Annotated in this window: 44 protein-coding genes and 3 pseudogenes (2 of these 47 cut by a window edge); 20 read left to right on the forward strand and 27 right to left on the reverse strand. The window is 73.5% G+C overall.

What is annotated here, in order from left to right:
• A protein-coding gene (locus NLX94_RS05360) for a cation diffusion facilitator family transporter (RefSeq protein ID WP_254381420.1) crosses the window boundary here: on the reverse strand, window positions 1-1,025 show its 5' portion. It extends 13 nt beyond the left edge of the window; 1,025 of the gene's 1,038 nt are visible here — the first part of the coding sequence; it begins with the start codon at window positions 1,023-1,025; its stop codon lies off the left edge, out of view.
• A gap of 169 nt (window positions 1,026-1,194) precedes the next feature.
• Here NLX94_RS05360 and NLX94_RS05365 point away from each other — a divergent pair, with 169 nt between their 5' ends.
• The 3 genes from NLX94_RS05365 to NLX94_RS05375 are packed head-to-tail and all read left to right on the forward strand — an operon-like array spanning window position 1,195 to window position 5,164.
• Window positions 1,195-3,543 (forward strand): FHA domain-containing protein, encoded by a 2,349-nt coding sequence (locus NLX94_RS05365; RefSeq protein WP_254381421.1) that lies wholly within the window; start codon window positions 1,195-1,197, stop codon window positions 3,541-3,543.
• Between the two features lie 5 nt (window positions 3,544-3,548).
• On the forward strand, window positions 3,549-4,166 hold the full coding sequence (locus tag NLX94_RS05370; protein WP_254381422.1) for a hypothetical protein: 618 nt from the start codon (window positions 3,549-3,551) through the stop codon (window positions 4,164-4,166).
• Window positions 4,166-5,164 (forward strand): serine/threonine-protein kinase, encoded by a 999-nt coding sequence (locus NLX94_RS05375; protein ID WP_254381423.1) that lies wholly within the window; start codon window positions 4,166-4,168, stop codon window positions 5,162-5,164. The genes NLX94_RS05370 and NLX94_RS05375 overlap by 1 nt, the downstream gene beginning before the upstream one ends.
• 19 nt (window positions 5,165-5,183) lie before the next feature.
• On the opposite strand, the gene NLX94_RS05380 is transcribed toward NLX94_RS05375, so the two are convergent.
• Both NLX94_RS05380 and NLX94_RS05385 read right to left on the reverse strand, forming a co-directional pair.
• On the reverse strand, window positions 5,184-5,570 hold the full coding sequence (locus NLX94_RS05380) for a hypothetical protein (RefSeq protein WP_254381424.1): 387 nt from the start codon (window positions 5,568-5,570) through the stop codon (window positions 5,184-5,186).
• A gap of 67 nt (window positions 5,571-5,637) precedes the next feature.
• On the reverse strand, window positions 5,638-6,939 hold the full coding sequence (locus NLX94_RS05385; protein WP_254381425.1) for a streptophobe family protein: 1,302 nt from the start codon (window positions 6,937-6,939) through the stop codon (window positions 5,638-5,640).
• A 177-nt stretch (window positions 6,940-7,116) separates the two neighbouring features.
• Here NLX94_RS05385 and NLX94_RS05390 point away from each other — a divergent pair.
• Window positions 7,117-8,430, forward strand: a pseudogene (locus NLX94_RS05390) (DUF6777 domain-containing protein); the annotation flags it as partial.
• Between the two features lie 552 nt (window positions 8,431-8,982).
• On the opposite strand, the gene NLX94_RS05395 reads toward NLX94_RS05390, so the two are convergent.
• Together NLX94_RS05395 and NLX94_RS39280 are read right to left on the reverse strand one after the other, a co-directional pair.
• Window positions 8,983-9,933 (reverse strand): C40 family peptidase, encoded by a 951-nt coding sequence (locus tag NLX94_RS05395; RefSeq protein ID WP_254381426.1) that lies wholly within the window; start codon window positions 9,931-9,933, stop codon window positions 8,983-8,985.
• Between the two features lie 29 nt (window positions 9,934-9,962).
• Window positions 9,963-11,426 carry an SPFH domain-containing protein gene (locus NLX94_RS39280; protein WP_254381427.1) on the reverse strand — a complete coding sequence of 488 codons (1,464 nt, stop codon included), beginning with the start codon at window positions 11,424-11,426 and terminating at the stop codon, window positions 9,963-9,965.
• Between the two features lie 412 nt (window positions 11,427-11,838).
• Between NLX94_RS39280 and NLX94_RS05405 the strand changes: the two genes are divergently transcribed.
• Window positions 11,839-13,899 (forward strand): SpoIIE family protein phosphatase, encoded by a 2,061-nt coding sequence (locus NLX94_RS05405; protein WP_254381865.1) that lies wholly within the window; start codon window positions 11,839-11,841, stop codon window positions 13,897-13,899.
• Window positions 13,900-13,951: 52 nt separating this feature from the next.
• On the opposite strand, the pseudogene NLX94_RS05410 reads toward NLX94_RS05405, so the two are convergent.
• Window positions 13,952-14,944 (reverse strand): annotated as a pseudogene (locus NLX94_RS05410) (DUF4328 domain-containing protein).
• 27 nt (window positions 14,945-14,971) lie between these two features.
• On the opposite strand from NLX94_RS05410, the gene NLX94_RS05415 reads away from it, so the two are divergent.
• From NLX94_RS05415 to NLX94_RS05425, 3 genes are all read left to right on the forward strand, one after another.
• On the forward strand, window positions 14,972-18,532 hold the full coding sequence (locus NLX94_RS05415) for a phosphodiester glycosidase family protein (RefSeq protein WP_254381428.1): 3,561 nt from the start codon (window positions 14,972-14,974) through the stop codon (window positions 18,530-18,532).
• Between the two features lie 61 nt (window positions 18,533-18,593).
• Window positions 18,594-19,010 (forward strand): VOC family protein, encoded by a 417-nt coding sequence (locus NLX94_RS05420; protein WP_254381866.1) that lies wholly within the window; start codon window positions 18,594-18,596, stop codon window positions 19,008-19,010.
• A 174-nt stretch (window positions 19,011-19,184) separates the two neighbouring features.
• On the forward strand, window positions 19,185-21,575 hold the full coding sequence (locus NLX94_RS05425) for an excinuclease ABC subunit UvrA (protein WP_254381429.1): 2,391 nt from the start codon (window positions 19,185-19,187) through the stop codon (window positions 21,573-21,575).
• Between the two features lie 7 nt (window positions 21,576-21,582).
• On the opposite strand, the gene NLX94_RS05430 is transcribed toward NLX94_RS05425, so the two are convergent.
• From NLX94_RS05430 to NLX94_RS05440, 3 genes are all read right to left on the reverse strand, one after another.
• Window positions 21,583-23,568, reverse strand: coding sequence for an ABC transporter permease (locus NLX94_RS05430; protein WP_254381430.1), 1,986 nt, complete (start codon window positions 23,566-23,568; stop codon window positions 21,583-21,585).
• A 153-nt stretch (window positions 23,569-23,721) separates the two neighbouring features.
• Window positions 23,722-24,537, reverse strand: coding sequence for a molybdate ABC transporter substrate-binding protein (gene modA, locus NLX94_RS05435; RefSeq protein WP_254381431.1), 816 nt, complete (start codon window positions 24,535-24,537; stop codon window positions 23,722-23,724).
• 166 nt (window positions 24,538-24,703) lie between these two features.
• A complete protein-coding gene (locus tag NLX94_RS05440; RefSeq protein WP_254381432.1) occupies window positions 24,704-25,099 on the reverse strand; it encodes a molybdopterin-binding protein in 396 nt (131 codons plus the stop codon).
• A 159-nt stretch (window positions 25,100-25,258) separates the two neighbouring features.
• Between NLX94_RS05440 and NLX94_RS05445 the strand changes: the two genes are divergently transcribed.
• Window positions 25,259-25,654, forward strand: coding sequence for an RNA-binding S4 domain-containing protein (locus tag NLX94_RS05445; RefSeq protein ID WP_254381433.1), 396 nt, complete (start codon window positions 25,259-25,261; stop codon window positions 25,652-25,654).
• Window positions 25,655-25,995: 341 nt separating this feature from the next.
• A complete protein-coding gene (locus NLX94_RS05450; RefSeq protein WP_254381434.1) occupies window positions 25,996-29,067 on the forward strand; it encodes a carbohydrate binding domain-containing protein in 3,072 nt (1,023 codons plus the stop codon).
• A 22-nt stretch (window positions 29,068-29,089) separates the two neighbouring features.
• Here the strand turns inward: NLX94_RS05450 and NLX94_RS39285 are convergent, their stop codons facing one another.
• From NLX94_RS39285 to NLX94_RS05470, 4 genes are all read right to left on the reverse strand, one after another.
• Window positions 29,090-29,761 (reverse strand): response regulator transcription factor, encoded by a 672-nt coding sequence (locus NLX94_RS39285; protein ID WP_254381435.1) that lies wholly within the window; start codon window positions 29,759-29,761, stop codon window positions 29,090-29,092.
• Entirely contained in the window at window positions 29,758-30,954 is a 1,197-nt protein-coding gene (locus tag NLX94_RS05460; protein WP_254381436.1) for a sensor histidine kinase, read from the reverse strand. Before NLX94_RS05460 ends, NLX94_RS39285 begins: the two co-directional genes overlap by 4 nt.
• 156 nt (window positions 30,955-31,110) lie before the next feature.
• Window positions 31,111-33,642 carry a plasma-membrane proton-efflux P-type ATPase gene (locus tag NLX94_RS05465; RefSeq protein ID WP_254381437.1) on the reverse strand — a complete coding sequence of 844 codons (2,532 nt, stop codon included), beginning with the start codon at window positions 33,640-33,642 and terminating at the stop codon, window positions 31,111-31,113.
• Between the two features lie 5 nt (window positions 33,643-33,647).
• Window positions 33,648-33,980, reverse strand: a complete 333-nt coding sequence (locus tag NLX94_RS05470; RefSeq protein ID WP_254381438.1) for a hypothetical protein — start codon at window positions 33,978-33,980, stop codon at window positions 33,648-33,650.
• A 251-nt stretch (window positions 33,981-34,231) separates the two neighbouring features.
• Here NLX94_RS05470 and NLX94_RS05475 point away from each other — a divergent pair, with 251 nt between their 5' ends.
• The gene (locus tag NLX94_RS05475; RefSeq protein ID WP_254381439.1) at window positions 34,232-34,858 is read left to right on the forward strand and encodes an alpha-ketoglutarate-dependent dioxygenase AlkB; all 627 of its coding nucleotides are present in this window, start codon (window positions 34,232-34,234) and stop codon (window positions 34,856-34,858) included.
• A gap of 18 nt (window positions 34,859-34,876) precedes the next feature.
• On the opposite strand, the gene NLX94_RS05480 is transcribed toward NLX94_RS05475, so the two are convergent.
• Both NLX94_RS05480 and NLX94_RS05485 read right to left on the reverse strand, forming a co-directional pair.
• Complete coding sequence (locus tag NLX94_RS05480) at window positions 34,877-35,176, reverse strand: YkvA family protein (RefSeq protein WP_254381440.1); 300 nt, start codon at window positions 35,174-35,176, stop codon at window positions 34,877-34,879.
• A complete protein-coding gene (locus NLX94_RS05485) occupies window positions 35,176-35,640 on the reverse strand; it encodes a MarR family winged helix-turn-helix transcriptional regulator (protein ID WP_254381441.1) in 465 nt (154 codons plus the stop codon). Before NLX94_RS05485 ends, NLX94_RS05480 begins: the two co-directional genes overlap by 1 nt.
• A gap of 134 nt (window positions 35,641-35,774) precedes the next feature.
• Between NLX94_RS05485 and NLX94_RS05490 the strand changes: the two genes are divergently transcribed.
• Together NLX94_RS05490 and NLX94_RS05495 are read left to right on the forward strand one after the other, a co-directional pair.
• Window positions 35,775-36,347 (forward strand): DoxX family protein, encoded by a 573-nt coding sequence (locus NLX94_RS05490; RefSeq protein WP_254381442.1) that lies wholly within the window; start codon window positions 35,775-35,777, stop codon window positions 36,345-36,347.
• 91 nt (window positions 36,348-36,438) lie between these two features.
• Entirely contained in the window at window positions 36,439-38,253 is a 1,815-nt protein-coding gene (locus tag NLX94_RS05495; RefSeq protein ID WP_254381443.1) for a glycoside hydrolase family 15 protein, read from the forward strand.
• 37 nt (window positions 38,254-38,290) lie between these two features.
• Here NLX94_RS05495 and NLX94_RS05500 read toward each other — a convergent pair whose 3' ends face one another.
• The 10 genes and pseudogenes from NLX94_RS05500 to dhaK all read right to left on the reverse strand — a co-directional run bounded on the left by NLX94_RS05500 (window position 38,291) and on the right by dhaK (window position 47,052).
• A complete protein-coding gene (locus tag NLX94_RS05500; protein WP_254381444.1) occupies window positions 38,291-38,830 on the reverse strand; it encodes a rhodanese-like domain-containing protein in 540 nt (179 codons plus the stop codon).
• Between the two features lie 312 nt (window positions 38,831-39,142).
• Window positions 39,143-40,024: an STM4011 family radical SAM protein gene (locus tag NLX94_RS05505; protein ID WP_254381445.1), complete on the reverse strand. Its 882-nt coding sequence runs from the start codon at window positions 40,022-40,024 to the stop codon at window positions 39,143-39,145.
• A gap of 32 nt (window positions 40,025-40,056) precedes the next feature.
• Window positions 40,057-41,385, reverse strand: coding sequence for an STM4012 family radical SAM protein (locus tag NLX94_RS05510; protein WP_254381446.1), 1,329 nt, complete (start codon window positions 41,383-41,385; stop codon window positions 40,057-40,059).
• Window positions 41,382-42,200 (reverse strand): STM4013/SEN3800 family hydrolase, encoded by an 819-nt coding sequence (locus NLX94_RS05515; RefSeq protein ID WP_254381447.1) that lies wholly within the window; start codon window positions 42,198-42,200, stop codon window positions 41,382-41,384. The genes NLX94_RS05510 and NLX94_RS05515 overlap by 4 nt, the downstream gene beginning before the upstream one ends.
• 31 nt (window positions 42,201-42,231) lie before the next feature.
• Window positions 42,232-43,395 (reverse strand): STM4014 family protein, encoded by a 1,164-nt coding sequence (locus tag NLX94_RS05520; RefSeq protein ID WP_254381448.1) that lies wholly within the window; start codon window positions 43,393-43,395, stop codon window positions 42,232-42,234.
• Window positions 43,392-44,342: an STM4015 family protein gene (locus NLX94_RS05525; RefSeq protein WP_254381449.1), complete on the reverse strand. Its 951-nt coding sequence runs from the start codon at window positions 44,340-44,342 to the stop codon at window positions 43,392-43,394. The genes NLX94_RS05520 and NLX94_RS05525 overlap by 4 nt, the downstream gene beginning before the upstream one ends.
• 94 nt (window positions 44,343-44,436) lie before the next feature.
• Window positions 44,437-44,712 carry a hypothetical protein gene (locus NLX94_RS05530; RefSeq protein ID WP_254381450.1) on the reverse strand — a complete coding sequence of 92 codons (276 nt, stop codon included), beginning with the start codon at window positions 44,710-44,712 and terminating at the stop codon, window positions 44,437-44,439.
• An 88-nt stretch (window positions 44,713-44,800) separates the two neighbouring features.
• The gene (locus NLX94_RS05535) at window positions 44,801-45,313 is read right to left on the reverse strand and encodes a PTS-dependent dihydroxyacetone kinase phosphotransferase subunit DhaM (protein WP_374683918.1); all 513 of its coding nucleotides are present in this window, start codon (window positions 45,311-45,313) and stop codon (window positions 44,801-44,803) included.
• A pseudogene (gene dhaL, locus NLX94_RS05540) lies at window positions 45,305-46,009 on the reverse strand (dihydroxyacetone kinase subunit DhaL); the annotation flags it as partial. The gene NLX94_RS05535 and the pseudogene dhaL, both read right to left, overlap by 9 nt.
• 44 nt (window positions 46,010-46,053) lie before the next feature.
• Window positions 46,054-47,052, reverse strand: a complete 999-nt coding sequence (gene dhaK / locus NLX94_RS05545; RefSeq protein WP_254381451.1) for a dihydroxyacetone kinase subunit DhaK — start codon at window positions 47,050-47,052, stop codon at window positions 46,054-46,056.
• Between the two features lie 305 nt (window positions 47,053-47,357).
• Here dhaK and NLX94_RS05550 point away from each other — a divergent pair, with 305 nt between their 5' ends.
• Window positions 47,358-48,470: a glycerol dehydrogenase gene (locus tag NLX94_RS05550; RefSeq protein WP_254381452.1), complete on the forward strand. Its 1,113-nt coding sequence runs from the start codon at window positions 47,358-47,360 to the stop codon at window positions 48,468-48,470.
• 67 nt (window positions 48,471-48,537) lie between these two features.
• On the opposite strand, the gene NLX94_RS05555 is transcribed toward NLX94_RS05550, so the two are convergent.
• A complete protein-coding gene (locus NLX94_RS05555) occupies window positions 48,538-50,844 on the reverse strand; it encodes a SpoIIE family protein phosphatase (protein WP_254381453.1) in 2,307 nt (768 codons plus the stop codon).
• Between the two features lie 149 nt (window positions 50,845-50,993).
• Between NLX94_RS05555 and NLX94_RS05560 the strand changes: the two genes are divergently transcribed.
• From NLX94_RS05560 to NLX94_RS05580, 5 genes are all read left to right on the forward strand, one after another.
• Window positions 50,994-51,434: a methylglyoxal synthase gene (locus NLX94_RS05560; RefSeq protein WP_254381454.1), complete on the forward strand. Its 441-nt coding sequence runs from the start codon at window positions 50,994-50,996 to the stop codon at window positions 51,432-51,434.
• 137 nt (window positions 51,435-51,571) lie between these two features.
• A complete protein-coding gene (locus NLX94_RS05565) occupies window positions 51,572-51,919 on the forward strand; it encodes a hypothetical protein (protein WP_254381455.1) in 348 nt (115 codons plus the stop codon).
• Between the two features lie 196 nt (window positions 51,920-52,115).
• Complete coding sequence (locus NLX94_RS05570) at window positions 52,116-52,343, forward strand: FeoA family protein (RefSeq protein ID WP_254381456.1); 228 nt, start codon at window positions 52,116-52,118, stop codon at window positions 52,341-52,343.
• Window positions 52,340-54,496 (forward strand): ferrous iron transport protein B, encoded by a 2,157-nt coding sequence (feoB, locus tag NLX94_RS05575; RefSeq protein WP_254381457.1) that lies wholly within the window; start codon window positions 52,340-52,342, stop codon window positions 54,494-54,496. Before NLX94_RS05570 ends, feoB begins: the two co-directional genes overlap by 4 nt.
• A gap of 41 nt (window positions 54,497-54,537) precedes the next feature.
• Window positions 54,538-54,825, forward strand: a complete 288-nt coding sequence (locus tag NLX94_RS05580) for a helix-turn-helix domain-containing protein (RefSeq protein WP_254381458.1) — start codon at window positions 54,538-54,540, stop codon at window positions 54,823-54,825.
• Between the two features lie 120 nt (window positions 54,826-54,945).
• Here NLX94_RS05580 and NLX94_RS05585 read toward each other — a convergent pair whose 3' ends face one another.
• Window positions 54,946-55,599 (reverse strand): HAD family phosphatase, encoded by a 654-nt coding sequence (locus tag NLX94_RS05585; RefSeq protein ID WP_254381459.1) that lies wholly within the window; start codon window positions 55,597-55,599, stop codon window positions 54,946-54,948.
• Between the two features lie 437 nt (window positions 55,600-56,036).
• On the opposite strand from NLX94_RS05585, the gene NLX94_RS05590 reads away from it, so the two are divergent.
• Window positions 56,037-57,671, forward strand: the 5' portion of a protein-coding gene (locus NLX94_RS05590) for an ATP-binding cassette domain-containing protein (RefSeq protein ID WP_374683905.1). Its footprint extends 402 nt past the window's final position; the window shows 1,635 of its 2,037 coding nt (coding positions 1-1,635); it begins with the start codon at window positions 56,037-56,039; its stop codon lies off the right edge, out of view.

Consider the following 57,671-nt stretch of genomic DNA (forward strand, 5'->3'; position numbering starts at 1 on the left):
GGGCCCTCGCGGTGGACCGGGCCGTGGGCGTCCGCGCAGTGCGCGTCGGTCCGGTCCTCCTCGCCGGGGCGGCCGACCGACAGGAGGGCGTCCTGCGCGTGGTCCACCTGGAGGGTGGTGTGGGTGATCCCGTACTCCTTCGCCAGCAGCGCTTCCAGGTCCCGGCGCACGGCGTGGCAGTCGCCCTCCGGGGCCACCAGCACGTGCGCGGACAGCGCCGCCTGCCCCGAGGTGATGGTCCAGATGTGCAGGTCGTGCACCTCGGTGACCGGCGGGTGCCCGACCAGCCGGTCACCGACCGTGTCCGGGTCCACGTGGGCCGGGGCGGCCTCCAGCAGGATCCGGCCGGACTCGCGGACCAGTCCGTAGCCCGCCTTGACCATCAGGACGACCACGACGAGCGAGGCGATCGAGTCGGCCTGCCGGAAACCGGTGGTGAGCACGATCAGACCGGCGACGGCGGTGCCGATGAAGGCGAACAGGTCGTTCAGGATGTGCTGGTAGGCGCCCTCCACGGCCAGGGAGGTGCGGTTCGCCTTCGAGATGCACCAGGCCGCCGCGATGTTGACGACGATGCCCGCCAGCGCCGTCACCAGCACCAGCCCGCCCTCCACCGGCGGCGGATCGAGCAGCCGCCGTACGGCCTCGTACGCCAGCCAGACCGCCAGCAGCAGCAGGGTCAGGCCGTTGGCCTGGGCGGAGAGTATCTCCGCGCGCTTGAGCCCGTACGTGAAACCACCGCGCGCCGGCCGGGCGGCCAGCCGCATCGCGATCAGCGCGAGGACGATCGAGACGGCGTCCGTCAGCATGTGCGCGGCGTCGGAGATCAGGGCCAGGGAGTGCGCCAGGATGCCGATGACCACCTCGATGGCCATGAAGCCCGTGATCAGGCCGAGGGCGATGCCGAGCCAGCGGCGGTCCGCGTCGGCGGCGACCCCGTGGCTGTGCCCCGCGTGGCCGTGGCCTTCGTGAGCGACGGTGCCGACGGTGTCGTGGTCGTGGGGCGCGTGATCGTGCGCGCTCATGGTGTCCCCCGTGGGTCGTGGCGAATCGCTCGCGCGTTCCGCTTCGCCTGAAGTGAAGCGCACCTCGGGAGGATGGGCAAAGGCTGCAACGGGGACCGTTGTCATTACCCATAACGCCACCCTGACCTGCGGTTATGCCGAGCGCTGCGGATCGTGGGAAAATCGCCCCATGGTCCAGCGCCCCGGTGTGCCGACCGCGCCAGAGCTCCTCCTGGAAACGGACAGGGGTTCCACCGCGTTGAGCCCGCGCCGGACGTACCACGTCGGCCGGGACCCCCTCTGCGAGATCTGCCTCGACGACGCCCGCGTCTCCTGGCACCACGCGGTGCTGCGCCCCGAAGGCGACCACTGGACGCTGGAGGACGAGGACAGCACCAACGGCACGTTCGTCGACGGCCACCGCGTCCGCGAGTGGGCGGTCGGCGTCGGGAGCGAGCTGCGCTTCGGCAGCGCCGCCGACGGACCGCGCGTCCGCTTCGCCGAACCCGCCGTCCTTTCCCGCCCCTCCTCGGTCTCCCGCCCGGACATGACCACCACCTTCCGGCGGCCGACCTCGGTGCGCCCGCTCGCCGACCGGGCCGCCGTCCGCATCGGCCGCGCCCCCGACAACGACCTCGTCATCGACGACCTCGTCGTCTCCCGCCACCACGCCGAACTCCGGTCCCGCCCCGGCGGCGGATACGAGATCGCCGACCTCGGCAGCCACAACGGCACCTACCTCAACGGCGCCCGCCTCACGGGGGCCGCCGCCATCGCCGACGGGGACATCGTCGGCATCGGCCACTCCGCCTTCTGCCTGGTCGGCGACCAGCTGCAGGAGTACGTGGACACCGGCGAGGTCTCCCTCGACGTGCAGGACCTCGGCGTGGCCGTCGACCACGGCCGCAAGACCCTCCTCGACCAGGTCTCCTTCCCCGTCGGAGCCACCACCCTGCTCGCCGTCGTGGGCCCCAGCGGCGCCGGCAAGTCCACCCTGCTCGGCGCGCTGACCGGCCTGCGCCCCGCCGACCGCGGCACCGTCCTCTACGACGGCCGCGACCTCTACCGGGACTACGCCGAACTGCGCAGCCGCATCGGCCTCGTCCCGCAGGACGACATCCTGCACTCCCAGCTGACCGTGCGCCGCGCCCTCGTCTACGCCGCCGAGCTGCGCTTCCCGCAGGACACCGCCAAGTCCGAACGCGAGGCCCGGGTCGACGAGGTGATCGGCGAACTCGGCCTCCAGCAGCGGGCCGACCAGCCCATCCACAGCCTCTCCGGCGGCCAGCGCAAACGGGTCTCCGTCGCCCTGGAACTGCTGACCAAGCCCTCCCTCCTCTTCCTGGACGAGCCCACCTCCGGGCTCGACCCGGGCATGGACCGCTCGGTGATGAACATGCTGCGCGGCCTCGCCGACGACGGCCGCACGGTCATCGTCGTCACCCACAGCGTCCTCAACCTGAGCGTCTGCGACCGCCTCCTGGTCCTCGCGCCCGGCGGCCGCATCGCCTACTACGGACCCCCGGACGAGGCGCTCGGCTTCTTCGGCTTCGACCAGTGGCCCGAGGCCTTCGAAGCCTTCGAGAACGAGCGCGAGCGCGACTGGGCCGGGCAGCACCGGGCCTCGCCGCTGTACCGCCGCTACGTCGACGTGGCCGGCCGGGTCCCGCTCGCGGGCCAGGGCGACCGGGCCGCGGGCGTCCCGCCCAAGCCGCCGCCCAAGGCGCAGAGCTGGGGTTCGCAGCTCTCCACCCTGATCCGCCGGTACGCCGCCGTGCTCAGCGCCGACCGCACCTTCCTGATCATCATGGTCGCCCTGCCGTTCGTCATGGGTGCCATGGCCCGCGCGCTGGCCGGCAGCGAGCTCACCGCGGAGACGGCCCTCAACGCCCTGTTCATCCTGTGCGTGGGCGGGGTCCTGACCGGAGCCGCCAACGCCGTCCGCGAACTGGTCAAGGAACGCGTCATCTACCAGCGCGAACGCGCCGTGGGGCTCTCCCGGTCGGCCTACCTGATGTCCAAGGTGGTGGTCCTCGGCGCCGTCACCATCGCCCAGGCCGTGGTCCTCACCCTGGTCGGCCTCGCCGGGGTCAAGACCAACGCCCCCGGCGGCAAGGGCCTCTTCCTGCCCCCGCTGATCGAGATCACCCTCGTCGTCGCCCTGCTGTCCGTCACCGCCATGGTGCTCGGACTGCTGATCTCCGCCCTGGTGACCAAGGAAGAGGTCACGATGCCGCTGCTGGTCCTGCTCACCATCGTGCAGGTCGTCTTCTGCGGCTCCCTGCTCAAGCTCACCGGCGTCCCCGTCATCGAACAGTTCGCCTGGTTCGTGCCGGCCCGCTGGGCCATGGGCGCCATGTCGGCCACCATCGACCTCGGAGCCATCGTCCCCGGCAAGATCACCCAGGACCCGCTCTTCGACCACGAGCCCCGTCTGTGGCTGCTGGAGGTGGGGCTGCTGGCCGCCCTGTCCGTGCTGTTCGGCGTGCTGGTGGGCCGGGTGCTGCGCCGCCACGAGCCCACCATCATGCGGAAGTAGCCGCGATGACCAGCCCCGGCCCGGCCGCGGACTTCCGGCCCACCCACATCGTCCCGCAGGACGGGCTCCCCGCCTGGGAGACCCCGGACCTGTCCCGCCCGACCGTTCCGCTCGACGCCTTCCTCCCCGTACGCCTGCTGTCCCGGCGCGGGGAATGGGGGGAGATCCTGTGCGCCAACGGCTGGTCCGCCTGGGTGGACGGACGCCTGCTGCTCGCGGTGCCGCAGCCCCCGCCGACCGGCGGGCGCCCGCTGACCCGCGTCGAGGACCCGCAGCCGCTGCTCGCCCGGTGCACGGAGGAGCTGGAACGCTACCGGCGGGCCGTCACCGACCTCGCGGCCGGGCGGACCGATCCCGAGTCCTTCCGGCGGTCCCTGCGGGGCGTGCGGGTCGGCGTCGTCGTCGACGGGGAGTCCGTGTGGCTCTACGACGAGACGGCGGGACGGTGGATGTACGGGGACGGGAGCCGCCTGGCCACCTACGCGGTCGTCGCGGGACCCGGTGCCCAGCCCGCGGCGCAGGCACCGCCGGAGGAGGCGGACACCGAGGGCGGGGGCGACGTACGAGAAGTTCCGCACGAACCCACGAAGATCGTGGAGCTGCCCGGGCCCGAGGCGGGCTGATGGGCTCCGATCCGGCCGTGGAGCCCTTCCGCGGGCGGGAGTCCGACCTGCGGGGGCGGCGGATCGCCGGGTACGTGGTGGAGGCCGAGATCGGGCGCGGCGGGATGGCGGTGGTCTACCGCGCGCACGACGTACGGCTGGACCGCACGGTCGCGCTGAAGCTGCTCGCGCCCGAACTGGCGCGCAACGACGTCTTCCGGAAGCGGTTCGCGCACGAGTCGAAGGTGGCGGCGGCCATCGACCACCCGCACATCGTGCCCGTCTTCGAGGCGGGGGAGACCGACGGGATGCTGTACATCGCCATGCGGTACGTGCCCGGTCAGGACCTGCGGGCCATGCTGGACCGGACGGGCCCGCTGCCGGTGGAGGCGGCGGCCCGGATCGCCGGCCAGGTGGCCTCGGCGCTGGACGCGGCGCACGCCCACGACCTGGTGCACCGCGACGTGAAGCCCGGCAACATCCTGGTCGCGGGCGGCACCGACAGCGAACACCCCGAGCACGTCTACCTCACGGACTTCGGGCTGACGAAGAAGTCGCTGTCGCTGACCGGGTTCACCAGCGTCGGGCAGTTCGTCGGGACCCTGGACTACGTGGCGCCCGAGCAGATCGCCGGGAAGCCGGTCGACGGCCGGTGCGACGTCTACAGCCTGGGGTGCGTGGTCTACGAAACCCTGGCAGGCAGCCCGCCGTTCGAGCGCGACGACGACATGGCACTGCTCTGGGCCCATCAGTACGATCCGCCGCCGGCGGTGTCCTCGCGGCGGGAAGGGCTCTCGCCGGGGGTGGACGAGGTGCTGGCACGGGCCCTGGCGAAGGCGCCCGAGGACCGGTGGGGGAGCTGCCTGGAGTTCACGGGGGCGCTGCGGCGGGCGGGCGAGGGTGCGGGCGGGGGTGCGGGAGCTCCCTCCGGCGTGGCCGCCTTCGTCCGGGCGCCCGCCCGGGCGGCCTCGGACGGGCCGCCGCCACCGCCGCCGCGGTGGGCGCTGCCGGTGTTCTAGCCCGGATCCCTACGGTGTTCTAGCCCTGGTCGGGAGAAGGGGCGCACACGACGTGGGCCGTGACCTCGGCGTGTGCGGCCGCGGCGTACCAGCCCCGGCGGCCGTCCGCGCCGACGACGGGGTGGGAGGCCAGGACGGTGTGCCGGAGCGTGCCGTCGCGGCCGCGGTCCCAGCGGGTGGTGGAGTACCCGCCGGACTGCACGGCCGTGCCGCGCGGACAGAAGACCCTGCTGACGGACACCGCCTGGGCGGAGGCGTCCTTGCGGCCGGTGTCGCCGGAGAGGTGGCGGGTGCCCGGGCCGGTCGCCTGGGTGGGGAGGGCGGTGGAGAGGGTCAGGGCGAGCGCGGAGAGGGCGATCAGGCCGGCGGCGTGAAGGGGCCGGAACAGGCCTTTGGTCATGTTCACGGAGACGAGCGTGTCATGCGGAAACGATCCCCCGATGAGACGATGTGCGACTGTTCACTCGAACGGCTCAAGGGGTGGGCGGGACGGGAGGGGCGGGCTCGGCGGGGGCCCGCCGGGCCGGTTCGCTGCGGCGGCGGGTCAGCAGGGCTCCGAGGAAGCCCGTCACCGCGCCCGCGAGGAACGCGAGCCCGACCGTGCGCCAGAGCAGCGGGCGCAGCAGCACCTCGCCGCCGAGCTCGCCGGAGTCGCCGATGCCCAGCAGGGACAGGCCGAACTGGGCCTGGATCCGGGCCAGCAGGCACACCACCAGGGTCCCCAGGGCCAGGGCGACGGCCAGGTGGAGGGCGTGCTGCCAGGGGCGGACGTGCGCGGGCGACCGGGCGGCGGCCAGCGCGCCGGCCCCGAGCAGCAGGACGACGGCGAGCACGACGAGCCACCACGCCCGGGCGTCCCGTTCCGCGAGCGAGGCCACGTCGATGGTGGACAGGTCCGGGGCGGAGTCCCGGCCGGTGGCGCGCAGCACCTCGTCCAGGACCTGCGGTACGGGCAGTCCGAACGGCCCCTCGGCCTTGCCCTCCCAGGCCCCGCCGAAGCCGAGGGTGAGGGCGGGCCAGACCAGGTTCGGCAGGCCCAGCAGGATCACCGCGAGGGTGCGGTCCGCGTGCCCCCCGGTCGCGGCCACCACCAGGCCGACGCCGATCCCGATGGCGACGTACGCGAGGAGCAGCGCGACCACGGCGAACGCCGCCGGGCGCACCGCCGCGTGGAAGCGGACCAGCCCCGCCGGGAGCGGTGCGCGCCGGGACACCAGCAGGGCGACCAGCAACAGGCCCAGGATCCACAGCAGTCCGAAGCCGAGGGTGGCCGGGATCGCGGCCTCGAAGCCCACCGTGGGGGAGGCGTCGAGGATCTCGCCGATGTCGCCGAGGATCGAATCGCCCGTGGAGACCGCGAAGTTCTGGCGGGACAGCAGGGCGACGCCGGTCAGCGCCACCAGCCACAGGACCACCAAGGGCGCGGCGCGGGCGAGGAGTTCGCGGGCCCCGGCCACGGCCCGGTTGTGCAGGGGGCGCAGGAAGAGCCAGCCGGTGGTCAGTGCGCCGGCCAGGCTGACGGAGAGGGGGAGCAGGGACAGGCTCGCGTCGGCCCCGGCCAGGAAGCCGGCTCCGCCGGTCACCTCCACCGAGCCGCCCGCGGCCATCAGCACGACGGCTGCCACCACGTGCGGGAACGCACCCCCGGGCAGCTCACCGGCGCCGGCGAGGGCGAGCCCCGCGGCAGCCGTGACGGCCATCACCGCGAAGCCCGCGAGGACCGCGACGAGGGCGTCCCGCCAGGCTCGCGCGGACGGTGCCGTTGCAGGGGTCACCCTGCCACCGTAGGCAGCTCCGCTTGCGGCCACCACCCGGACGGCGCACACAATGGTCGCCAGGAGTGCACCACGTCCGGAGATGTCCGCTGACGACCCGAGCAACGTCCGCATCGCAACGTCCGCAGCGGAACGTCCACAGGGGACCGGAACCCCTCCGCCTGGGAAGAAGAGCCCGTGACCACTCAACCCTCCGGCCAGCAGCCGCCGTGGCCCACACAGCCGTCACAGCCGCCCTCGCAGCCGCCGTCGTCCTCGTCCGGGCGCCCCACGGGCCCCCCGTCCGGGCCCCTCTCCGGGGGCCGTGAGGGGCCCCCGCCACCCCCGCCGCCGGCCCCTCCCGGAGGATCCGGGAGCGGGGTGCCCCCCGGACCCCCCGAGCCCCCGCACAAGCCCTGGTGGCGTTCCGTTCCCCGGCTCGCCACCACGATCGTCGCCCTCGCCGCCGCCGTGACCCTGGCCGTCGTACTGACCAGGCCCAGCGGCGGCGGTGGCACCACCACCGCCGCGGGCAACGAGGTCTTCCTGCAGCCCGTGGCGGCGTCCGGGCCGGACCCCTTCACGGAGTCCACCGCGGCCAAGGACGCCACGGCGGCGCCCGAGAGCCCGCCGCCCCCGACGGCGGAGACGAAGCCCGGGCCGAAGACCCCGCCGGCCACCGGAACCGCGGCCACCACACCCAGCGTCAGCGGCGCCTCGCCCGAGCTGTACGGGGGCACGAGGGACGTGGCCGCCTGTGACGTCGAGAAGCAGATCAGGGTGCTGTCGGCGCAGCCCTCCAAGAACGCCGCGTTCGCCTCGGCGCTCGGCATCCAGCCGACGGCCGTGCCCGCCTACCTCCGCTCCCTCACCCCGGTCCAGCTCCGGGTGGACACCCGGGTCACCAACCACGGCTACCGGAACGGCAGCGCCACCAGCTACCAGGCCGTGCTCCAGGCCGGGACCGCCGTGCTCGTGGACGACCGCGGGGTGCCGCGGGTCCGCTGCGCCTGCGGGAACCCGCTCGGGCCGCCGGTGGCGCTGAAGGCCAACCCGAAGCGGTTCGGACAGCCCTGGACCTCGTACCAGCCCTCGCGGGTGGTGGTCATCGCCCCGTCCGTGACCATCGTGAACAAGTTCGTGATCTACGACTACCGCGACAGCCGGTGGTTCGAGCGCGACCGGGGCGACCACCGCGGCCGCCACGACAGGCCGATCCCGCCGCCGGTCATCCCGACCCCGATCTTCACCACCCCGCCGCCCTCGCCGACGCCGACGCACACGGGGCCGACCCCGACGGTCACTTCCCCGTCCCCGACGGTCACCTCGCCGTCCCCGTCGGTGTCGCCGTCGGAATCCCCGTCGGTGTCGCCTTCCGAGTCGCCGTCGCAGTCCCCGTCCGAGTCGCCGTCCGAGTCGCCTTCCGAGTCCCCTTCGGTCTCGCCTTCGGAGTCGGCCTCGGAGTCGCCGTTGGAGTCCGCGTCCCCGTCGGAGTCGCCTTCGGAGTCCGTGTCGGCCTCGGTGACCGGGTCGGAGTCCCCGTCCGAGTCGGCGTCCCCGTCCGAGTCCGCCTCGGAGGCACGGTCCGTTTCGCCGTCCGTTTCGCCTTCCGCGACTCCCTCGAAGAGCGCGGTCGCGCCGTCGCCCTCCCGGAGCTCGGCGGAACCACGGCCTCCGGCCCCGCCGAAGATCTCCTCGGTGGCGCCGGAGCCCGAGCCCCCGGTGGTCTCGGAGCGGCCTGAGCCGCCGAAGCCGAAGCCGACGCCCCCGCCGCTGGTCTCGCCGCAGCCCGAGCTGCCGCCGGCCCCGCCGCCCCCGCCCCCGCCGCCGCCCGCGCCGGTTCCGGCGAGCTCGCTGATCGCGCCTCCGCCGCCGCCCTCCCCGGTGGGGCCCGGAGCCGGCACCGACCAGAATTCGGACGGAGGACCGGTCGGTAACGGCAACGGCAACGGCAACGACAACGGCAACAACCAGTAGTTTCCCGTCCGACACGAAGACCTCCCCGAGGGCCGGTGGCCCTCGGGGAGGTCTCGTACCGCCGTCGTGCGGAGGCTGCCGCGACTGCTAGCGGACGCGCCCGTACATGTTCGGGTTGTACGCGCTGAAGCTGGAGACGCGGACCTGCTTGCCCGGGCGCGGGGCCTCGATGTACTTGCCGCCGCCGAGGTAGATGGCTACGTGGTGGATGCCCGAGGCGCTGCCGTTCGAGGTCCAGAAGACCAGGTCTCCGCGGCGCAGATCGGAGCGGGAGATCGGAGTGGTGGCCCGGTACTGGTCGGAGGCCACGCGGGGGAGGGTGATCCCGGCGGAGCGGTACGCGGCCTGGACCAGGCCCGAGCAGTCCCAGGCGCGGGGGCCGTTGCCGCCCCAGGCGTACGGGTCGCCCAGGTGGCCGTTGGCGAAGGAGATGGCGCCCTCGGTGCCCTGGCGGATGGGGGTGCCGGAGGAGCCCGAGGAGCCGGATCCGCCGGAGGAGCCCGAGGAAGAGCCGGAGCCCGAACCGGATCCCGAGCCCGAGCCGCCGGCGAAGCGCTCGTACTTGTCCTTGTGCTGGGTCCAGCGCCACCAGCCCGTGCCGTCCTTGTACCAGTACACGCGGTCCGTCGCGTCCCAGCCCGCGCGGCCGCGGAACGTCGGCTCGGAGGTGCGGATGGAGGAGGACGAAGAGGAGGAAGAAGAGGAGGAAGAAGAGGAGGAGGACGGGGCGCCGGCCGAGGAGCCGCGGCTGTTCGCCACGTACTTGCTGTAGTGCTGGGTCCAGCGCCACCAGCCGGTCGCGTCCTTGTACCAGTACTTCGAGCCGTCCCAGCCCGCGTGCGCCGGCGCCGGCTCGGCGGAGGCGGTGCCCACCCCGGTGCCCATCAGCAGCGTGGCGCCGACGGCCGCGACCACGGCGCCGCGCAGGGTGCAACGACGGCGGCGGGCCGCGGCGGCCGTCATGGCCGTCGTGCCGCGCGCGCAGCCGGTGCAGTCACAGCTGTCGGGTATTTCTTCGGTGAACTCGGGCGTGCGCATGCATGATTCCTTATCCATCGGGGGTGTTTTCAGCGGGCGTCGGCGGCAGGGCCGCGCGCCGTGTAGAAGGCCACGGTCAAGTCCTTGACCAGGGCCTTGCGTTCGTAGTCGTCCAGGCTCACGAGCCCGCGGTCCGACATCCGGTGAACGGTGTCGTCGACGGCGTCGAGCACGGAGGTGAGGACGGAGTCCCGGTGCCGGGCGTCGATCGAGGCGACCCGGCGGCGCTGCATCGCGGCGGCGACCTCGGGGGCGTACTCGACCTGCAGCGGCCGGGCGGAGAAGACTTCGATGCCGACGGCCCTGCATTCGGCGGCGAGCAGCCGGGTCAGTTCGTCGCCGACGGCCTCGGTGTCGCGCAGGGTCCCCGGCCCGTCCGGCCCGTCCGGCTCCGGGCCGAAGGAGTCGGCGGGCATCCGGGAGAGCACCCGGGCGGTCGCCGACTCCACCTGTCCGCGCAGGTACGCGGTGTGGTCGTCGACCGCCAGCAGCGCGCGGGCGGTGTCCCTGACCCGCCATACGACGAGGATCACGGACCGCAGCGCGGTGCCCTCGGAGTCGACGACGCAGAGCGGCTCGCTGCGCCAGTGGCGCAGCCGGACGTCGACGCGGGTGTGCCGGGGCACCGGGTTGGACCAGATGAGGCCGGTACGCCGGATCGTGCCGCGGTAGCGGCCGAAGAGGGTCAGCGACCAGGCCTGGCCGGTGCGAACGCGTCGCAGTCCGCAGAGCGCGACGAGCGCGAGGAGCGCGCAGCAGGCGACGGCGGCCAGGGGCCAGGCCTCGGCGGGCGAGACGGCGGGGCGGAGCTCGCCGAACCGTGCGAGGGCGGCGGCGCCGCCTGTGGCCAGCGCGGCCGCGAGCAGGGCCCACCAGCCGGAACAGGCCCGCGCGGGGCGTTCGGTGAGCTCGGGGTCGAGTACGGGAGGAAGGGTCCGGGGCTGGGCCGGGGCGGCCGCCGCCATGACCGGAGCAGTGGGTCGGGGTATCGCCGCGCGGGGGAGGCCCAGCGGAAGCGTGCCCGGGTCCGCAGGCGGGTCCCCGAGCCGGCGGGGCGCGCTCGGGCCGTCAGGGGCCGCGGCGCCGTGGGCGCCGGCGGGGTGTCCGGTGCGGCCCTCGGCCGGTCCCTCGTCACGGAAGAGCGGGCCGAGCACCAGGGGGTCCCGGTACGGCCGCACGACCAGACTGCCACGCCCGGAACGGACGCCGGAGCCCGAGCGGGAGCCGGAGGCCGAGCTCGAGACCGCGCCGGAGCCGGAGGCCGAGCCCGCGCCGGAGCCGGAGCCGGAGACCGAGCCCGACACCGCGCCGGAGCCGGAGACCGAGCCCGAGACAACGCCGGAGCCGGAGCCGGAGCCGGAGCCGGAGCCGGAGACCGAGTCGGAGACCGAGCCGGAGGCCGAGCCGGAGGCGGGCTCGGAGCCGGCGGGCGGGGTGGATATTCGTCCGGGGGTCCCGGACCCGCCTTCGGTTCTCTCCGTCTCTCCTTGCACCCCTCCCTCCGGTGCTCCGGCCGGTTCTCCGGTCCTCTTCGGCGCTTGCGACAAGCCACACCCCACACAGCCGTGGGCGCCAACGACCCCGTGCGGAGGGGTTGCTGACGCCAGCAAAGATGATCATGAACGGATCGATCTTCGCGAAATCGTACAAGTCGTCCATTAGGCGAAAGTCCCGACAGGCCGGTACTTAGGTACTTTTTCATCCCGATCTTCAGGACCCCGGAAGGCCGCTAGCGCACGCGGGCAGCGCAGCTCCCTCGACGCGCCGGTCCGCCCTCCGCGCTCAGCGAACCGCGGACCGGCGTGGACCCGTGAAGAGTGAGACCCTGAAGGTGTGGCCGAAAGGGGCGTGAACCCCCAGGTCGAGTGGCCCGCCCGGACGGACACGAGCCTCGCGCTCAACCACATGGGCACCTTCGACTGGGACCTCGACAGCGGGCAGATGTTTCTGGACACCACCGCCCTCGAGGTCCTCGACCTGCGCCCCGAGGAGTTCACGGGCACGCCCGCCGGGCTGGGCGACCGCCTAGCGCCCGGCGAGCAGGCCCGGCTCGACGCGAGGGTCGCGCAGGCGCTGAAGGCCGGTCGCAGCCACTACGGGGCCTACGTGCGCAGCCGCGACCGGGAGGGAGCGCCGGGCTGGACCCATGTCCAGGGCCGCATCCTGCGGGACCCGCGCGGGCGCCCGTACCGCGTGATCGGGATTCTCCGCGACGCCGTCCACGACCCCGGAGAGCCCGGCGCCGCCGGTGAGCGCGACGAGGGCCGGCGCCGCATGACGGGGGTCGTCGAGCGCACCACGGCGATCCTGGCGCACGCCCGCACCGTCAACGACGTCACCGACGTCCTCAAGGACCCCGAGGCCCTCGCCCACCTCGGCGCGGTCAGCGTCATGCTCGGCGTGGTCGACGGCGGCCGGATCCACCTGGTCGCGGAGGGGCAGCTCGGGGCGTACGTACCGGAGACCGAGTACACCCGGGTCGACGCACCGCTGCCGATGAGCGAGGCGGTACGGACGCTGCGGCCGGTGTACCTGGGATCCCGCGAGGAGTTCCAGCGGCGCTACCCGGACCTGTGGCCGTACATCGAGCCGCTGGCCGTCCGCAGCGGGGTCTACATGCCGCTCATCGCCCAGGGCCGGCCCATCGGCGCGCTCGGACTGCTCTACACGCGCGACGGCGACTTCAACGCCGAGGAGCGCAACGTGCTGATGGCCCTCGGCAGCGGCATCGCGCAGAGCCTCCAGCGGGCCATCCTCTTCGAGCAGGAGCACGACCTCGCCGAAGGCCTCCAGCAGGCCATGCTGCCGCGCCGCATCCCGGAGGTGGCGGGTGCACTGATCGCCGTGCGGTACCGGGCCGCCCGGATGGGGCGGGACATCGGCGGCGACTGGTACGACGTGGTCCCGCTCGGCGAGGGCCGTGTCGGCGTGATGATCGGCGACGTGGAGGGCCACGACACGGACGCCGCCGCCGTCATGGGCCAGCTGCGCATCGCCCTGCGCGCATACGTCGCGGAGGGCCACACCCCCGGCGCGGCCATGGCGCGGGCCTCGGCCTTCCTGCGCGACCTGGAGACCGAACGCTTCGCCACCTGCACCTACGCCGACATCGACCTCACCAGCGGCAAGGCCCGGCTGGTGCGCGCCGGACACATCGACCCCGTGGTGCGGCGCGGCGACGGCAGCTGCCACCGGGTGCAGGTGGCGGGCGGGCTGCCGCTGGGCCTGCCGGCGGGCGGGCCGGGTGCCTCCGGTGGCCCGGGTGCTTTCGGCGCCACCGGTACGGGCGCCTCCGGTACGGGATACCCCGTCACCAGCCTCGAACTGCACCCCGGTGACACCCTGTTGCTGTGCACGGACGGGCTGACCGAACGGCCCGGCGGGGATCCGGAGACGGGTGTGCGCGAGCTCATGGAGGCGGTCCGGGACGGGCCGGCAGACGTGGAGGAACTCGCCGACGTGCTGTGCGACTTGGTCGGGGACTCGGGTGGCGGCGACGACATGGCCCTCCTCCTGCTGCGCCGGCGCGGCACCCCGCTCCCGTCCGGCGGCGGCCCGCTGCGCCACCGCCTCACCCCCGGGGACCCCGACGCCCCGGCGATGGCCCGCCACCTGATCCGGGCGGCCGCCGCGGCGTGGGGGGCGTGGGACCAGGCCGACGAGATCGAGCTGGCGGCGGACGAGCTGATGACCAACGCGCTGGTCCACACGGACGGCGTCTCCGGGGTCAGCATGCGGCTGACCCCGGAGGGCCGGATCCGCATCGAGGTGGAGGACACCAGCAGCGCCCTGCCGAGGCGCCGGGAGGCCGACGACTGGGCGGTGTCGGGGCGCGGCCTGATGCTGGTGGACCGACTCGCGGACGCCTGGGGCGTGGAGCCGCGGGGCAGCGGGAAGTGCGTGTGGTGCGAGTTCGCCGTCCAGGGGAACGACCCGCCGGCCACCGGGCCCGGCGCAGCAGGGTAGGCACGGGTCGGAGAGCCGGGGCAAGGGAGGCTGCCGGCAGGGGTTTCGCGGGCTACCGGGCCGCGTAGGGGCCCTGCGCGGCCTTGGCGAACTGCATCGCCGTCAGCGCGCGGACGAAGCGGATCGCGAGGACGGAGGCCGCGAGCAGCAGCACGCCGTACGCGGATGCGGCGGTGGCGGCGACGGCGAGCCCGTCCGCGTCGTCGGCGCGGTCGCGGAGGGTGCCGAAGACACGGCCGGCGAACAGCGCGGTGATCCACACCAGCCACCACGTGGTGACGGGCGCCGTCGAGACGGGCCGGAGGGCTCAGTCCGGTCCGCGCAGCAGGCTGGCGGCCCAGATCTCCTTCGCCGACCTGTACGGGATGCGGAGGAAGGCGAAGGGGACGAGCCAGCCGCCGATGGCCCAGGCCGTGGACCGGGTGACCGCGTCCCGGCCGAGGAACAGGGCGTTGTGGTGGACGCGGTGGAACCAGGCGATGAACAGGGCCGCCGTGACGACCAGCAGCGGTGTCTCGACGAACCCCACCAGGGCCAGCAGGGTGCCGCCGTCCTCGGTCCCCGCGTCCGGGTGGCTTCCGGTGCGCAGGGCCGAGCCGAGGTACAGGCCGGTTCCGGTCAGGAGCAGGGCGTACAGGCCGGAGAGTGCGAGCAGGACGGTCGTGGCCGTCGCGAGTCCCCCGGGCGGGCGCGGCACGGCGAGGGGTTCCGCGGCGAACTCCGGCAACGGCCCACCGGGAACCGCCGGCGGCGGTGGCTGCGGGTCGGGGTCGGGGTCGACGGGCTGTGGTGAGCCGGTCGCGCTGATGGACATGGAGAGGTACCCCCGGAAACAGGACGTCACGGTCGAAGGCATGGCGCGGGCCAAGATTTCAGACCGCACCTTTGATCGGCTTGGTGGTTTGGTAGCCGGGTCGGCGGGGTCGGCCGGGATGGCGGGGCGGCCGGGCTGGCGGGCCGACCGGGAGGCCCGGGGCCGAAATCCCGGGCCGGTGCGGGCGAATGGCTGATCGTCACCGGACTCGCGCCGCGTTCGTATGCTCATATGCACGGACTGGCCGATCCTGCCTGGATGTCGCCCCTGCGCCCGCCGTGGCCCGTCCTGCTGCCGGCCCTGCTCACCGTGTTGCTCGTGGCCCCGGTGCCCCCGCCGGCCCACGCCTCGGGAAGCGGCGCCGGCGAGGGGATCGAGACGGCCCGCACCTCCCGGCAGATCGCCCCCGGGGTACGGCTGGAGTCGTACGACCGGCTCGAAGCCGACCGCTGGCTCCGCATCGACGAACTCGACGTCCAGCTGGCGGGTGCCGCCTCCGGGCCGGGCTCCGCGGCGGGCCCCGGCTCCGGCCCCGGGGTGCGCGTGGAGTACCTCGGCGGCCGGGGCGTCGCCACCGTCTCCGACTCCGCCGCACGCCACCCCGCCGGTCCCGGCCGCCGCGTGGTCGCCGCCGTGAACGGGGACTTCTTCGACATCCGGGGTACGGGCGCCCCGCTCGGCCCCGGCATCGGCGCCGGACGGCTGCTGCACGCCGCCTCGGCCGGCGCCGGACAGGCCGTCGGCTTCGGTGCCGACGGGGTGGGCCGGGTGCTCCGCCTGGCCCTGGACGGGAGCGTCACCCTGCCCGGCGGTGCGGTCCGCCCGCTCGCCGGTTTCAACACCGCACGGCCGCCCGCCGAGGGCTTCGCCGTCTACACCGCCGACTGGCCGGCGGACGGACTCCCCGCCACCGGACCGGCGGTGGAGCTGCGCGGGGGCCGGGTCACGGCCGTACGCGCGGCCGTACGAGGGCCCGCGCGCCGGGAGCGCCCCGCACCCGGAACCACCCTGCTGGTCGCGGCGGGCGCGGCGGCGCCGGAACTCGCCGCCCTGCGCCCCGGGGACGCGGTCGCCGTCGCGGCCCGGCCGGGGGCGGCCGGGGGCGGGCCGCTCCCGGTGAGCGCGGTCGGCGGCCGGGAGGCGCTCGTGGTGGCCGGGGTCCCGCAGAACCACGACGGCTTGCCGAACAACGCGGCCGCCCCGCGCACCGCCGTCGGCTTCTCCCGCGACGGCCGCCGGGCCCGCCTGGTCACCGTCGACGGCCGCCAGCGCGACAGCGGAGGCATGACCCTGACCGCGCTCGGCCGCCTGATGCACCGGCTCGGCGCCCACGAGGCCCTCAACCTGGACGGCGGCGGCTCCTCGACCCTGCTCGCGGCGCTCACCGGCGAGGCGGCGCCGACCGTGCGGAACTCCCCGTCCGACGGCCGCCAGCGCCCGGTCCCCAACGGCCTGGTGCTGACCGCCCCGGCGGGTGACGGCCGCGCCGCCGGCTACCGAATCGAGCCCGTCGGCGGAGCCGCGCGCGCCTTCCCCGGCCTGACCCGGACCCTCAGGGCCACCCCCTACGACCGGCACCTCGGCCCGGTCCCCGGGGCGGCGGCTCCGGGGTGGTCCCTCACGCGGGGCAGCGGCGGCCGGATCGACCCGAGCGGGGCCCTGCGCGCGTCGGGCCCCGGCCCGGTGGAGGTGCGGGCGGGCCTCGGCGCGGCGAGCGGGGCGCTCCGCCTCGACGTGCTCGGGGCCCCGACCCGGATCCGGGCCGTGCCGGACCGGATCGGGCTCGCGGAGGAGGGCGAGAGCGCGGGCTTCGTCCTGACCGGGTACGACGCGCAGGGCGCCGCCGCCGTGATCGAACCCCGGGACGTGGAGCTCGACTTCGACCGTTCCCGGTGGAAGGTGGCCGAGGACGGGCACGGCGGATTCAAGGTCACCGCCCTGGTACCGAACGCGACGGGCCGCCTGCGCGCCACGCTGCGGCCGCCTGCGCCCGCCTCCGCGGGCCCAACTGCCGCAGCAGCCGCGACGGCCACCCCGACCGCCTCCCCGACTCGAGCCCTGGCCCCGGCTCGAGCCCTGACCCCGACTCCGGCCCCGACCGCGGCTTCGCCTCCGGCCGCGGCTCCGACTCTGGCCCCGACCGCGGCTTCGCCTCCGGCCGCGGCTCCGACTCTGGCCCCGGCCGTCTCCTCGGCGCGGGCCCCGGCCCCGACTCTGGCTCTGGCTCTGGCTCTGGCTCGGGCCCCGGCCGCCTCCCCGGTTCGGGCCCCGGCCTCGGCTCCGGCTCCGGCTCCGGCTCCGGCCCTGGCCCCGGCTCGGGCCCTGGTCCCGGCCGAGGCTCGGGCCCTGGCTCCGGCTCCGGCCTTGGCTCCGGCCCTGGCTCTCGCTCCGGCCCCGGCTCCTGCCCAGGCTGAGGCCCTGGCCCCGGCTCGGGCCCCGGCTCCGGCCCCGGCTCGGGCCCTGGCTCCGGCTCGGGCCCCGGCTCCGGCCCTGGCCCTGGCTCCGGCTCCGGCCTTGGCTCCGGCTCCGGTCCTGGCTCCGGCCCCGGCCCCGGCTCCGGCTCGGGCCTTGGCTCCGGCCCCGGCTCGGGCCCTGGCTCCGGCTTCGGCCCTGGCCCCGGCCCCGGCCGAACTGGCCCTCGGGGTGGGGCTGGCGGACCGGCCGCTCGCGGATCTGGAGGACGCTGCCCGCTGGACCGGATCCGGCGCCGCGCCTGGGCAGGGCCGTCCCGGCCGGGGGCTCGCGCTCGTGCCGCCCGCCGGGGGCGGGACCGCCGCGGCGACCCCGCCGCGCCCCCTACGGGTCCCCGAACTGGCCCGGTCGCTCTCCCTCTGGGTGCACGGAGACGGCTCCGGCGCCCGGCCCGCGGTGGAGCTCGCCGGCGGGGACGGTGCCGCCGCCGTCCTGCGCGGGCCCGCCGCGGACTGGACCGGCTGGCGGCAGATCAGCCTCCCGCTCCCGGCGATGGCGGAGCCCCCCTTCACGGTGACCCGCCTCTCGGCCACCACCCCGACGCCCACCCGGGCCAAGACCCGCACCGGGCCTCTGGCCACGCCCCCGGCCAAGGCCCAAGCCGGGGCCCGGTCCAAGGCCCCGGTCAGAGCCCCGGGCGGTGCCTCGGCGAAGGTGCCGGCCGGGGCGTCGGGCGGTGCCCCGGCGAGGGGTCCGGTCGGGGCGCCGGGCCGTGCCCCGGCCGCAGCCCCCGCCGCCCCGCGGCTCGTGCTCGACACCCTGGTGGCGCGGACGCCGCCGACCGGGGTCGTGCGTAGGGACGACGTTCCCGATCCGATCGTGGCCCCGGCGGCCCGGGTGGACTCCCGGCCCTGGCGGTTCGCGGTCGCTCCCGCCGGGGTCGGGGCGGGAGCGGCCGCCGCCGTCGACTTCGCGCTGACCGGGACCGGCAAGGGCACCGGCCGCCCGGCCTTCGTGCACCGGGGCGTACGGTTCCTGCCGCTCGGCTCCACGCGCCCGACCCTCGCCGGAGGCGGCCTGGAGCGGATCACCGCCCTGCGCGCGGCCCTCGCGACGGCCGCCCGGGAGCCGGGCACGGGCGCGCTGGCCGTCGTAGAGCCGTACGCGCCGCGGGCCGTCGACCGCAAGGAGGCCGCCCTGCGCCTGCGGCTCCTCGCGGAGTTCCGCCGGACCACCGGCAAACGGGCCGCGGTCCTCACCGTCGCCGCACCCCGCTTCGCGGCCGGCCGCACCGAGGGCGTGCTCACGGTCGCGGCCCCGCGCACCGGCCGCACCGTGATCGGCGCCGACGCCTTCGCGAAGGGCGACTGGCTCTCCGTACTGCCGCCGGCGGGCGGGCGCCGGTGAATCCGGTCAGGATCGGAGAAGCGCCGGCCGCCCACCCGCACCTAGCGTGGAAGGCATGAACATGGACATCAGCCTTTCGCAGTGCTTCATCGCCGTCGACGACCACGACAAGGCGATCCCCTTCTACCGCGACGTGCTCGGCCTGGAGGTCCGGAACGACGTAGGCGCCGGGGGAATGCGCTGGGTGACCCTCGGTTCGCCCGCGCAGCCCGACGTGGACATCGTCCTCGAACCGCCCGTCGCGAGCCCGAACGCCTCGCCCGCCGACCGGGAGGCCATGGCCGAGCTGCTGGCCAAGGGCCTGCTGCGCGGGGTCATCTTCCGCACGGACGACTGCGACGCCACCTTCGAACGCATCCGGGCCGCCGGCGGCGAGGTCCTCCAGGAGCCGATCGACCAGCCGTACGGGGTCCGGGACTGCGCCTTCCGCGACCCGGCGGGCAACATGCTCCGCTTCCACCAGCCCCGCACGCGCTGAGATCCGCCGCCCCTCTTACGGAATCCACCGCCCCTCTTACCGATCCGCCGCCCCTCCTACCGGGCGCCGCTCCCGGATGACACCGCCGATCGGGTAGACAGGAGGGCGTTGCCGCGACAGAGAAGGCGGCGCCGCCCCGCCAGAGCGGCGCCGGCCCAACAGTATGGAGACACGATGAGCAAGGTCACGAGGACGGGCACGCAGTCCCCCGAGCCGCACGCCGCCGACGTCCACGACCTGATCCGCGTACACGGCGCGCGGGTGAACAACCTGAAGGACGTCAGCGTCGAGATCCCCAAGCGCCGGCTCACGGTCTTCACCGGCGTGTCCGGCTCGGGCAAGAGCTCCCTGGTGTTCGACACCATCGCCGCCGAGTCGCAGCGGCTGATCAACGAGACCTACAGCGCCTTCGTGCAGGGCTTCATGCCGACCCTGGCCCGGCCCGAGGTGGACGTGCTCGACGGGCTCACCACCGTGATCACCGTCGACCAGCAGCGGATGGGCTCCGATCCCCGCTCGACGGTGGGCACCGCCACCGACGCGAACGCGATGCTGCGCATCCTCTTCAGCCGGCTCGGAAAGCCGCACATCGGCTCGCCGAAGGCCTTCTCCTTCAACGTGGCCTCCATCAGCGGGGCCGGCGCCGTCACCATCGAGCGCGGCGGCGAGACCGTGAAGGAGCGGCGCAGCTTCAGCATCACGGGCGGGATGTGCCCGCGCTGCGAGGGCCGGGGCTCGGTCAACGACATCGACCTGACCGCGCTGTACGACGACACCAAATCCCTCAGCGAGGGCGCCCTCACCATCCCCGGCTACACGATGGACGGCTGGTACGGCCGCATCTTCAGCGGCTCCGGCTTCTTCGACATGGACAAGCCGATCCGCAAGTACACCAAGCGCGAGCTGAGCGACCTGCTCCACCGGGAGCCGACCAAGATCAAGGTCGAGGGGATCAACCTCACCTACGAGGGCATCATCCCGAAGCTCCAGAAGTCGATGCTGTCCAAGGACGTCGAAGCGCTGCAGCCCCACATCCGGGCGTTCGTGAAGCGCGCGGTGACCTTCACCGTCTGTCCCGACTGCGACGGCACCCGGCTCAGCGAGGGGGCCCGCTCCTCGAAGATCAAGAAGATCAGCATCGCCGACGCCTGCTCGATGCAGATCAGCGACCTGGCGAAGTGGGTCCGCGACCTCGACGAGCCCTCGGTCGCCCCGCTCCTGGCCACGCTGCGCCAGACCCTCGACTCCTTCGTGGAGATCGGACTGGGCTACCTCTCCCTGGACCGGCCCTCGGGCACGCTGTCGGGCGGCGAGGCCCAGCGCGTGAAGATGATCCGCCACCTCGGCTCCTCGCTCACCGACGTCACCTACGTCTTCGACGAGCCCACCGTCGGCCTGCACCCCCACGACATCCAGCAGATGAACCGCCTCCTGCTGCGGCTGCGCGACAAGGGCAACACGGTGCTCGTCGTCGAGCACAAGCCGGAGACGATCGCGATCGCCGACCACGTCGTCGACCTCGGTCCCGGCGCGGGCCAGGGCGGCGGCACCATCTGCTTCGAAGGCACCGTCGAGGGGCTGCGGACGGGCGACACCATCACGGGCCGGCACTTCGGAGACCGCGCGAGCCTCAAGGAGAGCGTGCGCGAGCCCAGCGGAAAGCTGGCGATCCGCGGCGCGAAGACGCACAACCTGCGGGGCGTCGACGTCGACGTACCGCTCGGGGTGCTCGTCGTGGTCACCGGCGTCGCCGGCTCCGGCAAGAGCTCCCTCGTCCACGGCTCGATCCCCGCGAGCGAGGGCGTCGTCTCCGTGGACCAGGGCGCGATCCGCGGCTCCCGGCGCAGCAACCCGGCCACCTACACGGGACTGCTCGACCCGATCCGCAAGGCCTTCGCCAAGGCCAACGGCGTCAAGCCGGCCCTGTTCAGCGCGAATTCCGAGGGCGCCTGCCCCGCCTGCAACGGAGCCGGGGTCATCTACACCGACCTGGCGATGATGGCCGGCGTCTCCACCACCTGCGAGGAGTGCGAGGGCAAGCGCTTCCACGCCTCGGTCCTGGAGCACCACCTCGGCGGCCGCGACATCAGCGAGGTCCTCGCGATGCCGGTCACCGAGGCCACCGCGTTCTTCGGCGAGGGCGAGGCGCGCACCCCGGCCGCCCACCGCATCCTGGAGCGGCTGTCGGACGTCGGGCTGGGCTACCTGAGCCTCGGCCAGCCGCTGACCACCCTCTCCGGAGGCGAGCGGCAGCGGCTCAAGCTGGCCACGCACATGGCGGACAAGGGCGGGATCTACGTACTCGACGAGCCGAGCGCCGGCCTCCACCTCGCCGACGTCGAGCAGCTCCTCGGCCTCCTCGACCGGCTGGTCGACTCCGGCAAGTCGGTGATCGTGGTCGAGCACCACCAGGCCGTCATGGCCCACGCCGACTGGATCATCGACCTCGGCCCCGGCGCCGGTCACGACGGCGGCCGGATCGTCTTCGAGGGCACCCCCGCGGCCCTCGTCGAAGCCCGCGCCACCCTCACCGGGGAGCACCTGGCCACCTACGTGGGCGCGTAGACGCTCCCTAGAGCCGTACGAGGGTGACCTCGGTCGCCTTCACGCTGGTCCACACCGGGGCGCCGTCGACGATGCCGAGTTCGGCGGCGGCCTCGGGGGTGATCTCGGCGACGAGGTCGGGCGCCTCGTCCGAGGCGATCAGCACGCGCAGGCGGCTGCCGACCGAGGTGATCTCCCGTACCGTGCCGGGCCATACGTTACGAGGACTGCCGCCCGGGCGGTCCCGGTGCACGGACACCGCCTCCGGGGCGATGATCGCGAGCGCCTGAGTTCCCTCGGGCAGCGCCTCGGCCACCACCAGGCGGCCCCCGGCGGCCAGTGCCAGCCCGTCCGCCGAGGCCGTTCCGGGCCAGGCATTGCGCCCCAGCATCCGGGCCACCCACGGGGAGCGCGGGTGCCGGGTCACCTCGGAGGGCGGGGCGTCCTGCAGGGCCCGCCCGTCGGAGAGTACGAGGACCCGGTCGGCCAGGGACACCGCCTCGACGGGGTCGTGCGTGACGATCAGGCAGACCCCGCCGAAGCCGGCCAGATGGGTGCGCAGGGTGTGCCGGACCCGGGCGCGGGTGGTCTGGTCGAGGGCGGCGAGCGGCTCGTCGAGCAGCAGCAGCCGGGGCCGGGCGGCCAGCGCGCGGGCCAGCGCCACCCGCTGGGCCTGCCCGCCGGAGAGCTGGGCGGGTTTGCGGTGGGCGAGGTGCCCGACCCCGAGCCGGTCCAGCCAGGCCTGCGCCTCGGCCCGGGCCGCGGCCCTGGGCACCCGGCGGGCGCGCAGCCCGTACGCGGTGTTGGCGAGCGCGCTCAGGTGCGGGAACAGCGCGCCGTCCTGGGGGACCCAGGCGACCTGGCGCCGGTGCGGGGGCAGTTCGGTGACGTCGGTGTCGCCGAGGCGCAGCTCGGCGTGGGCGCGGGGGGTCAGGCCGAGCAGGGCGCGCAGCAGGGTGGTCTTGCCGGCGCCGTTCTCGCCGACGACGGCGATGGTGGTGCCGGGTTCGGCGTCGAGGGTGAGCTCGTTGAAACCGGTGACGGTGGCGTGCAGCGGCCAGTGCCCGGCGTCGGTCCGAGCCACGCCCTCAGCCGGAGCCCCACCCTTGTCCGGAGCTCCGCCGTCGGCCTGAGCCCCGGCCGCTACGGGGCCCTCGGGATCCGGGCCGGCCGGCTCCTCGGCGACCACCGGCGCACCGGAGTCCTTGCGGGCGGCGGGCGTTCCCGTCCACCGGCCGCGCAGGGCGACGAGTACGGCCATGGCGATCACGAGCAGCAGCAGGGACACGGAGGTGGCGGCCTCGGGCTGGTCCTGGAGCAGCAGGTAGACCTGGAGCGGCAGGGTCTGGGTGGTGCCCGGAAGGTTGCCCGCGAAGGTGATGGTGGCGCCGAACTCGCCGAGCGCCCGCGCCCAGGTCAGCGCTGCCCCGGCGATCAGACCCGGGGCCACCATCGGCAGCGTCACGGTGAAGAACACGCGCAGCGGCGTGGAACCGAGGGAGGCCGCGGTCTCCTCGTAGCTCTGCTTGAGCCCGCCGAGCGCCCCCTCCAGGCTGATCACGAGGAAGGGCATCGCGACGAAGGTGGCCGCGACCACCGCGCCCGAGGTGTGGAAGGGCAGGGTGATGCCGAAGGTGTCCTCCAGCCAGGGCCCGAGCAGCCCGCGCCGCCCGAAACCGAGCAGCAGGGCCACACCGCCGACCGTGGGCGGCAGCACCATGGGGAGCAGGACCAGCGAGCGCACCAGCGCCTTGCCCTTGAACTCCACCCGGGCCAGCAGCCAGGCGAGCGGCACCCCGAGGAGGAGCGAGAGGCCGAGGGCCCACAGGGACACGACCAGCGAGAGATGGAGCGCCTCGACCACACCGGGGCTGGTGAGGTGCGCGCCGAGATCGCTCCAGTGGGTGCGGGTGAGGATGCCGAGGAGCGGCATCAGCAGGAACGCCACGGCGAGCAGCGCGGGGAGCGCCAGCGCCACGGGGGGCCGGGTGCGGCGGGTACGGAGTCTGCTCATATGGGTTCCTGGCCGGGTACGTAGGGACGCCGCCGGGTACGTGGGGAGGCCCGGGCGGCGTGTGAAGCGTAATGCGGTGGACGGCAGACGAAGAGGGACCGCCCGTCCCCCCGGACCGGGCGGTCCCTCTTCCTCACCGGGCTCGGCAGGCGGTTACGCCTTCTGGAAGCCCGCGTCCTGGAGGATCTTCTGGGCCTCCGGGCCGTTCAGCCAGGCCACGAACGCGGCCGCGGCCTCGGCGTTCTTGGAACCCTTCAGCGTGGCGGCCGGGTACGAGGCCACGGCGTTCTCGGCGTCCGGGATGTCCACGACGACGACCTTGTCACCGGACTTGAGGGTGTCGGTCTTGTAGACGAGACCGGCGTCGGCCTCGCCCAGCTCGACCTTGCTCAGCACGGCGCGGACGTTCGGCTCCTGGGAGACCGGCTTCACCACGATCTGCTGGGCGTCGAGGATCTGCTTGCTGTAGCGGCCCACCGGGACCTCGGGCGCGGCCAGCACCACCTTGAGCTTGGTGTCGGCGAGGTCCTTGAGGGCGGCGACCTTGAACGGGTTGCCCTTGCCGGTGGCGATGACCAGACGGTTCTTGGCGATGATCGCCGGGTCGTTGGTCTCGGCCTTCAGGCCGTCCATCGTCTTGGTGTCGGCGGTGACCAGTGCGTCGGCCGGGGCGCCCTGCTTGACCTGCGCGGCGAGCTCCTGCGAACCGGCGAAGGAGAAGGTGACCTTGGTCCCCGGGTGGGTCTTCTCGTACTCCGCGCCGGCGGCCTTGAAGACGTCGGTGAGGGAGGAGGCGGCGAGGACCGTCAGGTTCGCGGCCTTGGGCGCGGCGGAGGCGGAGGCGCTCGGGGAGGCGGCCGCGTCCTTCTTGTCGTCGCTGCTGCCGCAGGCGGCGAGCGCCGGCACGAGCAGGGCGGCGGAGAGGGCGAGCGCGGCGGTGCGGCGGTTCAGGGGCAGGATCGGGGACATGAGCTGGTGCTCCTCGGTCGGGTCGGCGGCCGGCCTGGTGCCGGATCCGCGCGGTGGTGACCCGCGCCGGTGACGGGCGGAGCGGGTGGGGACGCGTGGTGCTGAGCGGTGCTGGACCTGGTGGTGCGGGGCGGTGCCCGGTGGTGCCGGGCGGCGCGCGGCGCGGTCAGGCGCGGTCGATGTGCACGCTGGTCGACTTCACGCGGGCGGTGGCCCGCATGCCGACCCGCAGTCCGAGCTCGTCGACGGCCTCCCGGGTGAGGAGGGAGACCAGGCGGTGCGGACCGGCCTGGATCTCGACCTGGGCGGCCACGTCGCCGAGCTTGACGGCGGTGACGATGCCCGGGAAGGCGTTGCGCGCCGAGGTGTAGGTCTCCCCGTCCTCGGTGTGGGCCCCCTGCGCCACCTCGATCGAGAAGGCGGCCAGGGCGCGGCCGTCGATCAGACGGCGACCGCCCTCGTCGCGATGGGTCGCGACGCGGCCGGCGTCGGCCCAGCGGCGCGCGGTGTCCGGGCTGACGCCCAGAAGGCGGGCCGCCTGACCGATGGTGTAGGACTGCATGTGCGACAAGGTAGGGGCACGTGTGCAGCATTTGCAATTCCATTGGGATGATATCCATGGCAGATACCCAAGGCCTTGTCGTAACCGCCAAAAGTGGTTCCGGTTCCGCCGGGCTCGGGCGGCCCGCCCCGGTCTCCCGCGCCTCGCTAGAGTCGGGGCATGGCTGAAGAGGGAACCGCGGGTGCGGAGTCGGGGTCGGCGCGGGTCGACGTGTGGATCTGGTCGGTCCGGCTGACGAAGACGCGGGCGGTCGCCGCCGCGGCGTGCCGGGCGGGACACGTGAGGGTCAACGGGGAGCGCGCGAAGCCGGCGCAGGCGGTGCGGGCCGGTGACGAGGTGCGCCTCTTCCATGCGGGGCGCGAGCGCATCGTGGTGGTCCGGCGCCCGGTGTCCAAGCGGGTCGGCGCCCCGGTCGCCGCGGAATGCCTGACCGACAACAGCCCGCCGCCCCCGACCCCGGTGGAGGCGGCGGTGGTCGGCATCCGCGACCGCGGCGCGGGCCGCCCGACGAAGCGCGAACGCCGCGAGATCGACACCCTGCGCGGCGGCCGGTAGCCGCCGACACCGGCGAAGCATCAAGGGCACCGCCCCGGGCTGTGCCCGCCCCGGGCTGTGCCCGATCCTGTGGCTGTCGCGGCTCCCGTCACTCCCGCAGCAGCCGCCCTGTGGGGTGCGTGCAGCATCGGAGTCGACTTGTCGATCTCCCTTGCGCCCATGTCTCGGCCGCGCGCAGCCGTGTTGAGAAAATTTCTGCAAGCCATTGCGGTCGTTCTCCCCGCAAAGGGTCCCTTCGGGCTGCCCCGACGCGCCCAGTGGCGAGATTTCCGGTTCACAAGGGCTTCACGTGCTGGTGACGGCTGGATAACCTCCCCGCAAAACCTTGCGGCAAGTTTTCAATGCCGCGAAGCCGCAGGGCTGTTGGGCCCCGCTTCGAGGAGCAGACCTTGAGATCACGTACGCGATCACATCCCAGAGGGCGGTCCGCAGCCCTGGCCCTGGCCGTCGCCGGATGTCTGGCGGCCGCACTGCCCGCCGCCGGAGCCTCGCTCGCCGAGGCGGCCACGACCGCCCCCGCCGCCGCGACGGCTGCAGGCGACGGCACGGCGACGGTCTTCTACTACACCAAGACCCGCAACTGGGCCGCATACAACCTGCATTGGGCCCCCGACGGCGGCAGCTGGACGACCGTGCCCGGCACCGGGATGGAAGCCGCCTGCACCGACTGGGTGAAGAAGACCGTCAGCCTCGGCGCGGCCGCCGGCCTCCAGGCGACCTTCAACAACGGCCAGGGGACCTGGGACAACAACGGGGGCAAGAACTACGCCCTGGGCACCGGGGTCATCACCGTCAAGGACGGGGTCGTGGCGCACAGCGACCCCTGCGCCGCGGACCCCGGCACCGGTACGGGAACCGGCGCGAGCGCCACCGTCTACTACGCGACGTCGACCGTCGGCTGGCCGACCGTCAACCTGCACTGGGCCCCGACGGGCGGCTCCTGGACCACCGTCCCCGGCACCGGCATGGAGCCGGCCTGCGCGGGCTGGGTGAAGAAGACGGTCTCCCTCGGTTCGGCCACCGGGCTCGCCGCCACCTTCAACAACGGCAACGGCACCTGGGACAACAACAACGGCAGGAACTACGCCCTCGGGACGGGCCTGTCCACGGTGAACAACACCCAGGTCACCGCCAACGCCGCCGATCCCTGCGCCGCCGTCGTCCCCGACACCACCGCGCCCACCGTGCCCGCGAACCCGCGGGCCACCGCCACCGGCGTGTCCACCGTCGTCACCTGGGACGCCGCGACCGACGACCGGGGGGTGACCGGCTACCAGGTGACCCGCTCGGGCGGCACCAAGGGAACCGTGGTCACCTCCGTCACCTCCACGGTCCTCACCGAATCCGGTCTGGAGGAGAACACCGCCTACACCTACACGGTCAAGGCCGTGGACGCCGCCGGGAACCTCTCGGGCTCCTCCGCCGAGGCCGTCGCCACCACCGGCACCCGGCCCCCGGCCCCGGCCGGATCCGCGCCGCTGGGCGGCGACCCGCGCAAGGACCCGATCTACTTCGTGATGACCGCCCGCTTCAACGACGGCGACAGCGCCAACAACCGGGGCGGCAGCCAGCACGTGAAGTCCGGGAACGCCGCGAACAGCGACCCCATGTTCCGGGGCGACTTCAAGGGGCTGGTCGAGAAGCTCGACTACGTCAAGGCCCTCGGGTTCTCCGCGATCTGGATCACTCCGGTGGTGCTGAACCGCTCCGACTACGACTACCACGGCTACCACGGCTACGACTTCTACAAGGTCGACCCGCGCCTGGAATCGGCGGGCGCCTCCTACCAGGACCTGATCAACGCCGCCCACGCCAAGGGCGTCAAGATCTACCAGGACGTGGTCTACAACCACAGCGCCCGCTGGGGAGCCAAGGGGCTCTTCACCCCGACCGTCTACGGCGTGCGCGACGCGCAGTGGTCCTGGTACTACGACGAGAAGCAGGCCGGTTTCGAGTACGACGGCCTCACCGTGGATCCCAAGAGCGGGAAGTCGTACTACAACGGAGACCTGTGGTCCACGGCCGAGCCGACCGGGAACACCTGCGTCAACTGGGGCACGGCCACGCAGTACAAGAGCGCCGAGGGCTACACGATCTACAACTGCCAGTGGCCCAACCCCACTTCGGGGATGTTCCCGAAGGCCCTGTTCCACAACTGCTGGATCGGCAACTGGGAGGGTGAGGATGCCCGTTCCTGCTGGATCCACGAGGACCTCGCGGACTTCAACACCGAGAACGCGGCCGTCCAGAACTACCTCATCGGCGCCTACAACAAGTACATAGACATGGGCGTCGACGGCTTCCGGGTCGACACGGCCGTGCACATCCCCCGCGTCACCTGGAACCGGCACTTCCTGCCCGCCATCCAGCAGCGCGTGGCCCAGCAGTTCGGCGCCGAGAAGGCCCGGGACTTCTACGTGTTCGGCGAGGTCGGTTCCTTCGTCAACGACAAGTGGAACCGCGGCTCGGCCAACCAGTCCGCCCAGTACTACACCTGGAAGGAGTCCGCGACGTACAGCGCGGACGACGCCACCGCGGCCGTCCAGCAGTACACGACCGACAACGACCCGGCCAGGCAGCCGACCAGCACCAACGCCTTCCTCAACGGGAACCTCTACCACGCCCCGGACCACAGCAGGTTCTCCGGCATGAACGTCATCGACATGCGCATGCACATGAACTTCGGCGACGCGAACAACGCCTTCCAGAACGGCAAGGACTCCGACGACAGCTACAACGACGCCACCTACAACGTCGTCTACGTCGACAGCCACGACTTCGGCCCCGGGAAGTCCTCCACCCGCTACGCGGGCGGCACCGACGCCTGGGCCGAGAACATGGCCCTGATGTGGACCTTCCGCGGCATCCCGACCCTGTACTACGGCTCCGAGACCGAGTTCCAGGCCGGCAAGCAGATCGACTGCGGCCCGACCTGCCCGCTCGCCGGCACCGGCCGCGCGTACTACGGGGACAAGATCGCCGGAACGGTCACCGCCTCCGGCTTCTCCAAGGTCGCCACCGCCACCGGCCCCGTCGCCGCCACCCTGGAATCCCCGCTGGTCAAGCACGTCCAGCGGCTGAACGAGATCCGGCGCGCGGTGCCCGCGCTCCAGATGGGCCAGTACTCCACCGAGGGCGTCTCGGGCGGCATGGCCTTCAAGCGCCGCTACACCGACACCGCCACCGGAGTGGACAGCTTCGCCCTGGTGGCCGTCACCGGCGGCGCCACCTACACGGGCGTGCCCAACGGCACGTACAAGGACGCCGTCACCGGAGACGTCAAGACCGTCACCGGCGGCACCCTGTCCGTCCCCGCCCCCGGAAAGGGCAACATGCGGGTCTACGTGCTCGACCTGGGCGGCAGCAACGCCGCCCCCGGCAAGGTGGGCACGGCCGGGCCCTACCTGAAGTAGTACGGGCGGCGCAGGCTGCCCGTCAGCGCAGCAGGCCGGCCAGCAGCTCGCGCTGGTCGTTGGCGAGCAGGGCGAGCTGGGTGCGGTTGTCGAGGCCGCACTTGTGGAGGGCGCGGGAGAGATGGGTCTTGACCGTGCCCTCCGCGAGGCCGAGCCGATCGGCGATCTCGCGGTTGCCGAGACCGTCGGCGAGCGCGATCACGCAGCGCAGCTCGCCCTGGGAGAGGGCGCGCAGGCGCGCCATCACCTCGGGCGTCGGCGCCGGATGGTGGTGGGTGGCGAACCGGCTCATGACGGTGGAGATCACGTCGGGGCTGAGCACGGCGCGGTGTCCGGCCGCGCTGTGCACCGCCTCCCGCATCTCCGCGCCCGAGGCGGTCTTCAGCAGGTAGCCGTCTGCGCCCGCCCGCCAGACCCGGGCCACCTGTTCCTCGTCCGCGATCGTCGTCAGGATGAGGATGCCGAGGCCCGGGTGGCTCTCGCGCAGCAGCCGGGCGGTCTCGGCGCCGTCCAGGCCGTCCGGCATGGCCAGGTCGAGGAGGACGACGTCGGGGGAGTGCGCGGCGACGGCCTCCAGGGCCTCGGAGCCGGTGCTCGCCTCGCCCACGACCTCGATCTCGTCCTGGACGGCGAGGATGGTCTTCAGTCCCGCGCGGATGACGTCCTCGTCATCGGTGATCACGATACGGATCACTGCTCTGCTCCTTCGTAGGGGTGGGGGGCGTGGGCGCGCAGCAGGTAGCCGCCGCCCCGGAAGGCCTCGTCGGCATCGGCGCCGGGATCCGCCTCGGCGGGGCCGGTGACCGGCCCGGCTTCGAGGCCGCCGCCCAGCGACTCCAGCCGGCCGCGGAGCCCGGCCTGTCCGAGGCCGGTGCCCGGCGCGAGCGACCGTACGGGCGCTCCCGGCGGGCCGTTGCGGACGTCGAGCGTCCAGCCGGCGGGGTCCGTCCGCAGCGACAGCCGCACGGACGAACCGGGGGCGTACCGCAGGATGTTGGTCAGCCCCTCGGTGACCACCCGGCGGGCGGCCTCCCGGTGGGCCGCGGGCAGCCGCCCGAAGTCCTCGGCGAACCCCTCCTCGAGCCGTACGTCGACCCCCGCCGCCCTGACGCTGTCGAGCGAGCGGCTCAGGGCGTCGAGTCCGCCGGCGCCGTCCGGCACCTTCGCGTCCAGCTCGCGCAGCCGGAGCACGGCGGTCATTCCCCGCAGATGGTCCGAGGCGGCCCCGCACTGCCGCTGCGCCGCGTCCAGCAGCCCGTCGGCGGCCGGGTCCCGGCCCCCCAGGGAGCTCCGGAGCGATTCGACCAGGATGTTCAGCAGCGCCACGTCATGGCCGAGCAGATCGTGGAACTCCCGTACGAGCCTGCGCCGTTCGGCGTTGACCGCCTCGGCCGCCCGTTCCCGGGCCGCCTCCTCGAGGCGGTTCCGCTCCGCGAGGTGCCGGCTGCGGGTCGCGCCCACCACGCTGGTCAGGGCCACGGTGGACGCCAGCAGGGCCAGGCTGGAGGGGGAGCGGTCCTGGACCAGCGGAGGGCCGGAGCCCAGTGCGCTGAGCGTGATGAGCTCGGCGGTGGCGGCCACCCCGAACCCGTAGGCCCAGGCGGTCCGCTGGTGGCGGCCGACGGCGTAGGCGAGGAAGAAGAGGGCGATGAACTTCGCGCTGAGCGCGGTCGCGGCCAGCACCACGACGGCGGCGAGCGGGAACCGGGTCCGGCGCCACAGCAGCGCGGCGCAGGAGGCGAGGATCCCCAGCCAGCGCAGCACGGGGTGGCTGGCCCAGGACTGGTGCGCGATCTCGGCGTAGACCTCGAAGGGGACGGTGATCAGGAGGCATGTCACCGCGGCGGCCCGGTCCCAGGCGACGGGACCCCAGGAGTTCCACCTCATGGTCCTCTCCCTCCTCACCTGCTGATACGCGGTTGCGTCGTGTACGAGCACCCTGCCATCGGGACGGAGCCCGGCCCGGCGCGCGACACGGTGCGCGTCCCGCCCGGAACCGGCTGATCCGGTCCGGGCGGGACGCGTACGGGGGCGGCGGAAGCGTCAGTGGGCGGCGGCCCGGACGCCCGGTCGGCGGTCCAGGAACCAGTGGGCGGCGAGCTTGAGCTGGTCCTCCAGGAGGAAGCAGCAGATCGCGTAGCCCCAGACGGCGGCGGCCCAGCCCCAGCCGAGCGGGGTCATCCCGACGCCGAACACGGTGACGAGGGTGGCGATGGTCTGGGCGACGGTGACCGCGATGACCAGGGGCTTGGCCGGGGCCGGGGAGGTCCAGAACCGGCCCCGGGTGCGGGTCACGAAGATGGTCAGCTGCCCGGAGACCGACAGGCTCAGGTAGACGAGGGAGTGGATCAGGCCGTCGCTCAGGTGGAAGACGTCACGGCCGAGGACGAAGAGCAGGAAGGTCTCGGCGACGCCGACCACGCCCAGCACGGTGGCCACGGTCAGGACGCTGCGCATGTCCCAGGTCACGGGCTTGTGGGAGCCGCGGACCTTGTCGTAGGCGATCGTCAGGATGGCGCCGTCGTTCAGCAGGGCGAGCAGGACGATCATCATTGCGGTGACCGGGAAGAAGTTGTACGCGACGATCGTCAGGGTGATCAGGCCGAGGACCCGGATGGTCTCCGTGATGCGGTAGGTGGCGTAGTTGACCATCCGCTGGATGATCTCCCGAGCCTGGCTGATCGCGTGGGAGATGACCGAGAGGCCGGGGGTCAGCAGCACCACGTCGGCGGCGGCCCGCGCGGCGTCCGTGGCATCGGCCACGGCGATGCCGGCATCGGCCTGCTTGAGCGCCGGGGCGTCGTTGACCCCGTCGCCCGTCATGCCGACGATGTGGCCGCGCTCCTGGAGCATCTTGACGATGCGGTACTTGTGCTCCGGGAAGACCTGCGCGAATCCGTCCGATATCTCGACGAGTTCGGCGAGCTCCGCCTCCGGCCGGCTGTCGTCCAGCGCGTGGGTGTTCAGGATGTTGTCGCCCATCCCGATCTGACGGGCCAGCTCCCGGCTGATGGCGACCTGGTCGCCGGTGACCATCTTGACCGAGACGCCCAGCTCGTTCGCGGCGGCCACGGTGTCCGCGGTGTCCTCGCGCGGCGGATCGGCGAGCGGCAGGATGCCGAGCAGGCGCCAGGCGCCCGACTCGTCGGTACGGGCCACGCCCAGGGAGCGGAAGCCGCGGGCGGCGAAGGAGTCGGCGATCCCGGCGACCTGTGCGGCGGCCGGGTCCCCGTCGCAGAGCCGGGCGATGACCTGGGGGGCGCCCTTGCTGACGTGGTACGAGTCCGGCGCCGGGCCGGGGCCGGGGCCGAAGCCGACGGTGGCCTCGGTGCGCTTGCTGACCGGGTCGAAGGGGACGAAGTCGGTGACCGGCAGGCCGTGGGCCCAGCCGGTGTCGGAGTCGGACAGCCGGTCGGTGGCGGTGGAGATGACGATCCGGTCGATGGGGTCGCCGTTCTCGGCGCGGGAGGCCAGCGCGGCGGAGCCGAGCAGGTCGTCCTGGTCGACGCCGTCGGGGACCCAGGGGTCCAGGATCGCGAGGCGGTTCTCGGTGAGGGTGCCGGTCTTGTCGGAGCACAGGATGTCGATGCTGCCCAGTTCCTCGACGGCGGGCAGGTTGGAGACGACCGCTCCGCGCTTGGCGAGGTTGCGGGCGCCGACGGCGAGCGTCACGGACATGACGGCGGGCAGGGCTACGGGTACGGAGGCGATGACGACGACGAGCGCGAACTCCAGGACGGACAGCACCGGGTTGCCGCGGGCCACCGAGACGGCGATGGTGAGGGTCACCAGGGCGACGGCCAGCAGGATCAGGTAGTTGCCGATCTTCAGGACGGCCTGCTGGAGGTGGCTGACCGTGCCGGCCTCGCCGACGAGGGCGGTGGTCTTCCCGAAGAAGCTGTTCGCGCCGGTGCCCTCGACCACGGCGTCGGTCTCGCCGCGGACGATGACCGATCCGGAGTACAGGGTCTCGCCGCGGCCGCGCTCGACGGGCAGGGACTCGCCGGTCAGGGCGGCCTGGTCGACTTCGAGGGTGCCGGCCCCGAGGGCCCGTACGTCGGCGGGAACGACGTCCCCGAGCCGGACCCGGACGATGTCACCCGGAACCAGTTCGCGGACGGCCTCCGTGCGCCAGACCCCGTCGCGCAGGACGCGGGCCTTGGTCGCGAGGCGCTGCTTGAGGGCGGCGATGGCGTTGGCGGCCTCGTGCTCCTCGAGGAAGGCGACCACGCCGTTGACGACGAGCAGGACGCCGATGATGGCCACGTCGACCCAGTGCTGGACGACGATCGAGAGGATCAGGGCGGTCTCGATCATCCAGGGGATGGGGGCCCAGAAGTAGCCGAGGAACTCCCGCAGGGGGTTCTTGTGCTCCTCGGCGATCTCGTTCGGACCGTGCTCCTTCAGGAGACGGTGTGCCTCGGCGGTGGTGAGCCCGTCCGGCCACGAGGCCGGGGACTCGAAATCCTCGGGTTCCTCGGGCGCGGAGGGATCGGCCGGTCCGCCGGCCGGGGCGAGGTCCGGGGCGAGGGCCGCCGGTGTGGCGGGGACGGTGGGGACGATGTCGGTGCTCATGGCGGTCACTTGCTTCCGTGCAGGAGGGAGAGGAAGGAGGGGAGCTCCATCGGGCGGGCGCCGCTGGTCATGGCCCGGTGCGCGTGCTCGACGGTGCCGGCCCGCAGGATGCGGATGACGTGACTGCCGCAGCCGGCGCACTCGGAGCGGGTCAGCGGGGAGGGGACCCGGTCGCCGTCCACCGTGCAGAGCGTGCGCTGGACGCCGGTGCCGTCGATGTAGTGCTGGACGTCGTACTGCTTCTCCCAGCCGAGGCCGCAGTCGAGACAGGTGAAGGCGTAGGACTCGTGGAGGACCTCCGGGACGGTGTGGGAGGTGAATTCGTCGATTGCGCTCATCGCGTGTTCCTCGGGACCGGTGGTGGACTTCTCGTCCGCAGGTGCTGCGGTGCCAGGGGGTCGGTGCCCGGTCTCCCGCTCCGACCTCTTCCATGAAACGACCATCGAATGCCTTGTGGGGGCAGTGAACGACCCTTGTTTTATGGCCTGCGCCCCACGCTCCCGGGACATTTCGTAAGCGGAAGTGAGTGAGCCCGTTCTGCTCGCACTTCATTCGCGCAGATGTTCGAATGCGGCGGTATTCTGGAGCCATGCACGCACTCCAGGGCTCGCTCTTCGACCAGGGCGACGAGATCCGGCTCGGCCCGCCGACGGGCGCCCGGCGCACGGAGCTGGGCGCCGGCGCCTGGGTGGACCACCTGCCGGGCTGGCTGACGGGCGCCGACGCGCTGTTCGAGCGGCTCGCGGCGGACGTCCCGTGGCACGCCGAGCGGCGGACGATGTACGACCGGGAGGTGGCCGTCCCGCGCCTGCTGGCCCACTACGGCGCCTCGGACCCGCTGCCGCACCCCGTCCTCACCGAGGCCCGGGCCGTGCTGAGCCGCCACTACGCCCCCGAGCTGGGCGAACCCTTCGTCACGGCGGGCCTCTGCCTCTACCGTGACGGCCGCGACAGCGTCGCCTGGCACGGCGACCGCAACGGCCGCTCCGCCACCGAGGACACGATGGTCGCCATCCTCTCGGTGGGGGACCCCCGCGACCTGGTCCTGCGCCCCCGGGACGGCGGCCCCACCCTGCTCCGCCTCCCCCTGGGCCACGGCGACCTGGTGGTGATGGGCGGATCCTGCCAGCGCGCGATGGAGCACGCCGTCCCCAAGACGGCCCGTCCGGTCGGCCCCCGCATCAGCGTCCAGTTCCGCCCGCGCGGGGTCAGCTGAGCCTGCGCCGGCGGACGGTCATCCTGCCGCGTCGAGTTCCTTCGGCGGGCGGGCCCCCGAGGCGGCCGCGTGGAGGGAGCGCAGGGCCAGCAGCAGGATCCCGATGTCGTCCAGGTAGACCGGGTCCGGGATCAGGTCCACCGGGGAGACCGTGTAGGCCACGGCGGCCCAGAACAGGGCCTTGTCGCGCAGGGGGATGCCCGCGTCGCGCAGGAGCCGCCGGGCCGCGAAGACCCGTACGAGGAGCACGGCCGCGGTGACCGCCAGACCGGCGGCCACCACCGCGGCCACGACGAGCCAGACGGTGGTCGCGTCCATCAGGCGCCCTGGGCCCGGAGCCGGCGGCTGACCTCGCCGAGCCCGTCCGCGAGCGCGTCGAGCTGGCCGGGGGTGAGCACGTCCACCAGGACCTCCCGCACCGTGCTCACGTGCCCCGGAGCGGCCTCCGTCAGCCGGGCGCGGCCCGCCTCGGTGAGGACGGCGTATATCCCCCGGACGTCGGAGGGGCAGGTGCGGCGGCGGACCAGGCCCGCCTTCTCCATCTGCGTGACCTGGTAGGTCAGCCCGCTCTTGGAGTTGACCAGCCCGTTGGCGAGCTCCGTCATGCGCAGTTCGCCCTCGGGCGCCCTGGCGAGCCGCACCAGGATCTCGTACTGCGGGTGGGAGAGCCCGGAATCGTCCTTGAGCTGCTGATCGAGGCGGCGGTTGACCAGGGCGGAGGCGGCCAGGAACCCCTGCCAGGCACGCATTTCGCGGTCGTCCAGCCATTTCGTCTCAGCCATGGATCCAGGCTACACGGGACGTTCCAATTTGAATCAGCGGCGGATGCGGGGCTAGGCTCGCAGGAGTCGTTCGAATTTGAACAATGAATTGGAAGAGCCCTGCCCCTCGGGCCGCCCGACCGGAAGGACCCCCCATGACCAGCCCCTCCGTCACCACACCGAAGCCGCGCTCCGGCGAACCCGCCGCTTCCCCCGCGCGGGCCTCGGCCCCGGCGCTGTCCACCCCCGCCCACGACGTCGGCCTGCTCCTCCTGCGCGTGGTCCTGGGCCTGACCATGGCCGGCCACGGCGTCCAGAAGCTCTTCGGCTGGTTCGGCGGCGGCGGCATCAGCGGCACGGGCCAGTTCTTCGCCGCCAGCGGATACCCGGCGGGCGACGCCATGGCCGTCCTCGCCGGCCTCACCGAGACCCTCGGCGGACTGGGCCTCGTCCTCGGGCTGCTCACGCCGCTGGCCGGCGCCGCCGTGGTCGGCACCATGATCAACGCGATCGCCGTGCACGGCGCCGGATCCTTCTTCGCCCCGACGGGCATCGAGTACGAACTCCTGCTCACCGCCGGCGCCGCCGCCCTCGCGCTCACCGGCCCCGGCCGGTACGCCGTGGACCGCTTCCTGCCCGTCCTGCGCGGTCACCGGCTCGCCCACGGCGCCCTCGCGGTCGGCCTCGGCATCGTGACCGCCGGCGTGCTGCTCCTCGTACGGAACTGAGTCGTCCCGGGGGCGGTGCGGCGCGGGGATGCGTATGGTGGGGACCCGTACGGGCTGATTGAGTGCGGGCATTCGGGGGAAAGTGCCCTAAATGACACAACCCATCGAAGACTACGCACTCATCGGCGACCTCATGACCAGTGGACTGGTCGGCCGCGACGGGTCCATCGACTGGCTGTGCCTGCCGCGCTTCGACTCGGCCGCCTGTTTCGCCTCCCTCCTCGGCGACGAGGAGAACGGGCACTGGCGCATCGCCCCGTCCGCCGCCCCCGATTCCGCGCGCTGCGCCCGCCGCGCCTACGTCGACGGCACGCTCGTCCTCGAATCCTTCTGGGAGACCGGGGACGGCGCCTCCTTCAAGGTCATCGACTTCATGCCGCAGCGCGACACCTCGCCCGACCTGATGCGGATCGTCGAAGGACTCGCCGGCGAATCGACCGTGAGCAGCACCCTGCGCCTGCGCTTCGACTACGGCCACGTCGTGCCCTGGGTCCGGCGCGGAGGCAACCGCGAGGGCGACCGGGTCGCCGTCGCCGGGCCCGACGCCGCCTGGCTGCGCAGCGAACCTCCCGTGCACACGTGGGGCGAGGACATGAGCACCCGCTCCGAGTTCACCGTCGCCGCGGGCGAGCGCGTCGCCTTCGTGCTCAGCTGGCACCCCTCGCACGAGCCGCGCCCCGAGCCCGTGGACCCGTACGCCGCCCTGGAACAGAGCCTCGCCGACTGGCGGGAATGGACCGGCCAGTGCACCTACGAGGGCCCCTACCGGGAGGCGGTGATCCGCTCCCTGATCACCCTCAAGGCCCTCACCTACGCCCCCACCGGCGGCATCGCCGCCGCCGCGACGACCTCCCTCCCGGAGGAGCTCGGCGGCATCCGCAACTGGGACTACCGCTACTGCTGGCTCCGGGACTCCACCCTCACCCTCGGCTCGCTGCTGGCCACCGGCTACCTGGAGGAGGCCCGCGCCTGGCGGGCCTGGCTGCTGCGGGCCGTCGCGGGCGACCCCGCCGACCTGCAGATCATGTACGGGATCGGCGGCGAGCGGCGCATCCCGGAGAGCGAGCTGCCCTGGCTGAAGGGGTACGCGGGCTCCGCGCCCGTCCGGGTCGGCAACGCGGCCGTCGACCAGCTCCAGCTCGACGTGTACGGCGAGGTCCTCGACTCCCTGTACGTGGCCCGCTCCGCGGGACTCCCCGCCGAATGGCACTCCTGGCGGATCCAGCTCTCGCTCCTCGACTTCCTGGAGCAGAACTGGCGCCGCCCCGACGAGGGGCTCTGGGAAGTGCGCGGCCCGCGCCGCCACTTCACGCACTCCAAGGTGATGGCGTGGGTCGCCGCCGACCGGGCCGTGCGCACCCTGGAACTCAACCCCAGACTCCCCGGTGACGTGGAGCGCTGGCGGGCCATGAGGGAGGCGGTGCACCAGGACGTGTGCGAGAACGCCTACGACCCGGAGCGCCGCACCTTCACCCAGTACTACGGATCCCGCGAGCTGGACGCGGCCACCCTCCTCATCCCCCGTGTGGGTTTCCTCCCGCCCGACGACCCCCGCGTCACCGGCACGGTCGACGCGGTGCGCGAGGAGCTGGGCCGCAGCGGCCTGGTCCGCCGCTACAGCACCGAGGGGCTCTCGGTGGACGGCCTGCCCGGCGACGAAGGGGCCTTCCTCGCCTGCTCGTTCTGGCTGACCGACGCCCTGTACCTGACCGGGCGGGAGAAGGAGGCGCGGGAGCTCTTCGACCGGCTGCTGTCCGTACGCAACGACGTGGGACTGCTCGCCGAGGAGTACGACCCCGTCTCCGGGCGCCAACTCGGCAACTTCCCCCAGGCGTTCAGCCACGTCGGCCTGGTGAACACCGCGCTCACCCTGGGCGGCGGCAGCCTGGCGGCGCGCCAGGTGTGAGGCCGGCGGTGCGGCCGGCCGGGAGGCGGCCGTGGGGCTAGCGTCGGCGGCGGTTGAAGGGCAGCCGGCCGAGCACCACGGCCATGCCGCACGTGTCGGTGAGGGCGGAGAAGACGAGCCCGGCCGCGATCCCGGCGCTGAGCAGCTCGAACGCCGGGTGCACCAGCAGGCCGAGGAGCAGGCCGAGGAGGACGAGCCCGCCCGTGGTCAGCCGGACCTGGCGCTCCATGGCCCAGACCCGGCGGGCCCCCTCGGCGGGGTAGTCGAGCGGGTGCCCGTGCGCCGACCAGGCGGTGGTGCCGCCCGTGAGGCTCGCCGCCGCGATGCCGTGCCCGGCCAGGGTCCGGGCCGCGTGCTGCGACCGGGCCCCCGAGGCGCACACCAGCAGCAGTTCCCGCTCCTGCGCGGCCTCGCGCAGCTCGGGCAGGGAGCGGCCGATCCGGTCGAGGGGGATGTTCAGCGCGCCCGGGAGGTGCCCGGAGGCGTACTCGCCGGGGGAGCGGACATCGACGATCCGGAACTCGCCGTGACGGGTGTGGGCCTGGCTGACGTCGAGGAGGGTGAGGCTGCTGCTCATGGCGAACGGGCTCCTTCGAGGGGAGGGTACCGCGGGGGCGGCCGCGGAAGCGGAACCGAAAGGGGAGGCGGGTGTACGACGGTACGGAGATGCGGCGGCGCCGCGGGACACCAGGGGTGAGGCCGGGGGTGCGCCGGGGCGGCAGGAGCGTCGGGTGCGGCGCGGGAGGGCCGGCGCGGCGGGCCGGAGCAGGCTGACGTCAGCGGGGACAACAGGAGCGCGACAGGAGGCGCTGGGTGACGGCCATGGCGCGGAGCATAGACGAAGAGGCGGGACGGGCGAGACACCCGTCCCACCATGCGGGACGGGGTCTCACGGGACGAGCGGGAGGCCTCCTCGGGCCGGGCCCGGCGCGGCCGCCGGGATCCGCTCCAGGACGCCGCCCGCGAAGACGTCGTACAGCGGGAGCGTCTCCAGGTGGACGTAGCCGATGTGGCAGTCGCAGACCGCCAGGGGGCAGGCGCGCGGGCGCAGGGCGGCCCGGTAGGAGCCGTCGTAGAGATTGCCCAGCTCCGCCTTGACGAAGTGGCAGCGCCGGACCGTGCCGGCGCCGTCCACCGAGATCACCGAGGCTCCCGTGCGGCAGGGCAGGCCCGCCGAGCGGTGCGGGTGGCGGCTGAACGGGAAGAGCGGGTCCAGGCCGGTCCAGTCGGCCGCCTCCGGATCGGTGTAGGCGTGCCCCTCCGCCGCGTTGACCCACAGGTACACCTCGGGCGGCAGCGCGGCGCGCAGCCGGCGGGCCACCGCGAGGTGCTCGGGCAGGCCCACCACGCCCACGCTGAACCGCACCCCGGCGTCGGCCAGTTCATGGCACTTTCCCAGGAACCGGTCGTACGGGGTCTGCCCCGGGTGGTACGTGCACCACAGTGCGAGCGTGTCCCGGTCTGCCCCGGCGGTCCAGTCGGTGCGACCGCTCAGGTTGGTCTGGATCGCGACGCGGCGCACGTGCGGCAGGTGCGACAGCTCGGCCAGGGCGCGCCGGTACCAGGAGCGGACCAGGCCCTCGCCCCACGGGGTGAACAGGACGGACAGCCGGTCACCGGTGTTCCCGGCCGCCCAGCCGGCGAACCGCTCCAGGGCGGCCCGGTCGGCCCTCAGCAGCTCCCGGCTGTCCCGCCGCTTGGCGAACGGGCAGTAGGGGCAGTCGTAGTCGCAGGAGGACAACGGCCCCCGGTAGAGCACGGTCAGGTCCATCGCGGGCCCCGGGGCCTGCTCCCGCGCCCCCGTCACTTGCGCTCGTACGCGGCCATGGTGGCCCGCACGTCCGCCGAGAACAGCGCCGGGCCCGCCGCGTCCGAATGCGCCAGTCCCTCCGGGGTCAGCCGCAGCAGCTCCGCGTCGTCCACGAGCCAGCCGCGCTCCGCGAAGGCCGCCAGCTCCACCGGGAAGTCCTCCCACGGACCGCTCCCGAACCGCTCCCGGTACTCGGCGACCGGCATCCCGCGCGCCTGGAGCAGGGACTGCAGCAAGTGCCGGCGCCGGGCCTCCTCCGCGTCGATCCAGCGGCCGCGCTCGGCCCGCGCGAAGTCCTCCTCAGGGCGCCGCACGTAGTCGTCGATGATGCCGCGGATCTCGCTCATGCCGACCGCGTAGTCGAAGGAGTAGTGCAGCCCGGCCGTGTAGGAGCGGGCCCCGCAGCCGAGGCCGATCATGCCGTCGGTCTGGCAGGCACCGTCCTCGGCGCCCTCCGCGGGCGCGTCGGCCCGGCGGAACATCCGCATCGACACCTGCTCGTACCCGGCGGCCAGCAGGTGGTCCCGCCCGGCCCGGTACAGCCGCAGCCGCTGCTCGTCCCACCCGGCGGACGAAGCATCGGCGGGCCGGCGCCCCAGACCCGTCAGGGGGCGCACGTACAGCGGGTACAGGTACAGCTCCTCCGGCCGCCAGGCGAGGGCCGCGTCCAGGGAGTACCGCCAGCTCTCCTCCGTCTGCCCGTCTATGCCGTAGATCAGGTCGATGTTCAGCACCGGGATCGCCGCCTCCCGGATCCCGGAGAGGGCCGCCTCCACCTCCGCCCGCTTCTGCGGGCGCACGGCGGACCGCGCCTCGGCGGGCATGAAGCTCTGCACGCCCAGGCTGAGCCGGGTCGTCCCCCGGTCGGCCAGGACGGCGAGCCGGTCCGCCGTCGCCGTGGCCGGCGAGGCCTCCACCGACAGCGGCACCGCCCGCAGATCGGCGCCCGCGGCCTTCTCCGCGATGTCGCAGAGCCGCTCCAGCTCGGACGCCGTCAGGAAGGTCGGGGTCCCGCCGCCGAAGGCCGCCGCCGTGAACCGCACGGGCTCCTCGTCGCCCAGCGCGCCCCGGACCGCCCCGGCCTGCCGCTCCAGCGCGTCGAGATAGGCCGTGGTCAGCCCCTCCGGTGCGCCGATGCGGGTGAAGAGGTTGCAGAATCCGCAGCGCACCTCGCAGAAGGGGATGTGGAGGTAGAGGGAGAGGGCGTCCTTGGGCTGCTCCGCCCACAGTCCGCGCAGCTCCGGCCGCTCGGGCAGCGGCCGGTACGCCGTCTTGTGCGGGTAGGCGTACACGTAACTCTCGTACGGAGTGGAAAGGTTCATCGGGGGCCGGACTCCTCGTGGTTCAGGTGGAACTGTGCGTACGGGACCGTCCAGACCGACTCGTGGGCGAGCCGGTGCCCCGTGTACCCGTCGTCCCCGTACGCGGTCCCGTGGTCGGAGCAGACGATCGCGAAGCAGCGGCGCCGCGACCGCATCGCGTCGAAGAGCCGCCCGATGTGCCGGTCGACGTACTCCAGGGCGGCCGCGTGCGTCTCCCACGAGTCCCCGTCCGCCGCGGTCGCCCCGGGGGAGTGGAACCAGTTGGGCTGGTGCATCGCCGACACGTTCAGGAAGAGGAACAGCCGCCGCTCGTGCGGCAGTCCGGCCACGATCCGCTCGGCGCGGGCCACCTGCGCTTCGAAGGAGATCGGCGATGCCACCCCGAACTCCGGTTCCCAGTGCGACTCCTGGAACATCCCGGGCAGTACGGAGCCCAGCGCGGCCGCCTTGTTGAAGAAGCCGACGCCCCCCACGCAGACGGTCCGGTAGCCGGCCCCGGCCAGCCCCGACACCAGGTCCGGGGTGTCGAACACCCAGGTGCGCCCGGCGGTGGTCTCACTGCCCGGGAACCGGGCGGCGAACAGCCGCGGATGCGGGCCCGGCCCGTCGGGGGTGGGCAGGAAGCCGGCGAACATGGCCTGGTGGGAGGCGTAGGTGAAGCTCCCCGGCGCGTGCCGCCGCTCCCACACCCCGCCGGGCAGCCGCGCCGCCAGGTTCGGGATCCGCCCCTCGGCGGCCAGCCGCGCGGCCACGTCGTAGCGCAGGGTGTCGAGGGTGACGAGCAGCAGGTCGTCGCGGCCGACGACCTCGTTCATGTCGGGCGAGGGCCTGTTGCTGGTGGGCCTGTCAGGGGCGGACGGGGGCGCGTGCATGCTGTTCCTGTCGTACGGCGGCCACTTGGGCCGCATAGGTGTCCTGGCCCACGGCGGGCGAGCCGGGCAGTCCCGTCAGGCCGGGCAGGAGGTCGCCGAAGGCGTTGACCTCGCCCACGGCGAAACTCCGCCAGCCGAGCGCGGGCAGCAGATCGACCCCGACGCACAGCGTGCGCGGGAAGGCGGCCGCCGCCCGCTCACAGACGGCGAGCACGTCCGCCTCCCAGCGGCCGCCCGCCGCCGTCACGGCGGCCACGGCCGCGCCGAGATCGCCGCGGGCGCCGCCCAGGTGCAGGTTGGTGAGCGGACCGGCCGCCGTGCGGACCACGGCGTGCGTGGCCCGGCCGCCGATGACGACCACCCGCAGATCGGCGGAGCGTCCCTGCTGGGAGGCCTTCGGCAGCCACCGCTCGACGTGCAGGCCGTCGGGGGCCAGGGCGTCGACGATGGCGCCGATCACCCGCTCGTCCTCGTACCGCCGCAGGCGCAGCGAGTTGTGCAGGGCCCCCGAGGGGGCCCGCTCCACGGAGGTCGTGGCGCGGATCCTGCCGCCCGCTCCCGTCTCCACCGCGAGCACCCCGGAGGCCGAGGAGCCGTGCGCGAGCTTGACGAACGCCCGGCGGTAGCCGGGGAGGGCGAGCACGGTCCGGACCTCCTCCCAGCCGCGCACCGGGGTGCGGACCGCCGCCGGGCCCGAGGTCGGGGAGGCCGGTACGGGCGTCCCGGCGGCCGCCAGCACCCCGTGGCAGAGCCGCTTGTCGAACAGCACCCCGAGGTCGTCGGGGTCGCTCAGCAGCGTGCCGCCGGCCGACCGCACTTCCTCCGCCACCGCGTGCACCGCTCCGGTGAACCGGCGGTACCAGCGTCCCGTGCCCTCGACCCGGGTGGTGTCGGCGGTCCCCCGCAGCAGCCGCTCCACCTCGGGGTCCTCGCCGGGGGAGTCGATCCGTACGTGCTCGCCCGCCCGGAAGACGGCCCGGCCGGCGAGCACGTCCCGCCACGGGACCACCCGCGCCGCGGGCAGACCGGCGGCGCGCACGGCGTCCTGGAAGAGGGCGACCCGGCGGTTGCCCGGATTGCCGACGACGGCGAGGGCCGCGGCGAAGGGTGCGGGGACGGCGGGAGCCGTACGGCTCACTCCGCCACCGCGATGTAGCGGTACACGGCCTCGTCGTCCACGTCCGGCTTCTGCTCGTCGCCGAGGTCGATCTCCACGCCGTGCGGGGCGAGCGCCGCGCACAGCCGCTCCCGGAGCGGCTCGCTGACGTAGTGGTGGTGCAGGTCGAGCTTGGTGAGATGGGTGAGCGGGCGGCCCGCCAGCAGGGCTTCGACGCCCGTGTCGTCCAGGATCCCCAGGGAGAGGTCCAGCACCTCCAGCCGCTCCACGACCGGAGCGTTGGCGAGCGCGGCGGCGACCTCGTTCTGGATCTCGCTGTTGCGCAGCGCGAGCCGGCGCAGGGACGGCAGCCGCTCGCCGGTCAGGAACGGCTCCAGATCGCCGGCCTCCGCGTCCCCGCCGTACTCGGGGGTGCCCAGCCACAGGTCGAGCTCGGCGAGCGCGGGCAGTTCGCTCGCGCCGACCCCGCGCACCACCTCCCGGGGCAGTCCGCCGGTTTCGACGCGGAGCACGCGCAGCGTCGCGTGCCGGACGGGCGGGAAGGCCAGGCCCTCGCCGCCGCGCACCCCGAACTCCTCCAGCTCGGGGTACGCCCGCAGCAGCGGGCCCATGTCCGACTGCTGGATCCAGGAGACCTCGCACTCCTCGAAGGTGATGTCGCCGACGAACAGCGCCCGCAGCGCGGGAAACTCCGGGGCGGCCCCGGCGAGCGCCTCGACGATCCCGGCGTTGGAGGTGTCGTACGCCTCGGACCAGCTGCCGACGATCAGGGACCGCACCCGCCGGGTGTCCACGGATTCGGCGAACCGGGCGAAGGCCTCGGGCCATTCCTCCTCGGCGTCGTACGTGGCCACCGAGATCCGCCAGGCCACGGCTCCGGCGTCCGGCAGCTCGCGGGCGTCCTGCGGTCCCGGGAAGTCGAAGGCCGGCAGTCCGCCCCACTCGCTCAGGTGATCCCCGATGGTCATGTGCGCTGCTCCTGACGGTGTGGTGGGCGGTGGCCGGGCCGAGCATGTCGTCCGACAACAGTTCTACCAAGCCCCACCGACAGCACCTGCCGGCTCAGTACCACCCGGCCGTCCGCACCCGGGCCACCTGGGCCGTCCGGCTCTGCCACATCTGCCACTTGTCGCACTCCCCGGGGCAGCCGCAGGCGCCCTCGGCGAAGAGCTCGGCGCGCAACGCCCCCGAGGCGCCGGGGTGGTGGACGGCGTAACCGCGCACGGAGGAACCGCCCAGGAAATACGTGGACCCGCCCCGCGGGCCCGCGGCCTCCGCCTTGACCCGCGCGTAGCCGAGCATCCGCTCCGCCGGGGTGCGGATCTTCCGAGGGGTCATGCCCCTGATGCTGGCACGGGCAGCGGGACCGGGAAGGGGGAGGGCGGCCTCTGCCGGAGGGCACCCTCCCCGGAACCCCGGCTCCGGGTCAGCGCTTGCGGTAGCTGCGCGCGTCCTCGGCGGCGGCCAGGACGGTTTCGATGTCGCCGCCGATCGCCGAGGTCAGGGTGATGGCCACGGCGCCCTCCAGGAAGGGCGCGTCCACGATCCGTGCCCCTTCGGGCAGTTGCGAGGGCTCCTCGCCGAGCAGGGACTTCACCGTCAGCACCGCGCTGCCCATGTCGCACAGCACGGCCACGCCCACGCCCTCGTCCACCGACCGGGCGGCGGCCGTGATCAGCTCCGCGCTGGTGCCGATCCCGCCGTCCGGGGTGCCGCCCGCCACCGCCAGCGGAGCGGGCTCGACCGATCCGAGCAGCGCGCCCGCCAGCTCGGCCACGGACTGCGCGACCGCCCTGCTGTGCGAGACCAGCACGACGCCGACACGGCCGGTACGGGTCTTCGGGGCCTGCTCCTGCTCCGGAGCCGGCGCCTGCTCCGGAGCAGGAGTCTCGGCGGCGGCCGGCTCCCCGGCGACGAGTTCCGCCTCGGGTGCGTCCACCGCGGTGCGCAGCGCCTCCATGAGCAGGGCCACGGAGTTGGCCCCCGCGTCCTGGTGGCCGACGCTGCGCTCGCCGAGGTAACTGGCACGGCCCTTGCGGGCTTCGAGGGATTCGGTGGCGTCCGCGCCCGCCCGGGCCGCCCGTACGGCCTCGTCCAGGGCCTCGCGCAGCGGCAGGTCCGCCTCGGCGGCCTCGGCCAGCGCCGCCACCGCGGGAGCCAGGGCGTCCACCAGGGTGGCGTCGCCGGGCTCCGCGCCGCCCAGCTTCTGCACCGACTTCAGCCCGGCGCCGAGCGCTGCCCCCAGCTCCGCCACCGTCGGCGCCCCGGTGTCGCCCAGCACCTTGCCGGTGCGGCGCAGCGCGGTGCCGAACAGCGGGCCGGAGGCGCCGCCCACGGTGTTCGTCAGCGTGGTGCCGGCCAGCGTCAGCAGCGCCCCCGGAGTGGTGGGCCGCTGCTCGGCCACGGCCGCGCCGACGGCGCCGAAGCCCCGTACGAGATTGGCCCCGTGGTCCCCGTCGCCGATGACCGCGTCCAGCTCGGTGAGGCGCGCGCTGTCCCGGCGTACGAGCCGGTCGGTCTCGGCGATCCAGCGGCGGAAGTAGGCGGTGTCCAGCGCGGGGGCCTGGGCCGGGGCACCGGCGGGCGGGGCCGCGGGGGTGGTGGAGGTCGTCGGGGTGGCGGGCGTGGCGGTCATGGAGGGGGCTCCTGGAGAGTGTCGGTAGGGGAAGGGTGCGGGGGTCAGCAGCCCCAGCGCAGGGACGGGGCGTCCACCGGCGCGTCCCACAGGCGCAGCAGTTCCTCGTCGGCGCGGCACAGGGTGAGGGTGCAGCCGGCCATGTCCAGGCTGGTGACGTAGTTGCCGACCAGGGACCGGGCGACGGTGATCCCGCGCTCCCCGAGGACCCGCTCGACCTCCGCGCGCATGATGTACAGCTCCACGGGCGGGGTCGCGCCCAGGCCGTTGACGAGGAGGATGACGGGGGCGCCGGCCGCTTCGGGGAGGTCGTCGAGGATGGCGTCGAGCATCGCCTCGGCGGTTTCGGCGGCCGTCATGAGCGCACGGCGTTCGCGGCCGGGCTCGCCGTGGATGCCGATGCCCAGCTCGATCTCGTCCTCGCCGAGGGTGAAGTTGGGACTGCCCTTGGCGGGGGTGGTGCAGGAGGTCAGGGCGACGCCGTAGCTGCGCGCGTTCGAGTTGACCTTGCGGGCCACCGCGGCCACCTCGGCGAGCGGGGCGCCCTCCTCGGCGAGGGCGCCCGCGATCTTCTCCACGAACAGGGTGGCTCCGGTGCCGCGCCGGCCCGGCCCGTTCGCGGTCCGGGCGACGGCCACGTCGTCGTCCACGACGACCTGCTCGACCTTGACGCCCTCGTCCTCGCAGTCCTCCGCGGCCATCGTGAAGTTGAGGATGTCGCCCGTGTAGTTCTTCACGATGTGCAGGACGCCCGCTCCCGCGTCGACCGCGCAGGTGGCGGCCGCGATGTTGTCCGGCACCGGCGAGGTGAAGACCGGGCCGGCCACGGCCGCCGCCAGCATGCCGCGCCCGACGAACCCGGCGTGCAGCGGCTCGTGTCCGCTGCCGCCGCCCGACAGCAGCGCGACCTTCCCGGCCACCGGGGAACCGGCTCGCGTGACGATCCCCTTGTCCGCGTCCACGGAGAGCTCCGGGTGGGCCGCCGCCATTCCGCGCAGTGCGTCGGCGACGACACTTTCGGGGGAATTGATGAGCTTCTTCACGGGGGCCTCTTTTCATCAGGCGCGGGCTGTTGAACGGGGAACTCGGAACGCCGGTCCGGGGCGGATAATAGGAATGACGGCACGGTATTAAGTCGGCACCGTCGCCGATCCGGTGCCGCCCACCGGGGCACTTGACTGGAACATTACCTCCAGGGGGCGGCGGAACAGGCCGGGTCCTTGGTCCCGGATCGGAGCGCGGAAAGGCCCGTCGGCAAAGGGACCGTGCATATCTGCGGTGCCACCGGAAACCGTGATAGGGATGAATAAGCAAGCGCAAATGAATTCGCAATGAGGAGGATTCACTCGTGAAGACCGTCGGTACGCGCATGATGATCAGCCCGCCGAAGTACGTCCAGGGCGCCGGAGCGATGAACGACCTGGGCGAGCACACCGCTCGCCTCGGGACGAACGCCGTGGTCCTCGCGGACAAGGGCGTCTGGGGCTTCGTGGACGCGGCCGTCACCGCTTCCCTCTCCGCGGCCGGGGTCAAGCTGACCAAGGAGGTCTTCGGCGGTCTCTGCACCCAGAAGGAGATCGACCGGGTCGCCGCGGCGGCCAAGGCCGCCGGCGCGGACGTGATCATCGGCATCGGCGGCGGCACCGCCATCGACACGGCGAAGGCGGTGGGCCACGCGCTCGACGACATCGCCGTCGTGTCCGCGCCCACGGTGGCCTCCACCGACGCGCCGACCAGCGCCCTCGCCGTCATCTACACCGAGTCGGGCGCCTTCGAGCGCTACTCCTTCTTCCAGCGCAACCCCAACCTGGTCCTCGTCGACACCGCGCTCGTCGCGGGGGCGCCGAGCCGCTTCATCGTCTCCGGCATGGGCGACGCGCTCGCCACTTGGTACGAGGCCCGGGTCTGCGTGGCCGCCAACCGGGTCGCCATGGCCGGCGGTCTCGCCACCGAGGCCTCCCTCGCGCTCGCCCGGCTGTGCTGGGAGACCCTGATGGAGTACGGCCCCCAGGCCCGGCTGGCCGCCGAGGCGCACGTGGTGACCCCGGCGCTGGAGAAGGTCACGGAGGCCAACACGCTGCTGTCCGGCCTCGGTTTCGAGTCCTGCGGCCTCGCCGCCGCGCACGGCATCCACAACGGGCTCACCGTCTCGCACAAGGTGCACGGAATGATGCACGGCGAGAAGGTCAACATCGGCACCCTCGCCCAGCTGGTCCTGGAGGGCGCCCCGACCGACGAGCTGGACACCTACCTGCGCTTCAGCCGCGCCGTGGGCCTGCCCACCACCCTCGCCGAGATCGGCCTCGGCGACCCGGACCGCGAGGAGCTCCTCGCCATCGGGCGCGCGGCCACCGCGGAGGGGGAGACCACGCACAACATGCCGTTCCCGGTGACCCCGAAGATGGTCGCCGACGCCCTGATCGCGGGCGACTCGTACGCCCGCGCGTACGCCGCGAAGTAGCGGCGGCAGACAGGCGGACGTGTAGGCGGACGCAGGGGGCGCGGGTGGCGCAGTGGATGCCCGCGCCCTACGGGTCCGCCCCGTCCCGGGTGGCCGTCTCCGGGGCGGTCACCTCCGGTGCGGTCGTACGGGACGCCAGCAGCAGGGCGATGTCGTCCGGGCGGTCGGTGGAGTGGCCCGCCTCGGCGACCAGCCGGTCCGCCGTCTCGGTCAGCGGAGCGGGACCGGCGGACGCCAGCGCGGCCCGCAGCCGCTCCACTCCTACGTCGATGTCCGTGCCCGGGATCTCCACCAGCCCGTCGGTGTACAGGGCGAGCACCGCTCCCGGCTCGATCCGCAGCCGGGTCACCGGATACCCGGCCTCGGCGTCGATGCCGAGCACCATCCCGCCCGGCAGGTCCAGCACTTCCGTCCGGCCCCCCGGGTGCCGCAGCAGCGGCTGGGGGTGGCCGGCCCGGACAGCGAGGGCGAGGCCGGACCCCGGGTCGAGCAGGACGTAGCAGCAGCTCGCGAACTGGCCCGGGTCGAGGTCGATGAGCAGCTGGTTCGTGCCGCGCATCACCTGGTCCGGCTCGTTGCCGCTGAGTGCGAAGGCCCTTACGGCGCTGCGCAGTTGGCCCATCGTGGCCGCGGCGGCCACCCCGTGGCCCTGGACGTCGCCGATGACCAGGGCGAGGCGCCCGCCACCCGCCTCGAGTACGTCGTACCAGTCGCCGCCGATGTCCATCCCGGCGGTTCCGGGCAGGTACCGCCCCACCGTGACCACGTTCTCGCGGACCGGCAGCCGGTGCGGGAGCAGCGCCGCCTGGAGCCCGCGGGCCAGCGCCGACTCGCTGTCGTAGCGCCGGGCCCGCTCCAGTGCCTGCGCGATCAGCCCGGCCAGCGCCGTCAGCACCGTCCGCTCCTCCGGGCTGAAGCCGCGCGGGGCGTCGAAGCCGAGGATGCACGAGCCGACCGGCCGGCCGGAGGCGATCAGGGGGAGGAAGGCCCGGGCGCCGACATGGGCGTCGAGTTCGATCCCCGGATAGGCGGCGGCCAGGTGCTGCATCGACTCGAAGAACATCGGGCGGCCCGAGGTGAGGGTCTCCACCCCGGGCAGCCGGACGTCGAGCGCGACCCCGTCGAACCGGTCGAGGAAGCCCTGCGGGAAACCGGTCTCCCACGCCAGGTGCAGATGCCCCTCTCCCAGCAGGTAGATCGCCAACTGCCGCCCGCCGAAGGCAGGGAGCAGCTCGTCGGTGACCACCATCGACACCTGGCGGGCCGTCACCGCCTCGGTCAGCGCGATCGCCAGCGCCACCGGCCGGTACAGGGCCGCGGCCCGGTCGGCGGGCGAGCCGACGTCCGGGGAGCCGAGGCCCGAGGGGCCGAGCCCCGCGCCGGGGTGCACCACCGACTCGGGTGCGTACGTGGGCGGTTCGGCCTCACTGATGGTGACGGTGACCCCGTCGATCCCGGGATGCAGGCCCACCGACAGCCACTGCGGGGAGGGTTCGGACCCGCGCCGGGGGGCCTGGAAGCGCACCGGGGCCGGGGCGAGGAACACGGCCCGGAAGTGGTCCTCGTAGGCGGGATTCCCCAGCCAGGGCAGCGCCTCCCAGAGCATCCGCCCGGAGAGTTCCGTCCCGTCGGAACCGAGGAGGGTGGTGGCCGTGGAGCGGGCGCGGGCGTTGGCGAAGCCGATCACGCCCTGGCGGTCCACGGAGAGGACGGCCAGATCCAGCCGGTCGACGGCGGCGCGGGCGGTGGTGGCGGCCGTGGTGGCGGCGGTGGTGGTGGGACCGGCGCCGGTGGCGTCGGCGGGATGGGCGGCGGTACCGGTGGCGGAGCCGTCCGCCGCGCCCGGGTCCGGCAGGCACACCGGTTCGCCCTCCCAGGTCACCGAGGCCCCGCCCGCGGCGAGCGCGGCCAGCTCGCCGGCCAGCCGGGCGGCCACCGCGCGCAGCCGCTTGCGGTCGCCGGGCCCGACCGGGACCCCGGGGGTCGCGGGGCGGAGCACCACGAGGACGCCGTAGCGCTCGCGGCCGCGGGACACGGGCTCGTAGAGCGAGCCGAACGGGAACGGCAGCCCGGCCATCAGCTGGGGGAAGCGCCGCATCGCCGATTCCGCGTCGGGGAGGTGCACGGACTGGCCGGACCGGTAGGCCTCGGCGACGGGGTACGGGCGGTTCACGTGCATCCGCCACCAGGGGCGGAAGAGCGGGCCCGGGATCCCGGTCACGGCCGCCATGAGCAGCAGCCCCTCCGTGCCGGAGCGCAGGTAGACCCCGCCCGCGTACCCGCCGGCGGCCCCCACGGCATCGAGAGCGGCCCGTGCGAGCACCTGGGCCGTGGCGTCGGTGACGGGGCCGCCGGTGTCCGGTCTGGCCGTCACCCCTCCAGAATGCGCCCGGGCCGGGGCATCCGCATGCCCCGGAGGCCTCCCTCCGGGCGTCCCCTCCGGTTATCGGACACGGGAGGGCGGAATTCGGAATTTCCGTGCCCTGAATGGCGGAAGCAATGGTGCCGGGTTAGCGTCGGCTGATGATCGCTCTCGTGGCACATGACCAGAGGAAGAACGACCTGCTGAATTGGGTGCGGCGAAATCGCCGTGCCGTGACCCGGCACGGACTGGTGGGAACCAGTTCCACCGCACGACTGCTCAGATCCGAACTGGGCTTGCAGATAAGGTCGGTCGAGTCCGGTCCGCATGGCGGCGACCAGCAGATCGACTCGATGGTGATTTCCGGCGACGTCACCTCGCTCGTATTCTTCTGGGACCCCCTGTGGGCCGCCCCGCACGTGCACGACGTACTCGCTCTCGTGCGCATTGCGGTGCTCCGGAACATTCCCGTCGCATTGAATCCGGCGAGTGCGGAGGCAATGTCCGAGGACGGTTTCTCCCTCGAAAATCAACCCGCCACCGCCGCCACCATGGCCGCCGCTGCCCCGGTCGCGGCCGGTGTCCGTTCCGACGGGCTCTGAGGCGATCCGGGCCCCTGTGATGATGGCCGGAACCCCTCCCTGCAGTTGATCCAACTCCCTTGAAGTGAACGGTCGTTCGGCTACTGTTTCGCCGCGGTCGCCGACTGGCGGCCCGTTCGACAACGGGGAGAATCCACATGTCCTTCATGCGCAGGGCGGCCGTGACCGCCGCATCCATGCTCGCCGTGAGCGCCGCCATGGTGATGCCGGCGAACGCCGCGGGGCCCAGCGAGTACGTCGTGCTCACCCCCGCCGCCGCAGCGGCCGGTAGCTGCCAGAACCAGATCTCCGGCGACCAGCACTTCGCGCAGACCCGCTGTTACGGCTACGCGGCCAAGTACTACAGGCTCCTCGTCCGCGTCTGTGACGGACGGGCGTGTGCGGACCGCACGGGGCCGTGGCGGCCGATGAACAGCGGCCAGTGGTCGGCGTATTCGGACAGCGGCACCTGGATCGTCCAGGGCGGTGAGCAATTCGGCAACTAGTGGCTCCGGGCGCCGCCGGCGATGCCGCGCGGCGCCCCGGCCCGCGGGCTCCGACCCCTTGGCCCCTCGGCCGATCGGCCGAATCCCGGTCGGGACCGGGGGGCTGAAAGTCCCGGATGATCAGGGACTTTGCCCGGCTGTGGGCGCCCTTCGTACTGCTTAGGTTTGCCTAAGTGGAATCGAAGAAGGAGGCCCGGTGCCGTCGCTCAACGACAGCCGTCCAGGGACGACCGTACGCATCACCGGGATCGATCCCGGTCAGGCGGAAGGGAGCCGGCGCCGGCTCCTGGAGTTCGGCTTCGTGCCGGGCGCGGACGTCACCGTGATCGCCCGGGGTGCCACCGGAGGCCTGCTCGTCGGGCTCGGGGAGACCCGGGTCGCGCTGGACTCCCGTACCGCCGGCCGGTTGAGGTGCGGCCGATGAGCTGCCACACCGCCGGCGCCGGTACCGGAGCGACCGCCACGGCGGAGCGGCCGGCCGGTACGCCGTTCGTCGCTCTCGTCGGCAATCCCAATGTCGGCAAGTCGACCCTGTTCAACGCCCTCACCGGCGCCCACCAGCGCGTCGGCAACTGGCCCGGCAAGACCGTCTCCGTGGCCCAGGGCGACTGGCGCACCCCGGCCGGCCGGCCGCTGCGCCTCGCCGACCTGCCCGGCTCCTACAGCCTGCTGCCCGACTCCCCGGACGAGGCGCTGGTGCGCGACGTGCTCACCGCGCCCGCGGGGGAGCGGCCCGACGCCGTGGTCTTCGCCCTCGACGCGGCCAACCCGGCCCGCAACCTGTACCTGCTCTCGCAGATCCTCGACACCGACCTTCCCGTCGTGGTCGCGCTGACCATGACCGACGTCGCCGCCCGGCGCGGTGCGCCCCCCGGTGCGGATGCGCTGGCCCGCGAGCTCGGGCTGCCCGTCGTACCGGTGGAAGGGCGCTCCGGGACCGGGCTGGACCTGCTCGCCGACGCGGTGTGCGACGCCCTGGCCGCCGTACCCCCGCATCCCGGGCGGACTTCCGCCTGGGCAGCCGGCTCGCCCGTGGCGGCCGAACTGGCGGAGCTGGCCGCCGCGGCCTCCGGCCTGACCCCCCACCCCGCACGGTGGCTGGCCGTCAGCCTGCTCTGCGGGGAGGAGCCGCCCGCGGTCCCCGCGGAGCTGGCCGAGCGTGCCGGGGCGGCGGCGGAGCGCCTGGCCGGGGCGGGCAGCGGCGCCGAGGCCCAGCCCGATCCCGATCCGGATCCGGATCTCGACACCGACGCCGAACTCCTCGTCGCCGAGGCCCGCTACGCCTGGGCGCATGCCGTCATCGAACGCGCGGCGCCCCGCCCGGCCGGGGCCCGGCCCACCCTCACCGACCGGGTGGACCGGCTGCTGCTCTCCCGCGGCTTCGGCATCCCGTTCTTCCTCGCCGTCATGTGGGCCGTCTTCCAGGCCACCACCGTCCTGGCCAAACCCCTCCAGGACGGCCTCGGCGACTTCGTCTCCGGTCCCGTCAGCGGCGGAGCCGACCGGCTCCTCGAAGCCGTCCACGCGCCCGGCTGGCTGACCGGACTGCTGGTCGACGGCCTGATCAGCGGGGTGGGCCAGCTGCTCACCTTCGTTCCGCTGATGATCATCATGTTCCTGCTGCTGGCCCTGCTGGAGGACTCCGGCTACTTCGCCCGGGCCGCCTTCGTCGCCGACCGCCTGATGCGCACCCTGCGACTGCCCGGCCGCGCCTTCCTCCCCCTGGTCGTCGGCTTCGGCTGCAACGTCCCCGCCCTCGCCGGCACCCGGATCCTCAACCGCCGCCAGCACCGGCTGCTCGTCGGCCTGCTCATCCCGTACATGAGCTGCACCGCCCGGCTCGCCGTCTACGTGATGATCGCGGGCGTCTTCTTCGGCTCGAACTCCGGCACCGTGGTCTTCTTCCTCTACGTGGCCTCCGTACTGCTGGTCGTCGGCATGGGCCTGATCCTGCGGCCCCTGCTGTTCAGGGACATGAAGGACGAGCCGCTCGTCCTGGAGCTGCCCCCGTACCGGCTGCCCACCCTGCGCGTCACCGGCGCGCAGGTCTGGCAGAAGCTCGCGGCGTTCCTGCGTACCGCCGGCGGCATCATCGTCGCGACCGCGGCCGCCGTCTGGCTCCTCATGGCGATCCCGGCCGCGGCCGGCCACGGGGGCTTCGGCAAGGTCGACGTCGAACAGAGCGTGTTCGGTACGGTCACCCGCGCCACGGCGCCCCTGGTGGCCCCGGCCGGCTTCGGCGACTGGCACGCCACGGCCGCGCTCGGCACCGGCCTGATCGCCAAGGAGGGCGTGATCTCCACCCTCGCCCAGACCTACTCGGCCGAGGAGGACGGCGACCCCAAGCTCACCGCGAGCCTGCACGCCACCTTCGAGGAGTCCTCCGGCGGGCACCAGGGGGCGGCCGCCCTCGCCTTCCTGGTCTTCATCCTGGCCTACACCCCCTGCTTCGCCACCCTGGCCGCGCAGCGGGCCGAGATCGGCACCCGGCTGACCGCCATCGGCTTCGGCATCCAACTGGCGGCGGCCTGGCTGCTGGCCGTGGGCGTCTTCCAGATCGCGAGGCTGGTGTGGTGACCGGCCCGGCCGGGGCGGGAGCCCGCGGCACCGAACCAGGCATGCTGCGCGCACTCCTCCGCGCCTTCGAGGAGGCCGCCCCGGGCGAGGGGCTCACGCAGATCGCCGACCGCCTGGGCCTCGACCGGGCCGAGGCGGCCGGCATGGCCGGGTACTGGGTCCGCAAGGGACGACTGCGGCGCGAGGAGATCGGCACCGCGGACTGCTCGGGCTGCTTCTTCGCCTCCCGGGGCTGCACAACCTGCCCCGATACCTCCGCCTCCACCCAACGCCCGTCCCTGATCGCCCTGACCCCCGTACGCCTGCCACGCGCCGAGGGGTCCGCCTGAGCGCTGTCCCACAACCCCACGAGGCTGAGGGGCATGGTGTGTCCGGGTCGGTACCGATGGCACCGGCCGAGCGAAGCGAACGGCCGAGATCCCCGGCCTGTGGGGACGGGGGGAGGGGGGTCACGGATGGGTGAGGAGGCCGGGCAGTTTGCGCATGTCGTCGAAGACGACGGTGTCGGGGCCTTCGAGCCGGTGCGCGGGAACCATTCCGCCGGCGTAGGCGAATGCGCGCATCCCCGCGGCGTGGGCTGCCTGGAGACCGTACGGGCTGTCCTCGACCACGGCGCACGCCTCGGGCGCGATGCCCATCCGCTGCGCGGCGTGGAGGAAGAGATCGGGTGCCGGTTTGCCGTGCGCGACCTCGGTGGCGCTGAAGATGCTGCCCTCGAAGCGTTGGTGGAGGCCGGTGATGCCCAGGGTGAGACGCATCTTGTCGTGACTCCCGCTGGAAGCCACGCAGATGGGGAGGTGTGCGAGCGCGTCGAGGGCCTCGACGATGCCGGGGACCGGGGTGAGCCCGGCCACCAGGGCGTCGTGGTAAAGGGGCCTGAACTCCTCCTCCCAGTCGGCCGGCAGGCTGCGCCCGAGGTGGGCCTCTATGTCCTTCGTCATCGACTGGCTCGAGCGGCCCATGAACCGGTCGACGATCTCGGCTTCGGTGAGGTCCCACCCCAGTTCGGCCAGGACGAGGGCATCCACGCGCACGGCTATGCGCTCGCTGTCGACCAGCACGCCGTCGCAGTCGAATATGACGAGTTCAATCGGATGGATCATCCCCGCAGAGTAAATGACTGTGAACCGCCAGGCTCCGGAAGCTACTTTCGGCTCGGTGGCCGCTGCGCGTAATGCGGCGGCTGCCCCGCCCGGTCCGGCAGTGGGCATCGAACAACCGCCGCGCAAGTCCCTGATCGGGTGCCCTGAGCCCTCGTCCACTCCAACGTGTGAGTTCAAACGCCGCCGAGCCCGAAGGGACTGCCCCGTACGTCGAGATCGCATATCGGTTCGAGGGATTCACTCTTCAGGGTCCGTTACGGCGTGCGGCCGTACGAAGTTGTTCGGTCGTCCGCGTGGTTCTACGTCCACCCAGGGAGGCCCAGTGCCCTCAGCACCCCACCTCCCCGCGGCCGCTGCCCGATTCGAACAGGGCGGGTCGGATCGTTCACGACCAGCGATGAAACCACCAGCGCACGACTGGATCCGAGGGGGAATCAGTGAGCAGGGAAACAGACGGCGATCCGGAACAGGCCGCCGCGGTGTCGGATTCGGAACGGCTGCTGTTCGGCGGGGAGCTGGCGTACGACGTCGGCTGGGACCAGCACGAGGGCGCCTGGCTGAAGCTAGGCCTGTGGACGATGGCCAAGGGGTTACCCCGGATGGTCGGCACCGGGCTGCGGCTCGCGCACCTCGCTGACGCGCGTGCGCTGCGCGTGGTCCTCGGCGCCGAGGTGGGGCGCGGGATCGCCCAGGCGGTCGGGCTGGTCGCGGTCAACGCCGTCCTGGGGCACATCCTCGCCGGCGGCGGGACGAACGAGCGTCTGACCAGCGCGTTCCCGGCGCTGGTGGTCGTGGCCGTCGCCGCGTTGGTGGGCTCGCTGCTGCGGTCCGCGTCCACGGCAGCCACCGGCGAGCTGGAGCCGAAGGTCCAGCGGGTGGCCACCGAGCAGTACCTGGGACTCGTACACCGGGTGGAGCTCGCGGCGATCGAGGACGACGAGTTCCACCGGCTGCTGGACGCGGCCCGCTACGGGGCCGACTCCGCCCGGCGCATGATCCGGTACTGCACCAACACCTTGAACTCCGGGATCTCCCTGGTCGCGGCGGCCGGCGTGCTCACCGTCCTGCACATCGGACTCCTGCCCCTGCTCGTCCTGATGACCCTGCCGAGCGGGTGGAGGTCGCTGACGATCTCGAGGCAGCGGTACCTCTCCTTCCACGCCTTCGTCCAGCACGCGCGGGCCGGACACCTGCTGGGGCAGTTGCTGACCCAGCGGGAAGCGGCCGCCGAGGTGCGCGTCCACGAGGTCGGGCCCTTCCTCCTCGGCCACTTCCGGGAGATGGCCGAGACGAGCGAACGCGAACAGACCCGCCTGGCCCGCAGCGCGGCGAAGATCGGCCTGATCGCCGACGGTGCGTCCGGCCTCGCCACCCTCCTCACCTACGGGGCGCTCGGGCTGCTGCTGTGGAGCGGGCGGATGGACCTCGCGGTCGCAGGTACGGCCGTCCTGGCCATCCGTACCGGCTCCTCCAGCCTGGACGGCCTCGTCCTGCAGATGGCCGACCTGCACCAGGAGTCCCTGTTCGTCGCCGACTTCGAGCGCCTGTGTACGGAGGCCAAGGCCCGGGCCATCCCGGAGACCGGCGAGGCCCTGCCCGAGGAGGTGCGCGAAGTCCGCTTCGAGAAGGTCACGTTCACCTACCCCGGCAGTGGGGACGAGACGCCGAAGCCGACCCTGCGCGAGGTGTCCCTGACCTTCCCCATGGGCAAGGTCATCGCCGTGGTCGGGGCGAACGGCTCGGGCAAGTCCACCCTGGTCAAGCTGCTGGCCGGTCTGCACATGCCCGACGAGGGCGGCGGCACGGTCTGGTGGGACGACGTCGACGCGTCGAAGGCCGAGCGCAGGCAGATCTTCGCCCGCATCGCGCTCATGTCGCAGTCCTTCTTCCGGTGGCCCTTCACGGTGCGGGTGAACGTCGGTATCGGCCGGCCCACCGAGCCCATCGACGACCGGGCGGTGCGGGCCGCCGCGGAGTTCTCCGGCGCCTGGAAGTTCATCTCCGAGCTGCGCCGAGGCCTCGGGACCCTGCTCGGGCGGGGCTACAAGGGCGGGCAGGAGGCATCCGGCGGG

It is taken from the genome of Streptomyces sp. TBY4 (assembly GCF_024213195.1).
In the GTDB taxonomy this organism is placed as follows: domain Bacteria; phylum Actinomycetota; class Actinomycetes; order Streptomycetales; family Streptomycetaceae; genus Streptomyces.

Bases quoted from the DNA above. Each gene is read 5' to 3' on its own strand.
- NLX94_RS05585 (WP_254381459.1), bottom strand. From the start codon at position 55,599: ATGATCCATCCGATTGAACTCGTCATATTCGACTGCGACGGCGTGCTG.
- NLX94_RS05440 (WP_254381432.1), bottom strand. From the start codon at position 25,099: ATGCAGTCCTACACCATCGGTCAGGCGGCCCGCCTTCTGGGCGTCAGC.
- NLX94_RS05525 (WP_254381449.1), bottom strand. From the start codon at position 44,342: ATGACCATCGGGGATCACCTGAGCGAGTGGGGCGGACTGCCGGCCTTC.
- NLX94_RS05490 (WP_254381442.1), top strand. From the start codon at position 35,775: ATGACCAGCCCCTCCGTCACCACACCGAAGCCGCGCTCCGGCGAACCC.
- NLX94_RS05485 (WP_254381441.1), bottom strand. From the start codon at position 35,640: ATGGCTGAGACGAAATGGCTGGACGACCGCGAAATGCGTGCCTGGCAG.
- NLX94_RS05425 (WP_254381429.1), top strand. From the start codon at position 19,185: ATGAGCAAGGTCACGAGGACGGGCACGCAGTCCCCCGAGCCGCACGCC.
- NLX94_RS05465 (WP_254381437.1), bottom strand. From the start codon at position 33,642: ATGAGCACCGACATCGTCCCCACCGTCCCCGCCACACCGGCGGCCCTC.
- NLX94_RS05460 (WP_254381436.1), bottom strand. From the start codon at position 30,954: ATGAGGTGGAACTCCTGGGGTCCCGTCGCCTGGGACCGGGCCGCCGCG.
- NLX94_RS05415 (WP_254381428.1), top strand. From the start codon at position 14,972: ATGTCGCCCCTGCGCCCGCCGTGGCCCGTCCTGCTGCCGGCCCTGCTC.
- NLX94_RS05580 (WP_254381458.1), top strand. From the start codon at position 54,538: ATGCTGCGCGCACTCCTCCGCGCCTTCGAGGAGGCCGCCCCGGGCGAG.
- modA (WP_254381431.1), bottom strand. From the start codon at position 24,537: ATGTCCCCGATCCTGCCCCTGAACCGCCGCACCGCCGCGCTCGCCCTC.
- NLX94_RS05370 (WP_254381422.1), top strand. From the start codon at position 3,549: ATGACCAGCCCCGGCCCGGCCGCGGACTTCCGGCCCACCCACATCGTC.
- NLX94_RS05530 (WP_254381450.1), bottom strand. From the start codon at position 44,712: ATGACCCCTCGGAAGATCCGCACCCCGGCGGAGCGGATGCTCGGCTAC.
- NLX94_RS05515 (WP_254381447.1), bottom strand. From the start codon at position 42,200: ATGAACGAGGTCGTCGGCCGCGACGACCTGCTGCTCGTCACCCTCGAC.
- NLX94_RS05505 (WP_254381445.1), bottom strand. From the start codon at position 40,024: ATGGACCTGACCGTGCTCTACCGGGGGCCGTTGTCCTCCTGCGACTAC.
- NLX94_RS05395 (WP_254381426.1), bottom strand. From the start codon at position 9,933: ATGCGCACGCCCGAGTTCACCGAAGAAATACCCGACAGCTGTGACTGC.
- NLX94_RS05560 (WP_254381454.1), top strand. From the start codon at position 50,994: ATGATCGCTCTCGTGGCACATGACCAGAGGAAGAACGACCTGCTGAAT.
- NLX94_RS05450 (WP_254381434.1), top strand. From the start codon at position 25,996: ATGCCGCGAAGCCGCAGGGCTGTTGGGCCCCGCTTCGAGGAGCAGACC.
- NLX94_RS05470 (WP_254381438.1), bottom strand. From the start codon at position 33,980: ATGAGCGCAATCGACGAATTCACCTCCCACACCGTCCCGGAGGTCCTC.
- NLX94_RS05510 (WP_254381446.1), bottom strand. From the start codon at position 41,385: ATGAACCTTTCCACTCCGTACGAGAGTTACGTGTACGCCTACCCGCAC.
- NLX94_RS05480 (WP_254381440.1), bottom strand. From the start codon at position 35,176: ATGGACGCGACCACCGTCTGGCTCGTCGTGGCCGCGGTGGTGGCCGCC.
- feoB (WP_254381457.1), top strand. From the start codon at position 52,340: ATGAGCTGCCACACCGCCGGCGCCGGTACCGGAGCGACCGCCACGGCG.
- NLX94_RS05405 (WP_254381865.1), top strand. From the start codon at position 11,839: ATGGGCACCTTCGACTGGGACCTCGACAGCGGGCAGATGTTTCTGGAC.
- NLX94_RS05365 (WP_254381421.1), top strand. From the start codon at position 1,195: ATGGTCCAGCGCCCCGGTGTGCCGACCGCGCCAGAGCTCCTCCTGGAA.
- NLX94_RS05445 (WP_254381433.1), top strand. From the start codon at position 25,259: ATGGCTGAAGAGGGAACCGCGGGTGCGGAGTCGGGGTCGGCGCGGGTC.
- NLX94_RS05500 (WP_254381444.1), bottom strand. From the start codon at position 38,830: ATGAGCAGCAGCCTCACCCTCCTCGACGTCAGCCAGGCCCACACCCGT.
- NLX94_RS05375 (WP_254381423.1), top strand. From the start codon at position 4,166: ATGGGCTCCGATCCGGCCGTGGAGCCCTTCCGCGGGCGGGAGTCCGAC.
- NLX94_RS05430 (WP_254381430.1), bottom strand. From the start codon at position 23,568: ATGAGCAGACTCCGTACCCGCCGCACCCGGCCCCCCGTGGCGCTGGCG.
- NLX94_RS05475 (WP_254381439.1), top strand. From the start codon at position 34,232: ATGCACGCACTCCAGGGCTCGCTCTTCGACCAGGGCGACGAGATCCGG.
- NLX94_RS05565 (WP_254381455.1), top strand. From the start codon at position 51,572: ATGTCCTTCATGCGCAGGGCGGCCGTGACCGCCGCATCCATGCTCGCC.
- NLX94_RS05495 (WP_254381443.1), top strand. From the start codon at position 36,439: ATGACACAACCCATCGAAGACTACGCACTCATCGGCGACCTCATGACC.
- NLX94_RS05420 (WP_254381866.1), top strand. From the start codon at position 18,594: ATGGACATCAGCCTTTCGCAGTGCTTCATCGCCGTCGACGACCACGAC.